Source organism: Streptomyces triticagri (genome assembly GCF_003429565.1).
In the GTDB taxonomy this organism is placed as follows: Bacteria; Actinomycetota; Actinomycetes; order Streptomycetales; family Streptomycetaceae; genus Streptomyces; species Streptomyces triticagri.
Window position 1 is genome coordinate 1 of record NZ_QUAK01000022.1, and the last position, 55,828, is coordinate 55,828.

A 55,828-nucleotide genomic window follows, 5' to 3' on the forward strand; every position below is an offset into this window, starting at 1 on the left:
GTCCTGAGCCAGGATCAAACTCTCCGTGAATGCTCTCCCGTAATCGGGACACACATCACGAGAGCGGAACAGGCAAGAGGAATGATCCCACCCGTTCACAGCGTCCTCGCTGTGTTATTTCAAAAGGAACCACATCACAAACCATAAACCATGGCCTGCGACGGGGTATCAACATATCTGGCGTTGACTTTTGGCACGCTGTTGAGTTCTCAAGAAACGGACGCTTCCTTCGTACTCACCCACTCCGGGCTTTCCTCCGGGCGCTTCCCTTCGGTGTTTCCAACCTTACCAGACCCTTTTCCCGTCCCGTTCCCGGTCGGAATTCGAATCCGTGGCCGCTGGAGAGCCATTCGCCTTTCGGCGAGACCCGACTTTATCAGAGAAATTCGCAGGCCTTGACCAGCTGAAGGATTCTGATGAATCGGAGAGCTTCACGAGAAATTGAATCCCTCGGAAGCGAAGTAGATGTTAACCGTTGCGCTGGGTTCTGTCGAACTCTAGGCAACTGTTCGAATCTACCTCCCGGTCGGGGCCGTGTCAACGGCCTTTGCGGGATGCGGAGGACAGTACCAGCTCCCGTCGGGCCCGCGCACATCAGACAGCCGTGGGGACCGCGGCGCTGCGTTCCGCCGTGCTGAGATCTCCTGTCTCGCCGGCCCGTGCTGCCCGGCCGCCGATCACGTAGACGTAGGCGAGGAAGGCCAGTTCGGCCGCCACGCCGATCGCGATGCGGCCCCAGGTCGGCAGGCCGGAAGGGGTCACGAAGCCTTCGATGACGCCGGAGACGAAGAGCACGAGGGCCAGGCCGATGGCCATGCCGAGGGCCGCGCGGCCCTCTTCCGCCAGGGCTGTGCGGCGAGGTCTCGGGCCGGGGTCGATCAGGGTCCAGCCCAGTCGTAGACCGGTGCCGGCAGCGACGAATACCGCAGTGAGCTCCAGCAGGCCGTGCGGAAGGATCAGGCCCAGGAAGGTGTCCAGACGGCCTGCGGACGACATGAGGCCGAAGCCGACTGCCAGGTTGAGCATGTTCTGGAAGAGGATCCATACGACCGGCAGGCAGAGGAAGGCGCCAAGGACCAGGCACATGGCAGCCGCCTGGGCATTGTTCGTCCATACCTGCGCAGCGAAGGAGGCTGCCGGGTGACTGGAGTAGTAGGTCTCGTATTCGCCTCCCGGGCGGGTGAGCTCCTTCAGTTCGTCGGGGGCGGCGATCGACGACTGGACTTCCGGGTGGGTGGCGATCCACCAACCGATCAGGACGGCGACGAGGGTCGAGAGGAGAGCAGTGGGCACCCACCAGTGTCTGGCGCGGTACATCGCGGCGGGGAAGCCTGCCGTCAGGAAGGTGGTCGCGTCGCGCCAGGAGGCGGTACGTGTGCCGGTCACGGCACTACGCGCGCGTGCCACGAGTTGAGTGAGGCGTCCGGTGAGCTGGGGGTCCGGGGCGCTGGACTGGATCAGCGAGAGATGCGTGGCCGTGCGCTGGTAGAGGGCCACGAGTTCGTCGCACTCGGCGCCCGAGAGACGGCGTCGGCGGCGCAGCAGATGGTCCAGGCGGTCCCACTCTGCTCGGTGGGCGGAGACGAAAACGTCCAGGTCCATCAGGCGGCTGCTCCTCGTACTGCGGCGCGATGCGACCACAGCTTGGCAGACTGGCGGTTCCAGGGGCAGGGCGGAAAGGGATGGCAGCGTGAGTGAGCTTGTGACGGGCGAGGCGGTGGCGCTTGAACTGCGTGCCGCGAAGCTTCCCAGCCGGGCGCTCGCCGTCCTGATCGATCTGGTCGTGGCATGGGTGGCGTACCTGGCGATATCCATAGGACTGCTGTCGGCGACCGGTTCGCTGGACGATGCGGCATCGGCCGCAGTTGCGGTGGCCACCTTCCTTCTGGTGCTCGTCGGGATTCCGATTGCGGTCGAGACGCTGAGCCACGGTCGGTCGCTGGGGAAGCTGGCCTGTGGGTTGCGGGTGGTGCGGGACGACGGAGGGCCGATCCGCTTCCGGCATGCGCTGGTGCGGGGGGCGATGGGGGTCGTCGAGATTCTGGCCACCTTTGGTGTGGTGGCGTGTATCGCCTCGCTGGTGTCCGCGCGCGGGAGGCGGATCGGTGACGTCTTCGCGGGCACCCTGGTGGTGCGGGAGCGGGTGCCGGCGGCTCATCTGCCGTTCATCCCACCGCCACCGCCCTGGCTGGTCGGGCGCTTCTCGGGGCTCGACCTCTCCGGTGTGCCGGACTCGCTCTGGCTGGCCGTACGGCAGTACCTCACGCGGATGTCGCAGTTGGATCCGCAGGTCGGGTGGTCGCTCGCCGAGCGGCTCGCCGGCGACATGGCGGACTGCACCGGGGTGCCGGCGCCGGCGGACGTACCGCCTGCGGCCTACCTGGCAGCGGTGGTGAACGAGCGACAGGCACGCGACGCGCGTCGGGCGTTCGGGGGTGGCGAGCCGGGGACGTGGCCGGCTCAGGGGCCGGCGCCTGCGCAGACGGCAGGCGCCGTTATGCCCGCGGCCGGTGAGCCCGTGCGGCCCTCGTATCGCCCGGTGCAGGAGCGGTGGCCGGAGGCCGAGGGGCGCGGCGGGTCGGAGTCGACCGGGTTCGCGCCGCCGGCTTGAGTGTCGGTGGTCGTACGGGGCCGGGTCAGATGAGGGGCGACGGCGGCGTTTCGAGGTGTTCGAGTTCGATGCCGGGGGCTGCCAGGACGACGTCGCCGGCGATGTGGACGGCGGCCTGATCCCCTGTGTCCAGGGCTGTGACCTGGTAGGTGTCCACCACGAGCGGGCCGTTGTCAGTGGCGTGTGTTTCGCTGTTCAGCAGGGCCCAGGACTCGTCGACGGTGCGCGGGGCGAGGACGGGGTCGGTGAAGCGGACGAGGCGTACGCGGGTGGGTGCCGAGCCCGCTTCGAGGCGGAGCAGCTGAGCGGTGGCGACGAGGAAGGCGGGGGATGTGCCGGTGAAGGCGTGAGCGGGGACATTGCCCTCGTCGGCATCGGCGCCCGTGGGGTCGGTACGTACCCAGGTGACGCCGTCGAGAGCGGCGCCGCGCACTCGCCAGCTCGCGGCGTGCAGTTCGACGCGGATGGGGCGGCCGAGGGCGTCGATGGTCAGGTCGACGGAGCCGGCGTGGTCGCCGGCGGGGGTGGTGAGCTGGGAGACGTAGCGCCAGCCGGAGGTGCCGGGGGCGCAGTGGAAGTGTTCTTCTCCGATGGGGGTGTGATCGTGCGGGTCGTGGAGTGAATAGCGGCCGCGGGGCATGGGGGTCGGGTCCTTGGTGGTGGCCTGGAGCGCCCGTACCGGGGGCAGGCCCCCGCCGTGGGACGACGGGGGCCTGCGGGAGTCCGGCTTCGGGCTGTGCCGGAGGCTTCGGCTGGATACCGAGCTTCCGGGCGTGCTCAGTGGCTCAGTAGCGGTAGTGGTCGGGCTTGTACGGGCCCTCGACCTTGACGCCGATGTAGTCGGCCTGCTCGGGGCGGAGCTCGGTGAGCTTCACGCCGAGCGAGTCGAGGTGCAGGCGGGCGACCTTCTCGTCGAGGTGCTTGGGCAGCACGTAGACGTCGGTCGGGTACTCCTCGGGCTTGGTGAACAGCTCGATCTGGGCCAGCGTCTGATCCGCGAACGAGTTGGACATGACGAACGAGGGGTGACCGGTCGCGTTGCCCAGGTTCAGCAGGCGGCCCTCGGACAGGATGATCAGGACCTTGCCGTCGGGGAACGTCCAGGTGTGCACCTGGGGCTTGACCTCGTCCTTGACGATGCCGGGGATCTTCGCAAGGCCGGCCATGTCGATCTCGTTGTCGAAGTGGCCGATGTTCCCGACGATGGCCTGGTGCTTCATCTTGGCCATGTCGGTGGCCATGATGATGTCCTTGTTGCCGGTCGTGGTGACGAAGATGTCGGCCTGGCCGACCACGTCGTCGAGCGTCGCGACCTGGTAGCCGTCCATCGCCGCCTGCAGTGCGCAGATCGGGTCGATCTCGGTGATGATCACCCGGGCGCCCTGGCCGCGCAGCGACTCCGCGCAGCCCTTGCCGACGTCGCCGTAGCCGCAGACCACGGCGGTCTTGCCGCCGATGAGGACGTCCGTGGCGCGGTTGATGCCGTCGACCAGCGAGTGGCGGCAGCCGTACTTGTTGTCGAACTTCGACTTCGTCACGGCGTCGTTCACGTTGATCGCCGGGAAGAGCAGCGTGCCGTCACGGTGCATCTCGTACAGGCGGTGGACGCCGGTGGTGGTCTCCTCCGTCACGCCGCGGATCTCCGAGGCGAGCCGGGTCCACTTCTGCGAGCCCTCGGTGATGGTGCGGCCCAGGAGCTGCAGGATGACACGGTGCTCGTCGCTCTCCGCAGTGTCGGCGGAGGGGACCTTGCCGTCCTTCTCGTACTCGACGCCCTTGTGGACGAGGAGGGTGGCGTCGCCACCGTCGTCCAGGATCATGTTCGGGCCGCCGGTCGGGGAGTTCGGCCAGGTCAGGGCCTGCTCGGTGCACCACCAGTACTCCTCGAGCGTCTCGCCCTTCCAGGCGAAGACCGGGATGCCGGCGGGGGCGTCCGGAGTGCCGTTCGGGCCGACGGCGACGGCGGCGGCCGCGTGGTCCTGGGTGGAGAAGATGTTGCAGGAGGCCCAGCGGACGTCGGCGCCGAGGGCGACGAGCGTCTCGATCAGCACGGCGGTCTGCACGGTCATGTGCAGCGAGCCGGTGACACGGGCGCCGGCCAGCGGCTGCGTGGCGGCGTACTCCTTGCGGATCGCCATCAGACCGGGCATCTCGTGCTCGGCGAGGGTGATCTCCTTGCGGCCGAACTCTGCGAGGGAGAGGTCGGCGACCTTGAAGTCCTGTCCATTGGCGACAGTGGTCATTACTGGCTGCTCCTCGTGATGGGTCGAGGTTGGGCATGGCTGACCGCGACAGCGAGCATACGGATGCCCGGTGGTGCGCGGTCCAGTCCGTCGGAGGCCCTCTCTCCCTCGGCCGGTGCCCACGAGGCACCGCCCGACCGCCATCAGCAGCGACGTCTGGCTCGGTCACAAAGCTACACCGATTGGCCCAGTCGGCCCCAGTCCGCCTCCGGCATTGCCAGTACTGGGCGTCCGGGCACTCGGGGCGCCTCCGGTGGTTCCCCCCGCCTTTGCTGTCGCCCGGAAGTGTTGCAGGATGCCGGAAGCCCCGGAACACGCGCGCGGGACCGCGGCGGATGTTCCGGGGACTGTTCGAAGCAGGCGTTAGGAGATCACGTGACCAGTGCGGCCGAGCCTCCCCAGGGGGCGGCGAGCAGCGGGCAGAAGAAGGTGAAGCTCCTCGCAGTCACCGCCTGCCCGACGGGCATTGCCCACACGTACATGGCGGCCGAGAAGCTCAGCCAGGCGGCCGAAGGCCTCGGCATCGACATGAAGGTGGAGACGCAGGGCTCGATCGGCTCTGAGAACGTCCTTACTGACAACGATGTCAAGAATGCGGACGGCGTCATCATCGCCGCCGACAAGGATGTCGACCTCGACAGGTTCGCCGGCAAGCGCGTGCTGACCGTCGGCGTCTCGGAGGGGATCAGCCGTCCCGAGAGCCTGATCGAGCAGGTGCAGAGCGCCCCGGTGCACGGCGGCGGTGGCGGCGGACCGGCCGGTCCCACGGGCGGCGGTGGCGGTGCGGGCGGCGGCAAGGAGCGCAGCCTCGCGTACAAGGCACTGATGAACGGTGTCTCGTACATGATCCCGTTCGTGGTCGTCGGCGGTCTGCTGATCGCCATCTCGCTGTCGCTCGGCGGGCACACCGACCCCAAGGGCGGCCTGGTCATCCCGGACGACTCGTTCTGGATGCACGTCAACGAGATCGGTGTCATCGGCTTCACGCTGATGGTGCCGATCCTCTCCGGCTATATCGCCTACGCGATCGGCGACCGGCCCGCGCTGGTGCCTGGCATGATCGGCGGCTGGATCGCCAACACCGGTGAGCTGTACGACTCCGAGGCGGGCGCCGGCTTCATCGGGGCGATCGTGACCGGCTTCCTGGCCGGCTATCTGGTGTTGTGGATCAAGAAGGTCAAGGTCCCCAAGTTCGCCCAGCCGGTGATGCCGATCATCGTGATCCCGATCATCTCCACGACGGCGCTCGGGCTGTTCTTCATCTACGTCATCGGCAAGCCGATCTCCTGGGTCTTCGAGCATCTGACCAGCTGGCTCAGCGGGATGACCGGCACCAGCGCCATCGCGCTCGGCGCCATCCTCGGTCTGATGATCGCGTTCGACATGGGCGGGCCGGTCAACAAGACGGCGTTCCTGTTCGGTACGGGTCTGATCGCCACCGGCAATCTGTCCGTGATGGGTATGTGCGCGGCCGCGATTCCGGTGATGCCGCTCGGTCAGGGGCTCGCGACGGTGCTGCGCAAGCGGCTCTACACCGAGCAGGAGAAGGAGACCGGTCTGGCCGCGTTGTTCATGGGCTTCTTCGGTATCTCCGAAGGTGCGATTCCGTTCGCCGCCGCGCGGCCGGCCCAGGTCATTCCGGCGAACATGCTCGGTGGCGCCGTGGCCGGTGCCATTGCGGGTGTGGCCGGTGTGGAGGACTCGGTTCCGCACGGCGGGCCGATCGTGGCCGTGCTCGGGGCCATCGGCGGGGTGCCGATGTTCTTCGTGGCCGTGATCGCGGGTTCGATCGTCACCGCGATCACGACGGTGGCGCTTGTCGACTTCACGGAGCGCAGGCGGGGTGGGCTGACGGGTGGGCCCGGTGCCGCTGAGCCCGCCCTCGCAGGAGTCGGGGCCGGTGCGGGTGCTGCGGCCGGTGCGGGTGCTGGGGCCGGTGCCGGGATCGGCATGGCCAAGGCGAGCGACTCGGGTACGGCGAGTGCCCCCGCGAAGGCCGCGGCCGAGCCCTCGGACACGGCCGCCGGAGCCGGGCCCGCCGAGGACTCCGAGGACTCCGATGAGGTGCTCTCCGGCCACCTCACCGAGGAGACCGTCAAGCTCGGCCTCGACGCGCACGACAAGGAAGCGGCGATCCGCGAGATGGCCGCACTCCTGACCGCCTCCGGCAAGGTCACGGACGAGGAGGAGCTCGTCGCGACGGCGCTGCGCCGTGAGGAGCAGGGCACCACCGGGCTCGGCGAGGAGATCGCCATCCCGCACGCGAAGACGGACGCGGTGAGCGCGCCGGTCGTCGGCTTCGCCCGCTCGCCCGAGGGCGTCGAATGGGGCGCTCTCGACGGCACGCAGGCCAAGCTGATCTTCATGATCGCCGTGCCCGAGGCCGCGGCCGGGGACGAGCATCTGCGGATTCTGGCGATGCTGTCGCGCAAGCTGATGGACACCGGCTTCCGGGAGCGCCTCGAGTCGGCGCCGGACCGGGCGGCGGTGCTCGACGTACTCCGCGAGGTGCGCTGACCGCCGTACGACGCCGAGGGCCCCACGACTCCTTGAACCCAAGAAGGCGTCGTGGGGCCCTCGTACGTGCCGGGCGAACTTCAGTGGCCGCCGGGGCTCTTGGCGGGGTTCTCGCCGGCCGCGGCGGCCGTCTCGCTGTAGATGTCCGGCTCCAGATAGATCACCCGGGCGATCGGGACGGCCTCCCGGATACGGGCCTCCGCGGCGTTGATCGCGGAGGCGACCTCGGTGGCCGTGTCGTCGTGCTGGACCGCGACCTTGGCGGCGACCAGGAGCTCCTCGGGACCGAGGTGCAGCGTCCGCATGTGGATGATGCGGGTGACGGTGTCGCCGTCGACGATCGCGCCCTCGATCTTCTGGACCTCCTCGATGCCCGCGGACTCGCCGAGCAGCAGCGACTTGGTCTCCACGGCCAGGACGATCGCGATCAGGATGAGCAGCACACCGATGCAGAGGGTGCCGATGCCGTCCCAGACGCCGTTGCCGGTGGCGAGCGCGATGCCGACGCCGCCGAGGGCGAGGACGAGGCCGATCAGGGCGCCGAGGTCCTCGAGCAGGACGACCGGCAGTTCGGGAGCCTTCGCGCGGCGGACGAAGTCACTCCACGACTGTTTGCCGCGGATCGAGTTGGACTCCTTGATCGCCGTACGGAACGAGAACGACTCGGCGATGATCGCGAACACCAGGACGCCGACCGGCCAGTACCAGTGCTCGAGTTCGTGCGGGTGCTTGATCTTCTCGTAGCCCTCGTAGATGGCGAACATGCCGCCGACCGAGAAGAGCACGATCGAGACGAGGAAGGCGTAGATGTAGCGCTCGCGGCCGTAACCGAAGGGGTGTTGCGGGGTGGCCGCGCGCTGGGCCTTCTTTCCGCCGAGCAGGAGCAGGCCCTGGTTGCCGGAGTCGGCGAGCGAGTGGACGCTCTCGGCGAGCATCGAGGACGAGCCGCTGAAGAGGAAGGCGACGAACTTCGCCACCGCGATGGCCAGGTTGGCGGCCAGTGCCGCCACGATCGCCTTGGTTCCGCCTGACGCGCTCATGTGTGCCCTGTGTCCTCTCGTACGTCGACGATTCGTGTGTCGACGATCCGTACGTCGACTCTCGTCGTGCCCATGCCGTGCGGTGGGTCATTGTCGCAGCACGGCATGGGCCGCCGACGTCAGACGGCCACGGTGGCGCGGAAGAGGGTGCCGCTGCCGGAGACGACCGCCTCGTCGCCCGCGGGGACGAACACCGAGCCGCCGGGCGCGAGGAGTTCGCCGCCGGCCCGGATCGAACCAGCGGTGCAGAGCAGGATCTGCGGGGTGGGCGCGGTCAGTACGCGCGGCTCGGCGCCCTCGGCCACCACGAAACGGGAGAGCCGGAACTCGTCGGTCGGGGTCTCGTACACCTCCTCGCCGGCCTCGTCCGCCTCCGGCCGGAGCACGGCGGGCTCGGTGGCCTCGAAGCGGACGATGCGCAGGAGTTCGGGTACGTCGATGTGCTTGGGGGTGAGGCCGCAGCGCAGCACGTTGTCCGAGTTGGCCATGATTTCCACGCCGAGGCCGTCGAGATAGGCGTGCGGCACGCCGGCGCCGAGGAACATGGCTTCGCCCGGGGCGAGTTGGACGAAGTTGAGCAGCATGGCGGCGATGACGCCGGAGTCGCCGGGGTAGTGGCGGGCGATCGCGGCGTACGGGGCGTACTCGCCGCCGAGGCGCTCCGCGGCGGCAGCGGCCTCGGTGACGGTCGCGGCCATCTCGGCGGTGTCGGCGGTCAGTACGGCGGTGAGCACCTCGCGCAGCGCGGCCTCTTCGGGGTGGGCCCGGAGCAGGTCCACGTACGGCTTGAGGGAGTCGACGCCGAGGCCGTCGAACAGCCGGGCGGCGTCGGTGGGGGCGCGGAAACCGCAGAGGCCGTCGAACGGCGTGAGGGCGCAGATGAGTTCGGGCTTGTGGTTGGCGTCCTTGTAGTTGCGGTTCGGGGCGTCGACCGGGACGCCGCGCTCCGTCTCGTCGGCGAAGCCCTCGCGGGCCTGCTCGAGGTTCGGGTGCACCTGCAGGGAGAGCGGGGCGGCGGCCGCGAGGAGCTTGAGCAGGAAGGGCAGCCGGGGCCCGAACTTGCTGACGCTGGCGGTGCCGAGTTCGCGCTCGGGATCGGCGGCGACGACCTCGTCGAGGGTGCCGCGGGCGAGACGCGAGGGTGCGCCGGGGTGGGCGCCCAGCCACATCTCCGCCTGCGGCTCACCGGTGGGCTGCTCGCCGAGGAGTTCCGGGATGGCGGTGGTCGAACCCCAGGCGTAGGGGCGGACGGTGTTGGTGAGGCGGTCCATGGGTGCAGTGCTCTCTGGTAGCTCTCGTACGGAAGGTCACGTTCGGCTGAACATCGGTGGCTGACTGTTCGTCAGGATCGGCCGCTGGAGGCGAGTGCCAGGTAGACGGCGGCGAAGTCGGTGACGGCGATCAGCTCGGCGAGCGCCTCCAGGTCGCTGCCGTCGGCAGGTTCCAGTTCGCTGATGGCGGTGCCGTGGCCGAGGGCGAGTTCACGGGCGGCCGGTGCGGCGCTGAGGCCCCCGGTCGGACGGTCGCGAAGGAGGACGGCACGCGCGCGTAGTGCCTGTTCGTCCTCGACGCGGTCGCGGAAGAAATCGTCGGGATCGGCAGCCGCCGCGAGGTCACCGGCGAGCAGCGTGCCGTGCGCGGGCAGCGCCTCGGGGAGTTCCGCGGCGAGCGCCGGGCGCCCGGCCAACTCGGCGAGCAGGGCGGCGAATCGGCGGCCCGGAGGTCCGGCGCCCGGGCCCTCGGTCCAGATCAGCGGCAGCGACTCGTCGAGCTCGGCGGCGAGGGTCTTGGCCGGGTTGCTGTACGTGGCGATGGCCGGCCCGCAGCGCTCCGCCGTGCTGTCAAGGCGGTCCGCCACCTTCTGCAGCACGTCCGCCGGTGCGGTGATCAGGCCGGTCCGGTCGAGCAGGACGAGCAGCGGGGTGAGCAGCGCCCACAGGGCGTCGAGGCCGGCGGTCGCGCCCTCGTCGTACTCGTCGTGGGGCGGGGAGGCCATCGGGACGGTGAGGCCGTGTGCGCCCGCGACGGACTCGACGAGCGGGGAGCGCGGGGGCGCGACGGCGACCACGGTGCAGCCGCGCCGGTAGGCCTGGTCGGCGAGCACGCCGAGGCCCGGCTCGGAGCCGTCGGGGGTGGCGATGAGGAGCAGGTCGACCGGGCCGGCCCAGCCGGGCAGGGACCAGCGCAGGGCGCCCGCTGCGGCCGCCACTCCGGTGGGGTGCAGGCGGGTCACGGGACAGCCGGCGCCGGCGAACGCGCCGAGCAGATCGGCGACGCAGGTGGCCGCGGTGCCGGGTCCCGCGATCAGCACCGCGCGCGGGCGGCCGTCGGGCTTGAGCTCGGTGAGTCCGGCATCGGCGGAGTGCCGCAGGCCGGTACGGACCCGGGCGCCGGCTTCGGCGGCGCCGCGCAGCAGGCTCCGGCGGTCGGCCAGGGCGAGTGCTTCCGGGTCGTCGAGCAGCGATTCGTCGAGCACGGGGATCAGCCTCCGATGCGCGGGTGCCTTGGGGGCTTCGCTGATGGCGTCGGCCGCCTCGACGGCGGGCGAGGGTCGGGTGCACGGCCGGGCGGCCGTCCGGCCACCGTACGGGGTCAGTCGGGGCGGCGGGCCTCGTCGACCAGGAGCACCGGGATGCCGTCACGCACCGGGTAGGCCAGACCGCAGTCCTTGCCGGTGCAGAGCAGCTCGGTGTCCGACTCCTCGAGGGGGGCGTGACAGGCCGGGCAGGCGAGGATCTCCAGGAGGCCGGCTTCGAGCGGCATGGGGTGGGTCCCTTCGGACAGCGGTTCAGAACAGTTCCTGCGGGCCCGGTCCCACGGGCTCGGCCAAGAGGTGTCTCCAGGGCCGTGCGCCGACGGAATGGGGCCTGGTCAGCCTACCGCCGTGCGGGGAGCGGTGCTGTGTCCCGGGGTGCGCCGGGGCGGCCGTTACCGGTTCGTGCGCGGGGCGGGCCCGCGGCCGGGGTCCACGCGCGCGTGGACCCCGGTGCGGCGGATGGGGTCAGGCCCGTACGAGGGCGAGCACGTCGTCGCGGACGCGCTCCATGGTGGCGGTGTCCCGGGCCTCGACATTGAGCCGCAGGAGGGGCTCGGTGTTGGACGCCCGGAGGTTGAACCACCAGTCGTCGGCCGTGACGGTCAGGCCGTCCAGCTCGTCGAGGGTCAGTCCGTCCCGGCCCTCGTACGCCTCCCGTACGGCGGCGGCGCGGCCCTCCTGGTCGGCCACCGTGGAGTTGATCTCGCCGGAGCCGGCGTACCGGTCGTACTGGGCGACGAGCTCGGAGAGCGGGCCCTGCTGGCCGCCGAGCGCGGCCAGGACGTGCAGGGCGGCCAGCATGCCCGTGTCCGCGTTCCAGAAGTCCTTGAAGTAGTAGTGCGCGGAGTGCTCGCCGCCGAAGATCGCGCCGGTGTCGGCCATCTCCTGCTTGATGAACGAGTGGCCCACGCGCGTGCGGACCGGGGTGCCGCCGCTCTCCCGGACCACCTCGGGGACCGACCAGGAGGTGATCAGATTGTGGATGACGGTGCCCGAACCGCCGTTCCTGGCGAGCTCGCGGCCGGCGACCAGGGCGGTGACGGCGGACGGGGAGACGCCCTCGCCGCGCTCGTCCACCACGAAGCAGCGGTCCGCGTCGCCGTCGAAGGCGATGCCGAGGTCGGCGCCCTCGTCGCGGACGCGCTTCTGGAGGTCCACGATGTTGGCCGGGTCCAAAGGGTTCGCCTCGTGGTTGGGGAAGGTGCCGTCCAGCTCGAAGTACATCGGGACCAGGTCGAGCGGCAGGCCCTTGAAGACGGTGGGGACGGTGTGCCCTCCCATGCCGTTCCCCGCGTCGACGACGACCTTGAGGGGGCGGATCGCGGTGAGGTCGACGAGGCCGCGCAGATGGGCCGCGTAGTCCTCGAGGGTCTCGCGGGCGGTGATCTCGCCGGGCGTCGCGACGGGCGCGGGCGCACCGGACTCGGCCCACTGCTCGACCAGGGCGCGGATCTCGGCGAGCCCGGTGTCCTGGCCGATGGGGGCGGCACCGGCGCGGCACATCTTGATGCCGTTGTACTGCGCCGGGTTGTGCGAGGCCGTGAACATCGCGCCCGGCAGATCGAGCGCCCCCGAGGCGTAGTACAGCTGGTCCGTGGAGCACAGGCCGATCTCGGTGACGGACACCCCGAAGTCGGCCGCCCCGCGCGCGAAGGCGCGCGAGAGGCCCGGCGACGAGGGACGCATGTCGTGCCCGACCACGATCGCCTCGGCACCGGTCACCTGCGCGAAGGCGGCGCCGAACAGCTTCGCGAGGGACTCGTCCCACTGATCGGGGACCACTCCTCGCACGTCGTACGCCTTCACGATCTGCGAAAGATCAGCCACGGCCAGCCCTCTCCTGAAATCCACTGCGGTCACCCAAAAGTACCCGGGTGCACGGACAACCAGGACCGGTCGGTCGGGACGGCCGTGCCGGACGCCCTGTCAGGGCAGCATCCAGCCCAGGACGAAGGTGCTCTGGGCCACCACGATCAGGCACATCACCAGGAGCAGTCCGAGGCTCCACGGCAGCACCTTGCGCAGCAGATCGCCCTCCTTGCCCGCGAGGCCGACGGCAGCGCACGCGATGGTCAGGTTCTGCGGCGAGATCATCTTGCCGAGCACGCCGCCCGAACTGTTCGCCGCGGCCAGCAGATCGGGCGACAGGCCGGACTGCCGGGCCGCGGTCACCTGGAGGGCGCCGAAGAGCGCGTTGGCCGAGGTGTCGGAGCCGGAGACGGCGACCCCGAACCAGCCGAGGACCGGCGAAAGGAAGGCGAGCCCGGCTCCGGCGGCGGCCACGAAGTGCCCGATGACGGCGGCCTGTCCGGACAGGTTCATCACATAGGCGAGGGCGAGCACCGAGGTGACGGTCAGGATCGCGAAGCGCAACTCATGGACGGTGGAGGCCCATTCGCGTACCGCCACGCGCGCGTGGAGCCCCAGTACCAGGGCCGTGAAAAGGCCCGCCACAAGGACCAGCGTTCCGCCCGTGGAGACGAGCGGCAGGGAGAAGACATTGCCGCTGACGGGATCGCCGTCGGGATTGGCGACGTTGAGCAGCGGCCAGTCGAAGGAGCGGGTCGCCTTGTCGAAGAGGTCCTTCACGGGCGGGATCTGGGCCACCGAGAAGACGGCCACGATCAGGGCGTACGGGGCGTAGGCCCGGATCACCTCGGGGCGCTCGTCGACGACGTCCAGGTCCTCGCTGCGCGCCCCCGTGAGGACGTCGGCGCGGACGCGTTCGTCGGCGGGCCTGCGGGCGCTCGGAACGGCCACCAGGGCCGCGGCGCCGGCCAGCGCGGCGCCGATGTCGGCGAGCTGGGCGGACACGTAGTTGGACGCAGCGAACTGGGCCGCCGCGAAGGCGACTCCGCAGACCACGGCGGGCAGCCAGGTCTCGCGCAGCCCGCGCCTGCCGTCGACCAGGAAGACCAGGATCAGCGGGACGATGAGGGCGAGCAGCGGGGTCTGGCGTCCGACCACGGAGGCCACCGAGTCCAGCGGAAGCCCGGTGACCTGCGCCAGCGTGACGACCGGTGTGCCCATGGCGCCGAACGCCACCGGGGCGGTGTTGGCGACGAGCGCCACCACGGCCGCCCGTACCGGATCGAAGCCGAGCGCGACCAGCATCACCGCACTGATGGCGACGGGTGCGCCGAAGCCGGCCAGCGCCTCGAGCAGTGCCCCGAAACAGAAGGCGACGACCAGCGCCTGTACGCGCGGGTCGTCGGAGAGCCGTCCGAAGGACCGGCGGAGGATGTCGAAGTGCTGGGTGCGGACCGTCATCCGGTACACCCACAGGGCGTTGACGACGATCCACATGATCGGGAAGAGGCCGAACAGGACTCCCTGGACGCCGCTGGACAGCGTCTGCCCGATGGGCATGCCGTACGCGATCCAGGCGACGAGCACGGCGACGGCGAGGCCGATGAGGCCTGCGAGGTGGGCCTTCATCCGGACGGCACCGAGCAGCACCAGGACCGTGATCAGAGGCAGTGCGGCGACGAGCGCGGAGAGCGTGAGTGAGTCGGCGACCGGTTCCAGTTGCTGTACGAACACATGGGCCTCCCGGTGATCGTTCACGGGTCGCCGAATCGTCGTGTCCGCGACAAGCGGAAGTCAATGGTCCGTACGGTAACGGTTGTTGAAGGGGAAACATCACGCGTCCATAGGAGGACGGACTGCGGTGGAGGGGGCTCGGCCGCCGCTCAGGAGTCGGGTGACTTCAGTACGCGCAGATGCCCGCGGCGCGCGACCTCCATCGGGTCCGCCGCCCCGGGACCACCGCCACCGGCCTCGGCGGCGCGCTCCTGCGGGCGGGCGGCCTCACGCACCGCGTTCGCCAGCGCCTCCAGGTCGTCGCCGCTCGGGCGGGTCGGGCCGCCGGTGTCGGCGAGCCGGACCACTTCCCAGCCGCGCGGCGCGGTGAGGCGCTCGGAGTGCTCGGCGCACAGGTCGTAGCAGTGCGGCTCGGCGTAGGTCGCGAGGGGGCCGAGCACCGCCGTGGAATCGGCATAGACGTACGTCAGCGTCGCGACGGCGGGACGGCCGCAGGCGGTGCGCGAACAGCGACGTACAGGGCTCACGACGTTGGACGGTACCGCACTCTTGAGCGGGCCGCGACGACTCTCCGCGAGGTCACCCCACCGTGTCGCCGCGAAAACGATCCTGCGCCGATCCGCGGAGCGCCCGCGCTGACCTGCGGGTACCTCAAAGGGCACTCGGGCCACGGGAGTTGGATCCGGTCACCAGTGGGCGGAAATGCCGTCATTTGCCATGGGTACGACGGTCCGAGAGCAATCCGGAATCGAGCCCAAGAGTGGGTCGATCGGTCAGGAAACGACAGCAGCTGTGCCGTACGGACGTCCCGCGTCGGCACCGGAGCCCCTCGCACGGGTGAGGGGCCTCGGCAGGCGCCCTCCGGGCGGGCCGGGGCACCGTTGTCACCGGGGAGGACTACGCTGCGTCGGTGATGGACAAGCACGTACCGCCCGGCACCACAGCACCCGGGCCCCGCCGCCGCGACCGCCACGGCCGCGGGATGCGCGGCCCGGTGGCGCCGCCCCAGGTCCCCCTGTCGGCGAGCAGGGCCGAGGGCTTCACGGATCTCGTGCAGGACTCGGTGGAGCGGCTCGAGCGGCGCTGGCCGCAGCTCGCGGACATCGACTTCCTGGTGCTCGACGTGCCCCGCCTCGAGGGCGGGGCGGAAGCGTCGGCCGAGGGACGCGAGGAGACCGTCCCCCTCGGGGGCACGGCGGAGGCGAACGGCGACCGTCGGGCCCGGATCGTCGTCTACCGCCGGCCGGTCGAGATCAGGACCAAGAGCCGCGACGAGCGCGCGGCCCTGGTCCACGAGGTGGTGGTGGAGCAGGTAGCCGAGCTCCTCGGCCTGTCCCCCGAGTCCGTGGACCCGCGCTACGGCGAGGAGTGACGCGGTCCCGGCCGGAGCGCGCGGCGGCTCCGCACCGCCCTCGCGTCAGCCCTCCCCCGTGTCAGTCCTGGAGCACCGCCAGGTCCTGCGCCGCCTCGGGCACCGAGACCGTGCCCCGGTCGTCCGGCAGGGTCTGCACGGTGAACATGGGCACCCCGTCCTCGTTCTCCGCGAGCGTCCGCGCTGCGTAGGCGGTGCCGGAGACCTGCTCGACAGTGAGGGCGTACGTGCCCTTCAGGCCACTCGGCACCGGCGGCTCGACCGCCTGCGTCGTGCCCTTCCTGACCGTGTACGTCTTGGTGACCGGGCGTCCGCCCTCGCTGCCCGCGGACGCGGTGACCCTGACCTTCGCCGTACCGCGCGGAGCGGTGAGGGCGAGCGTGGAGCCCTTCGCCCGGTTGTCGGCGGCCGTCGCGCGCTCCCCCACCGGCGCGGCCGCCGGGATGAAGGCCATCTCCTGGTCGGCGCCCTTGCCGCGGGTGACCCGCAGGGCGGCGACCACGGGGGTCGAGTCCTCGGTCGGGGTGAGCACCAACGAACCGGCCTCCCCCTTGGTCAGGTCGCCCAGATCGACGGCGGCCGTCATCCCGCTCTTGACGTGCAGGGTCTCGTTGCCGGCCGGGGTGATCGACCCCGTGCGGCCGGCGAGCGACACCTTGAGGTCCGCGTCGTCCTCGCCCGGGGCGAAGGCGAGCAGGCGCACCGAGGTGGCGTCCTTCGGGATGCCGGGCAGGACCACACTGCCGCCCGGGTCGGCGGACGGCGGCAGCCAGTCGGCGCCCAGCTCGTCGTCGCGCGCCTGCACGGCGGCGCCGACCCGGCCCGTACGGGCGGTGACATGGGCGGTCACATTGGTCTGCGGCTCGTCGGTGAGGGTGGACAGCAGGACCGGGACGCTGGACTCGGGCGGCACCTGGATGCCCTCCCCCAGCTCGGACTTGATGGCGCCCTCGCGCCCGTACAGCTCGATGTCGACCACGGCCGCCGTGCTGTCCGGGTTGGTCACATGGACGTAGTCGCTCCGCTCCTTCGCCGTGCTGGCGCCCGGGAACCAGAAGTCGGTGTCGGGTGTCGAGCAGGCCATCCCGAGCAGTCCACGCCCGCTGCCGGCCGGAACCTTGGTGGTCTGCTGCACGGTCCAGCCGGGCGCCAGGGAGCCGTCGGCCGAGCCGATGAGGGCGGGCGCATCGGCACCGGAGGCGTCCGCGGTCACCGCCTTGCCCGGCTCCTCGGGCGCGAGGAAGGGCTTGCCCTTGCCCTTCTTGTCGGCCTTGTCAGGCTTATCAGTCTTGTTGTCTTTGTCCTTGTCCTTCTTCTTGTCCTTGCCGTCGGCCTCATCCTTCAGCTTGCGCTGGGCCGGCGCGAGTTCGGCGGAGCCCTTGGCAGCGGAGGACGAGCCGGCGGCGGACTTCGGCGTGAAGGAGGTGTACGCCGTCTCCGCCAGGTCCGACGAACTCGGCGCCGGGCAGAGCACGCTGGACCGCTCGACGGGCTTGCGCGCGGCCGCCGACGCGGTCTCCGTGCCTTGCGAGTCCGGGCTGGTGAGAGCGGCGAAGCCGGTCACGGCGACGAGGCCCGTGCCCGCTGCGATCAGGGAGAGGGTCGTGCGGTTCACTGCTGGCTCCCGTCGGGGCGCTCACTGTCGGTGCGACTGCCGGATGATCCGGTTCCGGGTTCGTACGGGGACGTTCCGGGCTCGTACGGCGCGTGCCCGGGGTCGTACGAGGGAGGTCCGGGCTCGTACGCGGGATACGACGGGTCCTGGAGCGGGTCGTAGGCCCCAGGGTCGTAGGCAGGCGGGTCATAGGCGGGCGGGTCATAGGCGGGCGGCTGTCCGTACGCGCTCTGGTGGCCGTACGCGTCGTAGCCCGCGTCCTGCTGGGGCACAGGGGCCTGCGGAGGCGCGGGCGGATACGGGGCCGCCCCGTAGGACTCGAGCGCGTACGGGTCCTGCTGGTGGGAGTCCTGCTGATACGGGGCCTGCTGGTACGGGTCCGCCGAGTACTGCCCGTACGGGTCGGCGGCGTACGGGCCGGTGGTGTACGGGTCCGTGGCCTGTGCGGCCGTGTCGGCGTGCGTGGCCGCGCCGGCATGCGCGGATGCATCGGCGGCCGCGTGGCCGGGCTCGTCCCAGTCGCCGTACGCGTGCTGCTGGGGCACGGCCGGCGGGGAGTCGGGCACCTGCGGAGGTGCGCCCTGCGGATCGGCGCCCGCCGTGGCCGGCTCTCCCGGCTCCGCTGCGGCCTGCGCACGGAGCCTGCGCGCCCTGCGCCCCTCGCCCTCGACGGGCTGCGCCGGCACCACGAGCGCCTCGTCCGGCAGGTCGTCGTCGACGGTCCGACGGCGCCCCGGCAGGGCGAGCACCACGAGGACGACGGCCATCGCGCCCTGGGCGAAGAGCCAGCCGGTGTGCGCCCCCGGAGTGTCGAAGGTGACGTCGAGCCGGCCGCCGCCCGCGGGCAGTTCGAAGCCCTGCGCCCAGCCGGCCACGGTCGTCCTGGTGAGCGGCTTGCCGTCGAGCGTCGCCGTCCAGCCGTCGTCGGCGGCGTCCGCGAGGCGCAGTACGCGGCCCTCGGGTCCGTTCGGGATCCGGGTGTGGACCTCGACCGGACCGGCGGCGACCGGCTGCGGCTCGCCCGCGCCGTCGCCGGGCGGCACGATCGCGGCCCGGGCCACCTGGCGGTCGACCCGCCACAGCGCGCTGCCGTCCTGCTGGCTGAGCCTCGTGAGCCCCGGGGTCGCGTCCAGGACGCGGCTCATCCGGCGCGGCGCCCCGTCGTGCACCAGGACGTACCGGACGGCGAAGACGCCGAGCTCGTCCGCCTGGTCGGCGCCGGAGCCCGCGACGAGGTGGGCGACGGTGCGGTCGAGCCGGTCGTTGCCGCCGCCCGCCTCGGTCAGTTCGCCGTCGCCGAGCCGGGCGCCCGCGCCGCGGACCAGCGAGTACGAGACCCGGGCGGCCGAGGAGCTGTCGAGCACGAGGGTGCGTGCCTGGTCCCGGGTGCTCGCCTCCTCCGCGACGAAGGCGGGCACCTGCTCGGGCGTACGCCGCTCGAGGGGCCCGTCCGCGCCGCGGATCATCCAGCCTGCCGCGACGAGCAGCGGACCGGCGGCGGCGAGCACTGCGATCAGTGCGGCCACCGGCTGCCGCCAGCCGAAGCTCTGCTCGGCGACCCGGGAGCGCGCCCCGTCGGCGCCGAGGACGGCGGCGGCGATCATCGCCATGCCGTAGAGGAGGGTCGCCGGGCCCGCCCAGGCCGAGATGTTCGACCACACGGCGAAGACGAAGGCGGTCAGGGCGACGGCCCAGGCGGTGAGCACGGCCTGCCGCCGTTCGCTGCGAAGCAGCGCGGCGAGCGCGGCCGCCACGATGCCCACGAGCAGCAGCCCGCCGACCGCGGCCGGCCCGCCGGGGCTCAGGCCGAGCAGGTCGAGCGCACTCGCCGCCCCCGTGCCGTACGAGAGCCCGGCCTCGCGGAAGAAGCCGAACGGCAGCAGCGAGAGCGACCAGGGAGCGAGGACGAGCAGCGGGACGCCGAGGGCCGCGAGAGTCCGGAGCCCCTGGGCGACGAGGTCGGCGCGGCGCAGCACCAGCAGTCCGATGCCGAGCACCAGGGCGATCGGCCACACGACGGGCGTGAAGGCGGTGGCGACCGTGAGTAGCAGGGCGTACGCCCAGGTCGCACGCCAACTGCCGCGCGCCCCCGGGGAGTCGGCGAGCAGCCCACTGGCGGCGAGGCCCGCGCGGGCGATCAGCGGGAGCAGTACCGCGAGGACCGCGGTGCCGATCCGCCCGCCCGCGAGCGCACCGGTGGCCGCGGGCAGGAAGGCGTACGCGACGGCGGCCCAGGCGCGAAGCAGCCGGGACTGGACGAGCGGCCGGGAGGCGAAGTACGCGGCGACGCCGGCCAGCGGCACCGAACCGATCAGAAGCACCGTGACCGCGAGCCCCGTCGAGCCGAGCAGCAGGGTGGCGAGGCCGGCGACCAGGGCGATGTAGGGCGGCGCGGACTGCGTACCGCCGGTGCCGACGGGGTGCCAGGCGTCCAGGTACCGGTCCCAGAGCGCGGAGGCGTCCGAGGGCGCGGGCAGCAGGGCGCCGCCCGCGAGTGCGCCGCTGCCGAGCAGCGAACGGCCGGCGATCAGCGCGACGAGCAGCAGGACGGCGAAGAGCACCGGACCGGGCTTGCGCGCGAGCCGCTTCACCCGGGCGAACTGGTCGATCTCCAGGAAGTCCGCGTCGTCGTCGCCCGGCCCGCTCTCGACGGCCCCGTGCCGGCCGCCGGAGGAGGCGTCCGGGTCGGAGCGGCCGACGAGACCGGAGGCGACCTGTTCGACGGTGACCCGCACGGTGGCACCCGGCGGCGGGAACAGCGGCCGCAGTTCGGCGGCTTCGGTGACCGCTCTGCCGCGGCGGCGCCGGGCCCCGATGATGCGCCCGGGGCGCAGCAGGGTGCCGGTCAGTCCGGCCACCTCGTCGAGCGCCTGACCCGGCACCTTGCCGACGAGGTAGGCGATGGTGCGCAGCAGGGTGCCGACCACGAGCCGCAGCAGCACCCAGGGCAGCACGGCGGCCCGGGAGTTGACGAGCAGGGCGTACACCGCGCCGGCCTTGTCGACGCGGTGCGGGCTCGCGGTCCCGCGGCCGGCGCAGTCGACGGTGCGGCGCTCGCGGGAGGCGGCCTCGGCATGGCGTACGACGGCGTCCGGGGCGATCATGACGCGATGCCCCGCGGCGTGCGCGCGCCAGCACAGGTCGACGTCGTCACGCATCAGCGGGAGCCGCCGGTCGAAGCCGCCGAGCTGCTCGAAGACGTCCCGCCGGATCAGCATGCCCGCGCTGGAGACGGAGAGCACCGGGCGGGTCTGGTCGTGCTGGCCCTGGTCCTGTTCGCGGCGGTCGATGCCCGTCCAGCGGCGGCCGCTGTGTGCGATGGAGACGCCGACCTCGAGGAGCTGGCGGCGGTCGTACCAGCCGCGGAGCTTGGGGCCGACGACGGCGACGTCGCGGTTCAGCTCCCGCTCGTTCTCGACGAGTTGCAGCAGCGCGGCGAGCGCCCCCGGCTCGGGAGCGCAGTCGTCGTGCAGCAGCCACAGCCACTGCACGGGCTCGCCGTGCGGCAGCTCCGGCATGTCGTATGCCTCGTCGCGCCAGGTCCGGGTGACCGGGTCCCAGCCGCTCGGCCGCTTGAGATACGGGAGGTCGTCGGGGGTGAGGACCCCGGCGGTGCGGGCGGCCTCGTCCACGGCGGCGCCGAAGCCGGTGCGCCGGGCCAGGTGGACGACCCGGTCGGCGCCGAGGGCGTCGGTGACGATGCGGGCGGAGTCGTCTGCGCTGCCGGTGTCGGCGGCGACGACGTTCTGCACGGGGCGTTCCTGGCCGAGCAGGCCGGCGAGCGCGTCGGGCAGCCAGCGCGCACCGTCGTGGGCGACGAGCACGGCGGTGACGACATGCCTGGGGAACTCGGGTGCGGCAGCGCCCTGCGGGTCTGCCGGATGGCTGTGCACGGACATCGAGGTACGGGCCCCGGTTCGATGGACTGCGGTGGACGACGCCCCTGCGGGTGCTGTCCGGTCGGCGCGGAAATCCGGCCAGTCGGCCGGCCCCGCCCCGATCCGGTCGGCAGTCCCTGGGCCCCGTGGGGGCGCCGGGGCGTCTCGGACGGGGCCCCACACTAACGGCTGCCATCGGCACCGGGGGCGGCAGCCGAAAGGGCACCCGTCCGGGGCATCGCCCCGGACACGAAGAACGGCCCGCAACCGGTGGATCTGCCACCCGTCACGGACCGCTGCATACGCCTCGATACCGGTCGAGACCTATCGATATGGGGAACTGTGCGCCGCTTCCGCCCGCCGCCGTGCGCCGGCTCCGGCCCGGCGGGCGGCTCCGGCCGGTCAGACCGCCGCCTTCTTCAGGCGGCGCCGCTCCCGCTCGGAAAGGCCGCCCCAGATTCCGAATCGCTCGTCATTGGCGAGCGCGTATTCGAGGCATTCGGATCGGACCTCACAGGCGAGGCAGACCTTCTTGGCCTCGCGGGTCGACCCGCCCTTCTCGGGGAAGAACGACTCGGGGTCGGTCTGGGCGCACAGCGCGCGCTCCTGCCAGCCGAGTTCTTCTTCCGCGTCCTCGACCAACAGCTCCTCGAACACCTCGGTCATGTGCGCGCCCCTCGTCCGTCTGTGCAGTCCCCGTGATGCTGCCGTTACCGATTTCGGCTGAACGACACGAGTGAAATTACAAGTGCGCCGATCCGGACCAGTCAAGCCAGGATCTGCTATTAGGCCCCTTATTCACTCTGCGGAACCAAGGCTTTCCAGAAAGTGTTCAAATCGGGGTAAACCCAGACACGTTCCTTCGACCCGTCCGTGCGACTCCGCCTCGAACGTAAGGACGCAGGGCGCGCGGATCCCGTTGCCGGGTCGGACGCCGAAGCGAAAAAGATCACAGCCCGATCACAGAACGACAACGGCGTTTACCCGTCCAGCTGTTGCGCCACATGTCCGGCCGGGACCCTGCACAAACCTTTCGCCTCGCAAGGCAACCGGATGCGGTGAATCAAATCTCGCATTCCGGACATCCGGTTGACAGGGGTGCAGTAAACCGCTCTCCTATGGGGCATGCTTGCGAACTCCGCGCCGACCCGGCCCCACACCGGTGGGTCCCTCTGCGCTGCCCTCGCGAGCCGCAGCTGTTGCTGTTGCCGTCCCGGCTGTTGAGCCCATCCCGCTCCGGTCGTACGCCGCTTCCTCCCCGAGCTCGTCGAGCTCCCGAGTGAGCAGCCCTCCCGCTCTCCACGAGCACCTCCCGCCCGCGATCCGGGCGACCGTCCGCGACACCCCAGCACGTGACTGCCGAGGAACCACCGCACGATGAACAGCGACAGCGACCTGCAGATCGCCGGCGACATTCTCGAAGTGCCGCACCTTCTGCGACCCGAGCCCGAACATCCCTCCACCGTCGCGGAGTTCGCCGGGCTCGCCCGTACCGTCGCCGAGGACCGGGCCGGCTGGGAGCACCTGGTCCGGTACGACGCGACCAGCCGCTGGTACCACCGGCTGCGCCAGGGCCCCGGCTACGAGGTCTGGCTGCTCAGCTGGGTGCCGGGACAGGGCAGCGGACTGCACGACCACGGCCCGTCCTCCGGCGTGCTGACCGTGCTGCAGGGCGAGCTGACCGAGCGCACTTCGCGGCGCACGCGCGCGTTGGGCGCCGGTACGCAGCGGGTCTTCGCGCCCGGCTACGCGCACGAGGTGGTCAACGACTCGCTGGAACCGGCCGTCAGCCTGCACGTCTATTTCCCCGGACTGACCGAGATGCCGATGCACGGTCCGCAGTGCTCGCCGGTGCTGCGCGGGGTGCCCGCGGGCTGAACGACAGCCCCGGAGGAGGGCGTTGTCCACAGGCAGCGGACGGCGGAGGGGCCGGGCCTGACAGACTGTGCGCATGCGCATTGTGGTTCTGGCCGGCGGCATCGGTGGTGCCCGTTTTCTCCGTGGACTCAAGGTGGCCGCGCCCGACGCGGACATCACCGTCATCGGTAACACCGGGGACGACATCCATCTCTTCGGGCTCAAGGTCTGTCCCGACCTCGACACGGTGATGTACACCCTCGGCGGTGGCATCAACGAGGAGCAGGGCTGGGGCCGTACCGACGAATCCTTCCGGGTCAAGGAGGAGCTCGCCGCGTACGGGGTGGGGCCGGAGTGGTTCGGTCTGGGCGACCGGGACTTCGCCACCCACATCGTCCGTACGCAGATGCTGGCCGCCGGGTATCCGCTCAGCGCGGTCACCGAGGCGCTGTGCGAGCGATGGCAGCCCGGCGTGCGGCTGATCCCGATGTCCGACGACCGGGTGGAGACGCATGTCGCGGTCGAGCTCGACGGCGAGCGCCGGGCCATCCACTTCCAGGAGTACTGGGTACGGCTCAGGGCGTCCGTCGCCGCCGAGGCCGTGGTGCCGGTCGGCGCGGAGCAGGCCAAGCCGGCGCCCGGGGTGCTCGAGGCGATCGCCGCGGCGGACGTGGTGCTCTTCCCGCCGTCCAACCCGGTGGTGAGTGTGGGGACGATCCTCGCGGTGCCCGGGATCCGGGAGGCCATCGCGGAGGCGGGCGTACCGGTGGTGGGGCTCTCGCCGATCGTCGGGGACGCTCCCGTGCGGGGCATGGCGGACAAGGTGCTGGCCGCCGTCGGCGTCGAGTCCGGTGCGGCGGCGGTCGCCGAGCACTACGGCTCGGGGCTGCTCGACGGCTGGCTGGTGGACACGGTGGACGCGGGTGTGGTGGACCGGGTGACCGAGGCCGGGATCAGGTGCCGGGCCGTGCCGCTCCTGATGACCGACGAGGACGCGGCGGCCCAGATGGCCCGCGAGGCACTGCGGCTTGCCGAGGAGGTCCGGGCGTGAACTCCCCTGCCGGCGAGGCGGCTGCGGCCACCGGATCCGGTCCGGCCACGGAGCTGCGGGCCTGGGCGGTGCCGGGGATCCCCGAGGTCGGGCACGGCGACGATCTGGCCAAGCTGATCGCGGCCGCCGGACCGGGACTGGCCGACGGCGACATCGTGATCGTCACGTCCAAGGTCGTCTCCAAGGCCGAGGGCCGGGTCCTTGCCGCGACCGACCGCGAGGCGGCGATCGACGCCGAGACGGTCCGCGTCGTCGCCCGCCGCGGGGCGCTGCGCATCGTGGAGAACCGGCAGGGCCTTGTGATGGCCGCCGCCGGCGTCGACGCCTCCAACACCCCTTCCGGCACCGTCCTGTTGCTCCCCGAGGACCCCGACGCCTCCGCCCGCGGCATCAGAGAGGGCCTCCGGGACGCCCTGGGCGTGGACGTCGGCGTGCTGGTCAGCGACACCTTCGGCCGCCCCTGGCGCAACGGCCTGACCGACGTCGCGATCGGCGCCGCCGGTGTACGCGTACTCGACGACCTGCGCGGCGGCACGGACTCCCACGGGAATGCGCTCGGCGTCACGGTCACCGCCACCGCCGACGAACTGGCCGCGGCGGGCGACCTGGTGAAGGGCAAGGCAGCCGGACTGCCCGTCGCCGTGGTGCGCGGCGTGAGCGGAGCGGTGACCGGCGGCTCCGACGAGAGCGACGGTGCCCGCGCGCTGGTCCGATCGGCGGCCGACGACATGTTCCGGCTCGGTACCTCGGAGGCGGTACGGGAAGCGGTCACCCTGCGGCGTACGGTGCGGGCCTTCGGAGACGAGCCGGTGGACCTCGGGGCGGTGCGCCGGGCGGTGGCCGCCGCGGTGACCGCGCCGGCCCCGCACCACACCACGCCCTGGCGATTCGTGGTCCTCGGCAGCGAATCCGCGCGGACCGGCCTGCTCGACGCGATGCGGGACGCGTGGATCGAGGATCTGCGCCGGGACGGCAAGTCCGAGGAGTCGATCGCCAAGCGGATCCGGCGCGGCGACGTGCTGCGCGCCGCGCCCCTGATCGTGGTGCCCTGTCTCGTCGCCGAAGGGGCACACCACTACGGGGATCCGCGGCGGGACGCCGCCGAGCGGGAGATGTTCGTCGTCGCGACCGGGGCCGGCATCCAGAACTTCCTGGTGGCGCTGGCCGGTGAGCAGCTCGGCTCGGCGTGGATCTCGTCGACGATGTTCTGCCGGGACGTGGTGCGGCGGGAGCTCGACCTGCCGGCCGACTGGGACCCGATGGGTGCGGTGGCGGTCGGCCGCCCGGCCGAGGCACCGAAGCGGCGGCCACCGCGGGACGCGGGGGACTTCCTCGTCGAGCGCTGAGCGGGTCCCGCGGGGCGCGGGGGGCCGGGCCAGAGGCATCGCGAACGCCCCGCATCGAGAAACCCCGTCGTCGCCTGCGGCGGCCCGGGCTGTGTGGTGACGGCCTGGAGCGCAGGTGGCGTGGTCAGATGCGGGCGATGTCCCAGCGGGGCATCTTCGGGGTGCGGCGCGGTGGGGTGCGGCCTGTGAGCAGCAGGTAGCGGACGGCGCGGTGGCGCTGGCCCGCGTACGGCTCGAGGAGTTCGAGCATCCCGGCGTCGTCGGTATCGCGCTCGCCGGTGAGGGCGTAGCCGACGATGCCGGGCAGATGCAGGTCGCCGACGGTCACCTCGTCCGGTGACCCGTGGCTGCGCTGCACGGTCTCGGCGGAGGTCCACGGGCCGATGCCGGGGACGAGTTCGAGGCGGGTCCTGGCCGCGGGCGGGTCCATCGCCGTGGCCTCCTCCAGGCGGCGGGCGACCCGGACCGCGCGCAGGATCGTCGAGGACCGCTTCTGGTCGACGCCCGCGCGGTGCCACTCCCAGGACGGGATCAGCGCCCAGGTCCGCGGTTCGGGCATCACATGCAGCCGCTCGGACGGGCCGGGCGCTCGCTCGCCGTACTTGCGTACCAGGAGCCGCCAGGCGCGGTAGGCCTCGTCGGTGGTGACCTTCTGCTCGAGGATCGACGGGATCAGGGACTCGAGCACCAGGCCGGTGCGGATGAGCCGGAGTCCGGGCCTGCGCCGCCAGGCGGCCGCCACGATGCGGTGCCGGGGAGCGAAGGCGGCCGGCTCGTCGCTCTCGCCGAGCAGTGTCGGCACCGAGCGGATCAGCCAGTCCGCGCCCGGACCCCAGGCGGCGGCCTCGACCGTACCCGCGCGCGCGGCGACCCGCAGCGTCCCCGGTCCCTCAGGCGTACGACTGGCCCGCCAGGCCGAGCCGTCGGCCTCGATACGGAAGGTGGGGTCGGCCGGGCCCCGCCGGAGCGGCCCGAGAACCAGGCGCAGGTCGACAGGGTCGGGCGGGGTCCAGGTCAGCCGCGCGTCCGGAGCGGTCTGCCGGGGCACCGCCTGGCGGCGGCCGCGCGCGGCACCGGTGCCCTGCTGCGGGGTGAAACGGCCTGCCACGGATGAGGTCCTCGGAAATCGGAAATCGGAAATCGGAAATACGGGTCTGCGCCGAGCCGGGGTCAAAGCCCACGGCCGGAGCCGTCGGGTCCGCGCGGGCCCCACCAAGCTAGTGCCGTGTCAGGCAAGGCCAACTCCGCCGCCGTCACTGGTCCGACGAGAACCTCACCGCGCCCGCAGGCAGTGACGCGTCGCACCAGACCCGGACGCCGTCGCGCAGTTCGTTGTCCGCACCGACCGTGGCGCCGTCGCCCACCACCACGCCGGACAGGGCGGTACGCGCCCCGACCCGCGCGCCCGCGCCGATCAGCGAGTCGGTCACCACCGCGCCCGCCTCCACCACGGCCCCCTCGAGCAGGGCGCTTCCCGAGATCCGGGCGCCGGCACCGACCACCGCGCCCTCGCCGACGACGGTCCCGCCGGTCAGCTTGGCGTCCGCCGCGACCTCGGCGGTCGGCAGGACGAGCGCGTCGCCGCGCCGGCCCGGCACGGCGGGCGACGGCGCCCGGCCGAGTACGAGATCGGCCGATCCCCGTACGAAGGCACCCGGAGTGCCCAGGTCGAGCCAGTACGTGGAGTCGACCATGCCCTGCAGATGGGCGCCCGCGGCGAGCAGCCCGGGGAAGGTCTCGCGCTCCACGGACACCGGGCGGCCCTGCTCGATGGTGTCGATGACCGACCGCCGGAAGACGTACGCCCCCGCGTTGATCTGGTCGGTGACGATCTCCTCGGGCGTCTGCGGCTTCTCCAGGAAGGCGGTCACCCGGCCCGTCGGATCGGTGGGCACCAGGCCGAAGGCCCGCGGGTCGGCCACCCGCGTCAGGTGCAGCGAGACATCGGCGCCCGAGGTGCGGTGGGTGTCGACCAGGGCGCCGATGTCCAGGCCGGTCAGGATGTCGCCGTTGAAGATGAGCACCGGTTCGTCGGGGCCGGATGTGAGCCGCGAGGCCACGTTGCGGATGGCTCCGCCGGTGCCGAGCGGTTCACGTTCGGTGACGTACTCCAGGTGCAGGCCGAGCGCCGAACCGTCGCCGAAGTACGGTTCGAAGACCTCGGCGAGATACGAGGTGGCGAGCACGATGTGCTCGACGCCGGCCGCCCGCGCACGGGCGAGCTGATGGGTGAGAAAGGGCACCCCCGCGGCCGGGACCATCGGCTTGGGTGTGTTGACCGTCAGCGGCCGGAGCCTCGTGCCCTTGCCGCCGACCAGGAGTATCGCCTCGGTCACCTGTCGTCTCTGCTTCCTGCCGGGGCCGGGATCCGTTCGGCCGGCCAGTGTATGCAGACTCGGTGGCCGGCCCCGGTCGGTGCCCCTGGCAGGTGGCGGTCAGCGTCCCTGGTAGGTGGCCGCGGACGTACGGGCCGTGCCGAGCTTGCCGTAGAGCTTGGCCCCCGGGCACTCGGTGGCGAAGCCGTCGCGGTGCCCGGAGATCACGTTCAGACTGACCTTCTTCCCCTTCTTGTAGAGGTTGCTGCCCGCGGAGACCAGCGTCGTCCTGCCCTTCGGGTTGGCGCCGTGCAGTCCGAGCTTCCATGCGGTCAGCCGGGCCACGGCGGTGACGGCGGCCTTCGGCGGGGTCGTGCCCTGGTAGCTGCCGAGGACGGCGATGCCGGTGCTGTTGGTGTTGAAGCCCAGGGTGTGTGCTCCGAGGACCGGCTTGGCCACTCCTCCGGCACGACCTTCATAGATGTTTCCGCACTTGTCCACAGCGAAGTTGTAGCCGAAGTCGCGCCATCCGCTGCTTTTCACGTGGTAGCGGTAGATGCTGCGGAGCACCGAAGGGGCTTGTGCGCAGGTGTAGTTGTTGCCGGTGGCGCTGTGGTGCACGAAGGCGGCCTTGACGGACTTGGTGTAGCCGAATCCGCTCTCGCGGAGCTTCTCGTCGGCGCCCCAGCCCTGGCGGGTGACGATGCGCGGGCGCGGTCCGATGTACGGCTTGGCGGCCAGGCCGCGGGACTCCACGAGGTCCGACTCGGTCTGTTCCTTGGTGAGTTCGGGGATGACGGAGGCGCCGAGCGGGGCCAGTTCGGCGTTCACCGCAGAGCTGGCTGCGGACTCCACGGTGAGGTTGGTGGCGCGCGGGTTGTCGGACGGCGGGCCGGCCGGCGGCGGGTCCTCGCCGGGGTCGACGAGTTCGAGGCGCAGGCCCTCGGGAAGCCCGGCGGGGGCGACGTCCCTGCCCTCTCCCTCGTCCGTGGCGTGCTCGTGGGTGCCGGGTTCCTCGGTGCCGCCGCGCTTGCCGGCGCCGTCGGCCGTGACCCGGATCTCGACTCCGTCGGAGGCGCCGACCCACAGCGGTGCCGTGGAGCCACGGCGTCCGGTGGCGGTGCCCTCCTCGGTGCCGGAGTCCGCCGCATGCTCCTGGTTGTGGGTCTCGAGCTGCTGCCAGGCGGACCAGGCGCCGGTGTCCTTGGAGCGGGTACGGACCTCGACGCGACCCGCGAGCTCGGTGCCCGGGTTGTCCCATACGACGCCGACCAGGGAGAACGGCAGGACGTCCTTGCGGATCAGCCCCTGGGCCCGGGGCTGGCCACCGGCCCGGTCGGACGACAGCGGGGCCAGGGGCAGCGACCGGGTCGAGCCGGCCAGGGAGTCCGTCCGGGATGAGGGCTCTGCCGCAAGTGCCCCGGACGGCAGGGCGAGCGGGAGGCAGAGGGCGGCCGCGCAGGTCGCGCCGAGGCTGGAAGCAATCAGTCCACGCATGGCGTCGATCGTGCGGGCAACAGGACCGGCCCGCACATCGGGAACTGACGGACCGTCGGCCAAACCGGTGGCCGTGCCCTCGCCCCGGACGCCCCACGCCGCCGGGCGCGCCGCGTACCCTTGCGCGGGTGAACGCAACCGACCGTACCCCTGCCGACCTGCTGCGTTCCGCGCTCGCCGCGGATCCCGCGCGCCCCCTGGTGACCTTCTACGACGACGCCACGGGCGAACGCGTGGAACTGTCCGTCGCCACCTTCGCCAATTGGGTGGCCAAGACCGCGAATCTGCTCCAGGGCGACCTCTCCGCCGAACCGGGCGACCGGCTCGCACTGCTGCTGCCCGCGCACTGGCAGACGGCGGTCTGGCTGCTCGCCTGTTCGTCGGTGGGAGTGGCGGCCGATATCGGAGGGCACCCCGGCGCCGCGGATCTGGTCGTCGCCGGTCCCGACGAGTTGGAGGCGGCCCGCGCCTGCGGCGGCGAGCGGGTGGCGCTCGCGCTGAGGCCGCTGGGCGGGCGCTTTCCGCAGCCGCCCGCGGGGTTCGTGGACTACGCGGTCGAGGTGCCGGGCCAGGGCGACAGGTTCGCGCCGTACGCTCCGGTCGATGCGGACGAACTCGCCCTGCGGGTGGGGCCGTTGGAGCTGACGGGCGCCGAGCTTGTGGAGCGGGCGCGCGCCGATGCGGAGGCGCTGGGGCTCGCGCCAGGGGCGCGGGTGCTGTCGGGCCGGGCGTACGACAGCTGGGACGGGCTGTCGGCCGGGCTCTTCGCTCCGCTCGCCGCCGGTGCGTCGGTGGTGCTGTGCCGTCATCTGTCCGAGCTGCCGCCGGAGGGCCGGGCGCGCCGGGTCGCGGACGAGCGGGTCACGGTGTCCGTGGAGTAGTCACGGTGCCGCCCGTGGAGTAGTCACGGGGCCCGTGGAGCGGGGTTCCCGCAGAGCAGGGGTACCTGCAGGCCGAGGCCGGTCGTCGCGTACGTGTGGACGCCCTCGGTAGACGGTTACGTCCTCGCCCCGGCAGCGACCAGGAGTCCGCCGTACCGGCTCGTCGGGTCCGCCGAGGGGCTCTCCCCTGCCTGTGTCGGCCTCGGCGGCCGCGAGCACGCGGTGGTCGTCCGTCACGCGGTGGTCGTCGCCGTTCGGATCCGCGGTCCGGGCGGAGCGCGCAGCCGAGCCCGTCGGGGTTCCGGGCGCCGGCGGCGCCGCGCCTCGGCCCCGCCCGTAGGACGGGACGACCACGCCCGCTCCCCCGGTGAACCGTCGCGGACCCCGACACCCGTACGGCCCACTGCGGACCCCGGTCCGCGCGCGCGAGGGGCGGGCCCCGGGTCATGGTCGTAGGAGCGTCGTGTCGTGTCGACGCGCTGCCGATGCCATGGATGCCACGAGGGGGAACTGACACGTGACCGACACCGCCGGTACGCCCGACGGTCCGCAGGGTCCGGACGACGACGCGCCCGGGACGGGCCCGGCCGACGGCACGCACCAGGCATCGGGCACGGACGGCGAGGCAGAGGCCGGGGAGGAGACCGCCCGGGCGAAGACCGCCGAGGCGGAGACCGCGGACGGGACCGCGGAGGCCTCCCCCGCTCCCCGTAAGAAGCGCCACTGGCTGCGCTGGACCGCGCTCGGCGCCTCCGTGGTCGTGCTTGCCGCGGCCGGTGTCGGATGGAGTCTGTACCGCAAGCTCGAGGGGAACATCACCCAGGACACCGGCACCGCCGCCGAGCTCGAGCGCTACGACAAGGAACGCCCGCCGCCGTCCGAGCACGACGCGCTCAACATCCTGCTGATCGGTTCGGACACCCGCGCAGGCCGCGGCAACAAGCCGTACGGCAGGGACGTCGGCTCCCAGCGTTCGGACACCACGATCCTGCTGCACCTGGCCGCGGACCGGAAGAGCGCGACCGCGGTGTCCCTGCCGCGCGATCTGATGGTGGACCTGCCGAGCTGCCGCAAGGCGAACGGCTCGCGCACCAAGGAGCAATTCGCCCAGTTCAACTGGGCGTTCCAGTTCGGTGGCGCCGCCTGCACGATCCGTACCGTCGAGAAGCTGACGAAGATCCGGATCGACCACCACATGGTCGTGGACTTCCAGGGCTTCAAGAAGATGGTCGACGCCGTCGACGGCGTGGTCGTCTGCCTCAAGAATCCGGTCGACGACCCGGATTCGCGGCTGAAGCTCAGCGCGGGCCGCCACCGTCTCGACGGGGAACAGGCGCTCGGTTACGTACGGGCCCGCAAGACCCTCGGCAACGGCAGCGACACCGACCGGATGGACCGCCAGCAGAAGTTTCTGGCCGCGCTGGTCAAGAAGGTGCAGAGCAATGGCGTCCTGCTCAATCCGACCAAGCTCTATCCCGTGCTCGATGCCGCCACGTCTTCCCTCACCACCGACCCCGCATTGGCCGGACTGACCGATTTGTACGACCTGGTGCGCAGTATGCGCAATATCCCGACCAAGAAGGTGCAATTCCTGACCGTTCCGCGCCGGGCGTACGAGTACGACCCGAATCGCGACGAACTCGCACAACCCGCCGCGGGGCGACTCTTCGAGCAGCTGCGCAAGGACGCGCCGCTGCATGTGGCGGACGCGGACTCGCAATCCACCGGCAACAAGAACGAGGCCGCCGGGAAGGAAAAGGCCGGGAAGAAGTCGAAGGGCGAGAAGGGCAAGAAGGGCGAGAAGGCCGACAAGGACGCCGAGGACACCGAGGGCGGCGGCGAGGACTTCAGCCGCGGACTGTACGACGACGGCGACTACTTCGACGGCGGCAGCGACTACTGGGACGACGACAAGCCGTCCGGCACCGACCCGCACCTCATCCCTCCGCACACCCTGCTGCGTCCGGCCGCCGAAGACCCCGACGGGCCGAGTCCGGCACCCACCGAGCCCGGTCCGGTACCCACGTTCCGCGGAAATACGGCCGACGATTCGACGTGCGAGTAAAGGCCACCTCAAAGGACTCTGTGAGATCTCCGGGAAATGGGCGTATTGCCCAGTTGTAGGGGAGTGGAATTTGTCACCGGCGTCGCCCCCGGCTGAACAGGGCGGATAGTGTGAGCGATCCGGTGCACCCGGCCACCCCGTGGCGCACCAGGGCGAGAAGCCCTAGGGCACATCCTTGAGGACATGCCCAGCAGGACCGATCGACGGGCGCCCTGGAGGGGGAGGGCGCGCGTGGCCCCGACGGAGGACTCAGGCAACCGTGGACGCGCAAGGCCGTGGGCGGGCGGAGAACATCGACCCCGCAGACCAATGGGTACTCAACCCGCACACCGGCGATTACGAACTGCGACTGGACCCTTCCGCTGGGCAGTCGAACGTCCCCGGCCCCCGCCGCTCGGCGAGAACGGCCACGGCTCCGCGCCGCCGCTCCCCCGCCCCGGGACACGACCGCCACAGCCCCGAGGTCCCGGTCCAGCGCCGCCACCGGCACCCGGACGACCTGCCGCCCGGCCGCCGCAGGCCGCGGCCGGGGTCCGGCCGTTCCCGGGGCAAGAAGATCGCCCTGTGGATCTGCGGAATCCTCGCCTTCCTCGTCCTGGCCGCGGGCGTCGGCGCGTATCTCTACTGGGACCACCTGAACGACAACATCACCGGCATAGACGACGACGGCGCGGGCACCGGCGGATTCAGCAAGGACCGCCCGATCAACGTGCTGCTCATCGGCACCGACAAGCGCACCGGCAAGGGCAATTCGGGATACGGCGACTCCGGCAGCGCGGGCCACGCGGACACCACGATCCTGCTGCACGTCTCCAAGGACCGCAGCAACGCGACCGCGTTGAGCATCCCGCGCGACATGATCACCGACATCCCCACCTGCCCGACCAAGCAGGACGACGGCTCGACGAAGGACATCCCGGGCACCCGGAGCACCCGGTTCAACGAGAGCCTCGGGCAGAACGGCCGTACGCCCAGCTGCACGATGCGCACCGTCAACAAGATCACCGGCCTGGAGATCGACCACTTCATGATGGCCGACTTCAATGCGGTCAAGACGCTCTCCAGCGCGGTCGGCGGCGTCCCGGTGTGCGTCGCCAAGGACATCGACGACCCCAAGTCGCATCTGAAGCTGTCCAAGGGCAAGCACACCATCGAGGGCGACGACGCGCTCGCGTACGTACGCACCCGCTACTCGGTCGGCACCGGCGGCGACCTGAGCCGGATCGAGCTCCAGCAGCAGTTCCTCAGCTCGCTGATGCGGAAGATGAAGTCCAACGACACGCTCACCAGCCCGAAGAAGCTGCTCGGTCTCGCGGACGCCGCCACCTCGGCACTCACCGTGGACAGCCAGATCGCGGACCTGAACAGACTCAAGGATCTGGGCCTGGAGTTGGGCAAGGCCGATCTGAAGAACATCAGCTTCACCACGGTCCCGGTGGTGGACAACACCGACGGTGCGACCGTGCTCCTGAACGACGCCAAGGCCGGACCGCTGTTCTCGATGCTGCAGGCGGACCAGTCGCTGACCGAGACGAAGAAGAAGCGGAAGGCCGCGCAGCAGGCCCGGCTCAAGGGCCCGAAGGCGGACGCCTCCGAGGTCCGGGTCAATGTCTACAACGGCAGCCACACCCAGGGTGCCGCCGGCACCACACTGACCTGGCTGCAGAACGAACAGGGCGTCCTGAAGGCCTCGCAGCTGGGCAACGCGCCCGACAAGCAGGCGAGGACGACCCTGGAGTACGCGCCCGACCAGGCGGACGAGGCACGCAGGCTGGCCCAGATCATGGGTCTGCCGGGGTCCGCGATGAAGCCGGGCAAGAGCGAGAGGAACAGCCAGGGGCTGCCGGCCATGACCTTGATTCTGGGGGCGGATTTCAAGGAAGCCGGCACACCCATCTCCGCGCCGACGAAGGTGCCGGACGGAGTGCAGAAGGTCGAGGCGGACAAGGCCGTGTGCGCCAAGTAGGGCCGGGCGCCCTCCCGTTCGGCCGCGCGCCGGGCGGGAAGGCGCACCTGGGGGCGCGGCAGGCAGGGAGGGGATCGCATGAGGCAGGGCAGCGTGCGCGGGGAGGGTCCGCTCGACAGCGACCCGCACGCGGGTGAACAGGGCCTGGACCAGGACCGGTTCGGCGAGGAGGACGAGGGCGAGCCGCCGCGGCGGTCCGGCCGCCGGCCGCGCCGCGAGTCCGGCCGGGCGCGGGGGCCGCGCCGAAAACGCCGGATATTCCGCTGGATCGCAGGGTCGCTCACGGTCCTGGTGCTCGCCGCGGCCGGCCTCGGCTACTTCTACTACGAGTATCTGAACAACCGGATCGACACCGAGCAGCTGCCGGACGACAACCGCGCGCCCGAGGCGACGCCCAACGCGGCCGGCCAGACTCCCTTGAACATCCTGGTCATCGGCTCCGACGCGCGGGACACCGAGGCCAATCAGAAGCTCGGCGGGGCGAAGGAGACCTTCGGCGGCACCCCGCTGGCCGATGTGCAGATGCTGGTCCACCTGTCCGCGGACCGCAGCAACATGTCGGTGATCAGCATGCCGCGCGACACCCTCGTCGAGGTGCCCCAGTGCCGTGACGAGAAGAACGACAAGACGTACCCGGCCAGCAACGGCCGCATGATGACCAACGAGACCCTGGGCCGGGGCGGCGCCGCCTGCACCGTACTGACCTGGGAGAAGCTGACCGGCATCCGGATCAACCACTTCATGATGGTCGACTTCGCCGGGGTGGTCTCGATGGCGGACGCGATCGGCGGGGTGCCGGTGTGCGTGGACGCGAACATCCACTCCCGGGACTCCCAGGGCCACGGCTCAGGACTGCGCCTGGAGAAGGGCACCACGAACATCAAGGGCGAGCAGGCCCTGCAGTGGCTGCGTACCCGCTACGGCTTCGAGGACGGCAGCGACATCGGCCGCGCCAAGGCCCAGCACATGTACATGAATTCGATGGTGCGCGAGCTGCGTGAGAACGCCACGCTCAGCAATCCCGGCCGGTTGCGCAGCCTCGCCGAGGAGGCCACGGACGCGCTGACCGTCGACACCGGTCTCGACTCGGTGGCCAAGCTGTACGACCTGAGCAAGGAGCTCAGGAAGGTCCCGCCGAAGCACATCACCATGACGACCATGCCGTACGAGTACCAGGGTGCGCGGGTGGTGCCGAAGCCGGACGACGCCGAGCAGCTCTTCCGGCTCGTACGCGAGGACATCGCGCTTGACGGCGACGGCGGGAAGAAGGGCGGCAAGGGCGCCGGCAAAAAGGATTCGCCCGAGGGTGAGCAGGAGGAGTCGGCGGATCCGAAGGAGCCCACGTCCGACGACCCCGCCGCGCAGCCCGCCGAGATCGGTGTGACGGTCCAGAACGCCACCGGCAGCGACCGTCAGCAGGCGGTACAGGGCCGCGCCCACCAGGTGGCGCAGCTGCTCGCCGGCCAGGGCTACAGCCGGGCGACGGCGGACAACGGGGCGACGCTGAGCCGGGCCCGTACGACGATCCGCTTCCCCAGTGCCGAACTCGAGGGCGACGCCCAGGCGGTGGCCAAGTCCCTCGGCCTGCCGATGAGTTCGGTCCGGGAGTCCAAGGACGTCAGCACGGTGACCGTGGTGGTCGGCGCGGACTGGCGCAGCGGCGAGGCGCCCGAGCAGCCGAAGCAGGACGACCGCACGCCCGAATCGGCCGACGCCCTGAACGGCGCCGACGAATCGGCCTGCATGCACGTGGACCCCAACTTCACCTGGGAGTAGGCGAGCTCGGGCGGGGGCCGGACACGACCGGGCGGGAGGACGCGCGTCAGCCGTCGCGTTACCGCGAACGGGCGACCCGGCGCGCGCCGGACGGCGCAATTCCGTGGGCCGCAGATCGTATCGACCTACGGTTGCACGCGTCCGACGCCCGCTCCACGGAGGTGTCCCGAAGTGCCCACGGCGTCCCGCTCGCCCGCCCGACCTCCCCGGCCGGGCCGGCCGACGCGACCGCCCGGCGGCGGCCGGCGCAGAGTGGTCCGCCGGCCGAACTGGGCCATGCGGATCACCACGGCCTTCTCGGTGCTGGTCCTGGGAGCCGCCGGCATCGGCCACGCGGTGGTGACCGGCCTGGACACCGGCATCTCGCGGGTCGACCCTTTCAAGGACATGAAGAACCGGCCGCAGGCGGGCCACGGCACCAACTTCCTGCTCGTCGGCACCGACGGCCGGGACCGGATCAGTGAGCAGGAGCGCCGCAAGTACCGGCTCGGGGGCGCCCCCTGCCACTGCACGGACACCATGATGATCGTGCACCTCTCCGAGGCCAGGGACCGCGCCAGCATCGTGAGCCTGCCCCGCGACTCGTACGCCGAACTGCCCGCGCACACCGACCAGAACACCGGCGACAAGCACAAGGCCCATCCGGTGAAGCTGAACGCCGCCTACGCGGAGGGCGGGCCCAACCTCACCGTGCGCACCGTCGAGCGGATGACGAAGGTCAAGATCGACCACTATCTCGAGGTCGACTTCACCAGCTTCATGAAGACCGTCGACGTCCTCGGCGGCGTCGAGATCTGCACAGCCCGCCCGCTCAAGGACTCCCACACCGGCCTCGACCTGGCCGCGGGCCGGCACCGCCTGAACGGCGGCGCGGCCCTGCAGTACGTGCGCTCCCGGCACATCGGCGGCGACGCGGACCTCGGCCGGATGCAGCGCCAGCAGCGCTTCCTGGCCGCGGTGATCGCCAAGGCCACCTCCTCCGGGGTGCTCCTGAATCCGGTGCGGTTCCGCGACATGTCGCGCACCGTGCTCGGCTCGGTGCGCGCGGACCGGAACTTCGGCGCCGACGAGATGCTGGACCTCGGCCACGCGATGCGGCGCTTCACGCCCGCCTCCTCCGAGTTCACCTCGGTCCCGATCGGGAAGATGGGGTACGCGGTCAAGGGCATCGGCTCGACCCTCAAATGGGACGCGGCGAAGTCCGCGAAGCTCTTCGGCGCGCTGCGCACCGACAAGCCGCTGGCTCCGCTGAAGACGGCGAAGTCGAAGCCGAAGGCGACCGTGGTGGACGTGCCTCCGGAGCAGATCCGCGTCCAGGTCTCGAACGGCACGGCGACCGCGGGCCTCGGCGGCAAGGTCGACCAGGCGCTGCGCGCCAACGGCTTCCGCACCACCGGCACCCCCGACAACGCGCCGAAGCGGGACGTGCAGCGCACGGTAGTGGAGTACGACCCGCGCTGGGACCGGTCGGCGAAGACCCTGGCCACCGCCCTGCCGGACAGCGAACTCCGCGCGGCCAAGGGGCGCGGCCCGCAGATGAAGGTGATCGCCGGCGAGGACTACGACGGAGTGCAGCGGGTGCGGGCGGAGAACCCGCAGCCGGCCGGCGAGGCCGGGGTGGTCACCGGGGACGAGGTCGTCTGCGAGTGACCTGCGGGCTCGGTGCGGGGCCGGGGATCAGTCCTCGATGCCGTCGGCCGCGCGCTTCTCGCGCAGCTCCCTGATCGCCCGGCGGCGGGCGAGGCGGTGGGTGCGCCGGATCTGCGCCTCCTGGTAGCGGCGGCGGTCGCGCTCGGTCTCCGGCTCGACCGGGGGCACCTCGCGCGGGCTGCCGTCGGCGTCGACCGCGGCGAAGACGAGATAGGCGGAGCCGACCTGCTGGGCGGGCGTCGACTCGTTCCACCGCTCGGCGAGCACCCGGACGCCGACCTCCATGGAGGTCCGGCCGGTCCAGTTGACCTGGGCCTTCACATGGACGAGGTCGCCGACCCGGACCGGCTCGAGGAAGGCCATCTCGTCCATCGAGGCGGTGACGGCGGGGCCGCCGGAGTGCCGGCCGGCCACGGCGCCGGCCGCGTCGTCCACCAGTTTCATGATCACGCCGCCGTGCACCGTGCCCAGGAGGTTGGTGTCGTTGTGGGTCATGATGTGGCTGAGGGTGGTGCGGGAAGCCGAGGTGGGCTTGCCCTCAATCGCCCCGGTAAGGGTCGCAGCCGAGGCTCGGGCCTGATCTGTCATGAGGTCCACCTTATGCCGGGACCGCTTTGCATCAGGTCTGCAACAGCCCTGGCCCGAATCGTCTGCAGGCCTTGTGAGGCAGCTTGACGTGCCCTGCACACTGTTCCAATGAGCGATTGGCCCGACGGGTACGGCCGTGACGACCGGTACGGACAAGGCAGTGGACGCATGCAGCCGGAAGGCGCACGCGTCATGCCCCACGTGCAGCGCGGCCAGACCGCCCGCCCCATCCCCCAGCAGGGCGGTTACGACGACCGCGGCTACGACGACCGCGGTTACGACAGCGGCTACAGCGACGGCCAGGTCTACGGAAACGGCAGCGGCGGCCGCGGCGGCGACGACGGCTACTACGACGACGGCCGCGGCGGACGCCCGGCACCGAACTGGCGCCGGCGCATCAAGATCGGTGCGCTGACCCTGGTCGTGGTCTTCCTCGCTGTGACGATCGGCACGTACTTCTGGGCCGATTCCAAGCTGAAGCGCGAGGTCGACCTGTCGAAGGTGATCGAGCGGCCCGGCGGCGGCGACGGCACCAACTACCTGATCGTCGGCTCGGACAGTCGCGAGGGCATGTCCAAGGAGGACCAGAAGCGGCTGCACACCGGCAAGGTCGAGGGCAAGCGCACCGACTCGATGATGATCCTGCACGTCGGGGACAACGGGAACACGATGGTCTCGCTCCCCCGTGACTCGGACGTCGAGATACCGTCCTTCAAGGGCTCGGACTCGGGGAAGCTCTACCCGAACCAGGGCCGGCGCACGAAGCTGAACGCCGCGTACGCCGAGGACGGCCCCGAGCTCCTGGTCCGTACCGTCGAGCACAACACGGGTCTGAAGATCGACCACTACGCGGAGATCGGCTTCGGCGGATTCGCGAACATCGTGGACGCGCTCGGCGGCGTGGAGATGGACATCCCGCGCGACATCAAGGACCGCGACTCCGGCTCGGACTTCAAGAAGGGCAAGCAGACCCTCGACGGCGAGCAGGCCCTCGCCTTCGTGCGGAACCGCAAGGAGGCCGGCAGCGACCTGGAGCGCACCAAGAACCAGCAGAAGTTCCTGGCCACGCTCGCGAACCAGGCCGCGACCCCGGGCACGATCCTGAACCCCTTCCGGCTCTACCCGACGATGGGCGCCGGTCTGGACACCCTGGTCGTCGACAAGGACATGGGTCTGCTCGACGTCGCCGAGATGTTCTGGGCGATGAAGGGCATCACCGGCGGCGACGGCAAGTCCATGAACATCCCGATCTCCGGCTCCAACGGCGGGAACCTGGTCTGGGACAAGGCCAAGGTCAAGCAGCTCGTCGAGCAGCTGAAGAACGACGAGAAGGTCACGGTCTCGGAGAACTGACCGTCGGCGGCGTGCAAGGGAGAGGGCCCCGGGCGACCGGGGCCCTCTCGCGTGCGGGGCGCTCTCGCGTGCAGGACGCTCGCGCGTGCGGGGCTCCGGACCGCGTACACCCGTTCGTACGAGCAGCGGGCGAAGCCCGGGGACGGTGCTGCCTACGGTGGTTCGTACTGCCTCCGATCAGGACCGGAGCTCCCCATGGCAGACCTGCAGGACGAAGCGCACGCCACCGGCGAGGTCGGTGATCCGGACCCGCCGCCGGCGGTGGCCGGGCACGACGCCCGGCAGGAGGCCGGTGAGCGGGAGGCCGCGGACCCGCTGGCCCGGGCGCGGGCCCTGCTCGCCGCGCACCCGGTCGCGGACGGCCACAGCGGACTGCTCTGGGCGCTCAGCGGCCTGTCCTGGTACGACCTGGAGCTCGGCGAGAGCGCGCTGCAGACGGACATCCCGCGGCTGCGCGAGGGCGCGGTCGGCACGCTGTTCTGGTCGCTGCAGGTGCCGGGCGACTTCACCGGGGACCGGGCGGTGTGCGCCACCCTCGATCTGATCGACCTGGCCGTGAGCGTGGTGCGCGACCATTCCGAGGGTCTCTGGCTCGCCCGTACCGCCTCCGAGGTGGCCGACGCCCGCGCGCACGGGCGCATCGCCTGTCTGCTCGGTCCGGCGAGCGCGACGGCGCTCGGCAACTCGCTCGGTGCGCTGCGGGCGCTGCACCAGCTCGGCGTCCGCTCGCTCTCGCTGTCCGGGACCCGCTGGGCCGGCGAGGAGGGTCTGTCCCGCTTCGGCGAGGAGGTGGTCCGCGAGATGAACCGGCTCGGGGTCGTCGCCGATCTCACCGGCACCCCGGACGCCACGGCGCACCGGGTCCTCGCGGTCTCCCGCGGCCCGTCCCTGTTCTCGCACTCGGGTGCGCGTGCGCTCACCGACCACCCGGACAACGCCACCGACGAGGCACTGACCGCGCTGGGCGCCGGCGGGGGCCTGTGCATGGTGCCCTGTGCCGCGGCCCAGACCGGCGACGCGCTGCGAGACGTGGCGGACCATCTGGACCATGTACGCCGGGTCGCGGGCCCTCGGTGCGTCGGACTGGCCGGCAGCTTCGACACGGACGGTCCGTCCGCGGACGGCCTCGCGGACCCGGCGGCGTATCCGCCACTCCTGGCCGAACTCCTCGACCGCGGCTGGTCCGACGCCGAGCTCGCCCTGCTGACCTGGGAGAACACCCAGCGCGTGCTCCGCGACTCGGACTTCACGGCCCGCGCGACGCAGCTCAGACGGCCGCCGTCGACGGCCACGATGGAGCGTCTGGACGGCTGAGCCCCCGCGTACGCAGGAGCAGGCGCAGGCGGGTTCAGCCGGCGCAGAGGCAGAAGGGGTGTCCCGCCGGGTCCGCGTAGACGCGGAAGGTGCGGCCCGGCTCGCCCCGTTCGAGCACGGTCGCGCCGAGGGCGAGCGCCTGCTGTTCGGCGGTCTCCATGTCCTCGACGGTCAGGTCCAGGTGGAACTGCTGGGACTGGTCGGCCGACGGCCACTTGGGCGGTACGAGGCCGGGGGCCCGCTGGAACGCCAGGGTCGCCCCTTCGGCACCCTCGAGCTCGTACCACTCGTCGCCCTCCTCCTCGTCCGCGGAGCGCACGGCGGTCCCGCCGAGGAGTCCGGCGTAGAACTCGGCGAGGGCGCGCGGGTCGGGACAGTCGAGGACGACGCTTCCGAGCTTGGCGACAGCCATGGTGATGCCTCCGGAGAGAGCGCCGAGCACAGTTACCCATGCTCGGCTTCAACAGGTAACGGTTACCTGATGCTCCCCCATCAGAGGTAACGTCGCAAGCATGCGGACGAACCGACCGGCCGACCGGCCCGCACGAGCAGGGTCCCGCGGTGACTGAGCGCGCCCCGGCCCCGGGCGGACTCGCTCTCGTCCAGCGCCTGGTGAACACGGTCGACCTGGACACGGGCGAGGACAGCCTGGACGACGAGAAGGTCCGCCGGGAGCTCGGCATCACCGCCGACGGGACCGGGCAGGCCAGGGAGCTGCGCGAGGCACTGCGGGCCGCCTGCCTGGCCCACGCGGGCCATCCGCCGCATCAACCGGTGCGCCCGCTGGGCGAGTTGCTCGCGCAGGCGCCGCTCTTCATCGACGTGGACGGGGCGACCGGAGCGGCGGCACTGCACCCGGCCGACCCCGACCCGCTGACGTCCCGGATCGCCGCGGCCATCGCGCAGGGCGTCACCGACGGCAGCTGGCTGCGCCTGAAGGCCTGCCATGCGCCGGACTGCCACTGGGCCTTCTACGACCGCAGCCCGGCCGGCCGCGGCCGTTGGTGCGTGATGTCGGTCTGCGGCAGCCGGTCCAAGATGCGGGCGTACCGCGCACGGCGGGCCGGGGGCGTCCCCGACTGAGCCCGGTGGCGCGCACCTGCTGACGGTGGGATGGTCCACGCATGCTGGACCACCTCTCCGTCCAAGTGGCCGACGTCGCCACCAGCGCCGCCTTCTACGACCGGGTGCTCGCCCCGCTCGGCAGCACCAGAATGCTCGAGTACGGCGGCGAGGTGATCGGCTACGGCACCACGCAGCCCCGGTTCTGGATCGGCCCGACGACCACGGCCGGTACCGCGCGCGAGGTGCACATCGCCTTCGCCGCCGAGGACAGGGACGCCGTACGGGCCTTCTTCGCGGCGGCCGTGGAAGCGGGCGCCGCGGTACTGCACGAGCCGGCCGAGCACCCGGAGTACCACGCGCGCTACTACGGGGCCTTCGTCCGCGATCCCGACGGGAACAACGTCGAGGCCGTCTGCCACACCTGAGGGCGCCGGCGCCCCGGGACCGTCAGGCCGCCGGGCGGCCCATCGCGCGGTACGTCCAGCCGGCCTCGCGCCAGCGGACCGGGTCCAGGGCGTTGCGCCCGTCCAGGATGGTCGGGACCGACACCTCGGCGGCGAGCGCGGCCGGGTCGAGCTCGCGGAACTCGCGCCACTCGGTGAGGTGCAGGACCACATCCGCGCCGCGTACGGCTTCGGCGACCGAGTCCGCGTAGCCGAGGGTCGGGAAGAGCCGCCGGGCGTTGTCCATGCCCTTCGGGTCGTAGACCGTGACCTGACCGCCCTGCAGGTGGATCTGGCCCGCCACGTTCAGCGCGGGCGAGTCCCGTACGTCGTCGGAGTCGGGCTTGAAGGTGGCGCCGAGGACGGCGACGCGCTTGCCGAGGAAGGGGCCGCCGCCGAGCGCCTCGCGGGCCAGCTCGACCATGTGCCCGCGGCGGCGCATGTTGATCGAGTCGACCTCGCGCAGGAAGGTGAGGGCCTGGTCGGCGCCGAGCTCGCCGGCGCGGGCCATGAAGGCCCGGATGTCCTTGGGCAGACAGCCGCCGCCGAAGCCGATGCCGGCCCGCAGGAACTTCCTGCCGATCCGCTCGTCGTAGCCGATCGCCTCGGCCAGCTTCACCACATCGCCGTCGGCGGCCTCGCAGACCTCGGCCATCGCGTTGATGAACGAGATCTTGGTGGCGAGGAATGAGTTGGCGGAGGTCTTCACGAGCTCCGCCGTCGGATAGTCGGTGACCACGAACGGCGAGCCCTCGGCGAGCGGCGTCGCGTACACCTCGCGGAGCAGCTTCTCGGCGCGCTCGGACGGCACGCCCGCGACGATCCGGTCGGGGTGCAGGGTGTCGTGCACGGCGAAGCCCTCGCGCAGGAACTCCGGGTTCCAGGCCAGCTCCACCGCGTCGCCCGCCGGGGCGAGCTCGGTGAGCACGGACGCGAGGCGGTCCGCGGAGCCCACCGGCACCGTCGACTTGCCGACGACGAGCGCCGGGCGGGTGAGGTGCGGCGCGAGCGAGGCGAAGGCGGAGTCCACGTAGCTCATGTCGCAGGCGTACTCGCCGTGCTTCTGCGGGGTGTTCACACAGACGAAGTGCACATCGCCGAAGGCGCCGACCTCCTCCCAGGAGGTGGTGAAGCGCAGCCGCCCGCTGGAGCCCTCGATCCCCGCGACGTGCCGGCCGAGCAGCTCCTCGAGCCCCGGCTCGTACATCGGCACCCGGCCCTGCGAGAGCAGCTCGATCTTCTCCGGGACCACATCGAGGCCCAGCACCTCGAAGCCGAGCTCGGCCATGGCCGCGGCGTGGGTGGCACCGAGGTAGCCGGTGCCGATCACGGTGATCTTGAGGGCCATGCGGTGCTCCAGGAGGATCGGCGAAACTGCGCTGCCCGAGCATAGTCGGGGGCCTGTGGGGGGACGTACGGGCCCGTACCGGGAAGGCTTGTGGCCGGGGCGTGGGAAGGCTTGTGGCCGAGGCACGGGAAGGCTTGTCGTCAAGCTCACGTATCCGGTCCCGGTCCGGGGGCCTAAAATCAGGGTTACTTAACGGTAGTTAGCATCTTTGGGAGTGAGAGACTTGGCGGGTTCGACCGAATTCGACCTGTACCGCCCGGCAGAAGAGCACGACATGCTCCGGGAGTCGGTCCGCTCGCTCGCCGAGGCGAAGATCGCCCCGTTCGCCGCGGAGGTGGACGAGGACGCCCGCTTCCCGCAGGAGGCCCTCGACGCCCTCACGGCGAACGACCTGCACGCCGTCCACGTCCCGGAGGAGTACGGCGGCGCGGGCGCCGACGCGCTGGCCACGGTCATCGTGATCGAGGAGGTGGCGCGGGTCTGCGCCTCGTCCTCGCTGATCCCCGCGGTCAACAAGCTCGGCTCGCTCCCGGTCGCCATCGCCGGCTCCGAGGACCTGAAGAAGAAGTACCTGGGCCCGCTCGCCAAGGGCGACGGCATGTTCTCGTACTGCCTCTCCGAGCCGGACGCCGGCTCGGACGCCGCGGGCATGAAGACGAAGGCCGTACGCGACGGGGACTTCTGGGTGCTCAACGGCGTGAAGCGCTGGATCACCAACGCCGGCGTCTCCGAGTACTACACGGTGATGGCCGTCACCGACCCGACCAAGCGCTCCAAGGGCATCAGCGCCTTCGTCGTGGAGAAGTCCGACGAGGGCGTCTCCTTCGGCGCCCCGGAGAAGAAGCTCGGCATCAAGGGCTCCCCCACCCGCGAGGTCTACTTCGACAACGTCCGCATCCCCGCCGACCGCATGATCGGCGAGGAGGGCACCGGCTTCGCCACCGCGATGAAGACCCTGGACCACACCCGCATCACCATCGCGGCCCAGGCACTCGGCATCGCGCAGGGCGCCCTCGACTACGCCAAGGGGTACGTCAAGGAGCGCAAGCAGTTCGGCAAGCCGATCGCCGACTTCCAGGGCATCCAGTTCATGCTCGCGGACATGGCGATGAAGGTCTCGGCCGCCCGCGCCCTGACCTACCAGGCCGCGGCCGCGTCCGAGCGTCTCGACGACGACCTCACCTACCAGGGCGCCGCGGCGAAGTGCTTCGCCTCGGACATCGCCATGGAGGTCACCACGGACGCGGTCCAACTCCTCGGCGGCTACGGCTACACCCGCGACTACCCGGTGGAGCGCATGATGCGCGACGCCAAGATCACCCAGATCTACGAGGGCACGAACCAGGTCCAGCGCATCGTGATGGCGCGCAACCTGCCGTAGCACCTGCTCCCCGCACCGACCTGACGGCTCCCGGCTCTGTGCCGGGGGCCGTTCTGCGTGCCGCGCCGCCCCGCTCTCAGGGCCGCGCCCCGCCCGTACGACGGTCCGGCGCGGGGCGTACGGGCAGGGCCGAGGTGAGGAGGGCCCGGAAGGTGGGGCATTCGAGGTGGTTCGGGGCGGGGCACGCGGCGGCGTGGCGGAGGGAGTCGCGGGCCGCGGTGAGGCGGCGGACGGTGGCGTCCAGGTCGTCGGCCTTGGCGGCGAAGACGCCCCGGTCGAGGTTCGGGCGGCCGTCCGGGGTGAACATGGCGGCGATCTCGTCGAGGGTGAAGCCGGCGGAGCGGGTGAGGGCGATCAGGGCGAGGTGGTCGAGCACGTCGGGGGCGTACTGGCGGCGCAGGCCGTGCCGGCCGACCGGGGTGATCAGGCCCTTCTCCTCGTAGTACCGGAGGGTGGAGGTGGGGATGCCGGTACGGCGTACCACCTCGGCGATGTCCAGGGCGCGCATACTCGGCCTCATCTGCTTGACCTCAAGTCGGCTTGAAGTCGCAGAGTGGCACACGGAGCGCAGCAGAACCAGACCGGGAGGCGACGACGTGGACCGTACGCACGAGGCGGCAGAAGCTCAGGCCGCACGCTGGAAGGGGTCGGGGGCCGACGCGTGGGTGGCGGCGCAGGGGTATCTCGATGCGATGTACCGCCCTTTCGCCGATCTGCTCGTCCAGGCGGCGGCCGCTCACCCCGGCCGCGTCCTCGACGTGGGATGCGGTACGGGGGCGTCGACGGTGGCGGTGGCGCGGGAGTTGGGGGCGGACGCCGACTGTGTGGGTGTCGACATCTCCGAGACGATGGTCGGGGCCGCGCGGGACCGCGCCCGGCGGGAGGGGTCGTCGGCGCGCTTCGTGAACGCCGATGCCGCGACCCACGCCTTCGAGTCCGCGGCGTACGACCTGGTCGTCTCGCGCTTCGGGGTGATGTTCTTCGGCGATCCGGCACGGGCCTTCGGCAATCTGCGGCGGGCCGCCGCCGGCGGCGCGCGACTCCGGTTCGTCGTGTGGCGTGGCATGGCGGAGAACCCGTTCATGACGACGGCGGAGCGGGCCGCGGCGCCGCTCGTGCCGAGTCTGCCGGTACGCAAGGACGGCGACCCCGGGCAGTTCGGCCTCGCGGACCCGGCACGGACCGAGCAGCTGCTGCTCGAGGGCGGCTGGACGGGGGTCGGCATCCGCCCGGTCGACGCGGTCTGCACCCTGCCCGAAACCGAACTCGACTCCTACTTCAGCCGGTTCGGCGTGCTCGGCCCCGTACTGCCGGGGCTGCCGGAACCGACCCGCGCCCGGGTCGTCGAGACGGTGCGCGCCGCCTTCGAGCCGTATGTGCACGGCGACGAGGTCCGCTACACGGCGGCCTGCTGGGTGGTCGATGCGCGGGCGGCCGAGGACGCTCCGGGCCGCTGACGCACCGACCCCTCGGCGTCAGCCGTCGAGTTGGGCGAGCGTCGCGTTGGACGGGCCGCGGGTGGCGGCCAGTTCGCGGGAGACGTCCTCGGCGGCGCGGAGTACGCGGACCGCGTTCTGCCAGGTGAGCTTGGCGAGGTCGGTGTCGGACCAGCCGCGGGCGAGGAGTTCGGCGATCAGGTTCGGGTAGCCGGCCACGTCCTCGAGGCCTTCGGGGGTGAAGGCCGTGCCGTCGTAGTCGCCGCCGATGCCGATGTGGTCGATGCCGGCCACCTCGCGCATGTGGTCGAGGTGGTCGGCGACGGTGGCCGCGGTGGCGACGGGAATCGGACGGGTCTCGGCGAAGGCGGCGTGCACCTTCATCGCCTCTTCCGTGGTGTCCAGGTGGTGGAAGCCGTGCGCCCGCATGTTGTCGTCCGCGGCGGCCGTCCAGTCGACCGCCGCCTGCAGGACGAACTTGGGGACGAAGGTCGCCATCGCCACGCCGCCGTTGGCCGGGAGGCGTTCCAGTACCTCGTCCGGGATGTTGCGCGGGTGGTCGCAGACCGCGCGGGCGGACGAGTGGGAGAAGAGCACCGGCGCTTCGGTGGTGTCGAGGGCGTCGCGCATCGTGGTGGCGGCGACGTGCGAGAGGTCGACCAGCATGCCGATGCGGTTCATCTCGCGGACGACCTCGCGGCCGAAGGCGGAGAGACCGCCGACGCCGGGCTCGTCGGTCGCGGAGTCGGCCCAGGCGATGTTGTCGTTGTGGGTCAGCGTCATGTAGCGGACGCCGAGTGTCCCCAACGCCCGCAGCGTGGCGAGGGAGTTGTGGATGGAGTGGCCGCCCTCGGCGCCCATCAGGGAGGCGATGCGGCCCTCGGCGCGCGCGGCCTCCATGTCGTCCGCGGTGAGCGCCCGGCGCAGCTCGGCAGGGTGACGGTCGATCAACTGACGTACGCAGTCGATCTGTTCGAGGGTGGCGCTGACAGCGTCGTCACCGGCCATGGAGGAGCGTACGTACACCGACCAGAACTGCGCGCCGACGCCGCCGGCCCGCAGCCGCGCGAGGTCGGTGTGCAGGCTGCCGGTCTGGTCGGCGGCGACGTCCAGGCGGTCCAGGTCGTAGCCGGCCTTCTCGCGCAGCGCCCAGGGCAGGTCGTTGTGCCCGTCGACCACGGGGTGGGCGGCGAGGAGCTCACGGGCGCGGTCGAGGTGCGCGGATGCGTCGGTCATCGCGGTCACTTCCCGAAGCCGAAGCCGGCGCCGGAATTCTCCACCTTGGCGCGCAGCCGCTTGCCCTTGTCGGTCGCCTGCTCGTTCAGCTGGTCCTGGAACTCCCGCATACGACCGAGGAGTTCGGGGTCGTGCGCGGCGAGGATGCGGGCCGCGAGCAGGCCGGCATTGCGCGCGCCGCCGACGGAGACCGTGGCGACGGGGACACCGGCCGGCATCTGCACGATGGACAGCAGCGAGTCCATGCCGTCGAGGTACTTCAGCGGTACGGGCACGCCGATCACCGGGAGCGGGGTGACCGAGGCGAGCATCCCGGGCAGGTGGGCCGCGCCGCCCGCGCCCGCGATGATCGCCTTGAGGCCGCGGTCGGCCGCCTGCTCGCCGTACGCGATCATCTCGCGCGGCATGCGGTGCGCGGAGACCACATCGACCTCGTGCGGGATCTCGAACTCGGTGAGGGCCTGGGCCGCGGCCTCCATCACCGGCCAGTCGGAGTCGGATCCCATGACGATGCCGACCAGGGGGCCGGCGTCTTCGTCGGCGCTCGTGGATCCTGCGGCAGGGGCGGCGCTCATTCGGTGATCGTTCCTCGCAGATAGCCGGCGGCGTGCTGGGCGCGGTCGAGGACCTCGTCCAGGTCGTCGCCGTAGGTGTTGACGTGACCGACCTTGCGGCCGGGCTTCACGTCCTTGCCGTACATGTGGATCTTGAGCCCCGGGTCGCGGGCCATGCAGTGCAGATACGCCTGGTACATGTCCGGGTAGTCGCCGCCGAGGACATTGGCCATCACGGTCCAGCGGGCGCGCGGGCGCGGGTCGCCGAGCGGCAGGTCGAGGACGGCGCGCACGTGGTTGGCGAACTGGGAGGTGACGGCGCCGTCCTGGGTCCAGTGGCCGGAGTTGTGCGGGCGCATCGCGAGTTCGTTGACCAGGACGGCGGGCTCGCCGTCGGCGTCGCGGGTCTCGAAGAGCTCGACGGCGAGGTGGCCGACGACGTCCAGCTCGGCGGCGATGCGCAGGGCCAACTCCTGTGCGCGGCCCGCGAGTTCCTCGGAGAGGTCCGGGGCGGGCGCGATCACGGTGTCACAGACTCCGTCGACCTGCCGGGACTCGACGACGGGGTAGGCGACGGCCTGGCCGTGCGGGGAGCGCACCACATTCGCGGCGAGCTCGCGGACGAAGTCGACCTTCTCCTCGGCGAGTACGGGCACGCCGGCGCGGAACGGCTCGGCGGCCGAGGCCTCGTCCCGTACGAACCAGACGCCCTTGCCGTCGTATCCGCCGCGCACCGTCTTGAGGATCACCGGGAACCCGTCACCCTCGGCCGCGAAGGCGGCCACATCGGCCGGGTCGGTCACGATGCGATGGCGCGGGCTCGGTGCACCGAGCGCATCGAGCCGGGCGCGCATCACGCCCTTGTCCTGCGCATGCACCAGCGCGTCCGGGCCCGGCCGGACGGGGATGCCGTCCGCCTGCAGGGCGCGCAGATGCTCGGTGGGCACATGCTCGTGATCGAAGGTGATCACATCGCAGCCGCGGGCGAACTCGCGCAGCGTGTCCAGGTCCCGGTAGTCGCCGACGACGACATCACCGACCACCTGGGCCGCGGAATCCTGCGGGGTGTCACTGAGGAGCTTGAACCTGATGCCGAGCGGGATGCCCGCCTCGTGTGTCATACGAGCGAGCTGGCCACCGCCGACCATGCCGACTACCGGAAACGTCACATCGTCCAGGGTATCCGGCCTTCGACAGCGGTACGGACGCACGAGATCTGCGCCACATCGGGCTCGGTCCGGCGTCCCGTCGCAGGTCCCGGGCCTGCGCCGGCAGGCGCGTGACCGGGTGCGTGCGGTGGGCGACCGGAAGGCACGGGCGCCCGGCGGGTGGCCCTGGTTAGCATGGCCGGACCGACGATTTGGAATCTGGATCCCTGGCGGTTCGGCACCCGAATCCCCATCGATCTCTACGGACGGGGCTGAACGATCACCATGAGTGGACGTGGCGCACTGCGCGCGCGACTGGATCAGCTCCTGCGCGAGGTGGCCAAGTTCGGTGTGGTCGGCGGCGTGGGGACGCTGGTCAATCTGGCCGTGTTCAACCTGGTCCGGCACACCACGGACATCCCCGTCGTCCGGGCGTCGATCATCGCCACGGCGGTCGCGATCTGCTGCAACTACGTGGGCTTCCGGTACTTCACCTACCGGGACCGCGACAAGAGCGGGCGCACCAAGGAGATGACGCTGTTCCTGCTGTTCAGCGTGGTCGGCCTGATCATCGAGAACGGCGTGCTCTACACGGCGACATACGGCTTCGGCTTCGACACCCCGCTGCAGAGCAACATATTCAAGTTCCTCGGCATCGGGATAGCGACGCTGTTCCGCTTCTGGTCGTACCGGACTTGGGTGTTCCGGGCGCTGCCCGCGCGGGAGGCGGTCGCGGACGCGGAGGCGCTCCTGGAGGACTCCGCGCTGCGGAACGTCCCCAAGGGAGTGCCGGACCGTCCCTAGCGCACGGTCGTCCCCTCGGGTGACCGGCCGCCCGTGCCGCCCGCGCCGGACAGGAACAGCGCGAAGACGGCCGGTTTGATCTGCAGCATCTCCAGACGCCCGCCGTCCGCCTCGGCCAGATCGCGGGCGACGGCCAGGCCGATCCCCGTCGAGTTGCGGCCGCTGATGGTGCGCTCGAAGATCCGCGCACCGAGGTCGGTACGGACTCCGGGGCCTTCGTCGGTCACCTCGATCACCACCTGGTTCCCGGTGACCCGGGTGCGCAGGGCGACGGTGCCGCCGCCGTGCATCAGGGAGTTCTCGATGAGTGCCGCGAGCACCTGGGCGACCGCGCCGGGTGTGGCGACGGCCTGCAGGCCCTGGCGTCCCGAGCAGACGATGGCGCGGCCGGCACTGCGATAGGCGGGGCGCCACTCCTCGATCTGCTGCTTGACGACCTCGTCCAGGTCGAAGGTGACGGCCGAGCCCATGCGCGGGTCGCGCGAATTGGTCAGCAGTCGCTCGACCACGTCGGTGAGGCGCTCGACCTGGGTGAGCGCGACGGTGGCCTCCTCCTTCACGGTCTCCGGATCGTCGGTGAGGGTGATCTCCTCGAGGCGCATCGACAGGGCGGTGAGCGGGGTGCGCAGCTGGTGCGAGGCGTCGGCGGCGAGCCTGCGCTCAGCGGTCAGCATCCGCGCGATCCGCTCGGCACTGGAGTCGAGTACGTCCGCGACGCGGTCCAGCTCGGGCACCCCGTACCGCTTGTGGCGGGGGCGCGGGTCGCCGGAGCCGAGGCGCTCGGCGGTCTCGGCCAGGTCGGTGAGCGGTGAGGTGAGCCGGCTGGCCTGCCGTACGGCGAGGAGCACGGCGGCGACGACGGCGAGCAGGGCGACCGCGCCGATCATCAGGAGGGTGCGGCCCACTTCGGTGGTGACCTTGGAGCGGGGCTCCTGGACGACCACCGTCTCGCCCTGGACGCCCTGTTCGGTGGCGGAGATGACGCCGCCGTCCGGCTTCTTGCCGATCTCCACGTCCGGGCGGCCGGGGATCTCGATGCGGGCGTAGCGGTCCGCGTCGACCTGGCCGCGCAGCATGCCCGCGGTGATCTCTTCCTCACCGTCGCCCATCAGCCGGCCGTCGACGATGGACACCAGGCGTACGGCCTCGGAGTCGACGCGTTCCTGGGCGGCGCTTGTGATGGTGTTGGTCTCCACGAGCACCAGGGAGATGCCGAAGACGGCGATCACGACGAGGACCACGGCGAGCGTGGAGTTGATCAGTCTGCGGCGCATGGCGGTGGGGTGTGCTCTTCTCGGAGGGCTTCTCGCAGGGCTCGTCGCTCGGCTCTTGGCGGGGCGTCGCGCGGGCGGATCGGCTCAGCTCTTCTCGAAGCGGAAGCCGACGCCGCGGACGGTCGCGATGTACCGGGGGTTGGCGGCATCGTCTCCGAGCTTCTTGCGCAGCCAGGAGATGTGCATGTCGAGGGTCTTCGTCGACGACCACCAGGTGGTGTCCCAGACCTCGCGCATCAGCTGGTCGCGGGTGACGACCCGGCCCGCGTCCCGTACCAGGACCCTGAGGAGGTCGAACTCCTTGGCGGTGAGCTGGAGCTCCTCCTCGCCCATCCAGGCCCGGTGCGACTCGACGTCGATGCGCACCCCGTGGGTGGCCGGCGGCTGCTGTGGCTCGGCGGCGCCGCGGCGCAGCAGGGCCCGGACCCGGGCGAGCAGTTCGGCCAGGCGGAAGGGCTTGGTGACGTAGTCGTCGGCGCCCGCGTCCAGGCCCACCACGGTGTCCACCTCGTCGGCCCGTGCCGTGAGGATCAGGATGGGGATGGTGTGCCCGTCCGCCCGCAGCCGGCGGGCGACCTCCAGGCCGTCCATGCCCGGCAGGCCGAGGTCGAGGACGACCAGATCGATGCCGCCCTTGAGGCCCGCGGAGAGTGCGCTGGGTCCGTCCTCGCGGACCTCCACCTCGTAACCCTCCCTGCGCAGGGCTCGGGCCAGCGGTTCCGAGATGGATGCGTCGTCCTCGGCGAGCAGTACACGGGTCATGGGGTGATGGTAGACCGCGGGCCCCGGGCGGCGGAGCGAGATGGCGGACGCCCGGCGCAGCCCTGCGTCTATGGTGGAGTAATCGGACGGTTACCTTTGAATACGTGGGTGGGATCACACATCGTCCTGTGATCCATCTCTCAGAAGCAGACTTACCCATTGTTAACCGGCTGTTCGGTGCTTCAGCATATTTACTGCACTCCGTGTCCTTCGCAGTCTTCCGCGGGCCTTCATGGGCCTTCGGGGCGCTGCGTACCCGAGGACCCGTATGCGCATCAGGTCCGGTACCCCGGACCCGGTGATCAGTGATTGACCTGTCGGCCGGGCCCTGCGCGCGAAGGCGTGCTCGGCGTGGATCCCGGCGTCCGCTGCTCTCTTCTTCGGCCCTGCCGGGCCGGGTCCCCCACGGCCGTGGGAGCGAAGCGCGGTCGCGCCGGTGCCGGCCACCCCCCACCGGGCGCGCGGAAACACCCGTGACGCGCGTCCCGAACGAACAAGGATCGACATGGCGTCCAGCCTGACGAAGGCCTCGGCCGGTAATCCCGGCGCAGAGAAGACCTTCTTCGGCCACCCCCGCGGCCTGGCCACGCTCTTCATGACCGAGATGTGGGAGCGCTTCAGCTTCTACGGCATGAGGGCCCTGCTTGTTCTCTACTTGGTCGCCGGCGGCCCCGACGCCAAGACGGGCTCCCAAGGCGGCGGCCTGGCCATGGACATGGCCACGGCAACCGCGATCTACTCCGTCTACCTGGCGATGGTCTACCTGCTCGCCATGCCGGGCGGCTGGTTCGGCGACCGCGTCTGGGGTCCCCGCAAGACCGTCGCCGTCGCCGCCGGTGTGATCATGACCGGTCACCTGGCCCTCGCGATTCCCGGCCAGGCGGCCTTCTTCGTCGGTCTCGCCCTGGTGGCGGCCGGCTCCGGTCTGCTCAAGGCCAACATCTCGACGATGGTCGGCCATCTCTACGACGGCCCGCAGGACCCGCGCCGGGACGGCGGCTTCACCGTCTTCTACATCGGCATCAACGTCGGTGCCTTCGCCGCCCCGCTGGTCATCGGCACGGTCGGCCAGAACGTCAACTGGCACCTGGGCTTCGCCCTCGCGGCCGCCGGTATGGCGCTCGGCCTGATCCAGTTCCTGATCGGCACCCGCCACCTGAGCCCGAAGAGCAGCGAGATCCCGAAGCCGCTCAGCGCGCAGGAGCGGAACTCCACCCTGTTCAAGGGCCTCGCCTGGCTGATCGTGGCCACCGTCTTCTACGGCATCGTGACCTTCACCGGCCACTTCACGATCAAGTGGGCGCTGCTCCCGATCACCCTGCTCGGCCTGCTCATCCCGGTCGCCGTCCTGGTCCGCATCAAGCGGGACAAGGAGCTGACCCAGACCGAGCAGACCAAGGTCAGCGGTTACATCTGGTTCTTCGCCGCCGCCGCCGTCTTCTGGATGATCTACGACCAGGGCGGCTCGACGATGTCGTTCTTCGGCGAGAACAAGACGGCCGGCTCGGTGTTCGGCTTCGACTTCCCGTCGACCTGGTTCCAGTCGGTCAACCCGCTGTGGGTCATGGCGCTCGCGCCGGTCATCGCCTGGGGCTGGCTGGCCCTGAACCGCAAGGGCAAGGAGCCGAGCACCACCCGCAAGTTCGCGATGGGTCTCTGGCTGGTCGGCGCCTCGTTCATCGTCTTCGTCATCCCGATGGCGATGGCCGGTGACGGCACCAAGGTCACCCCGATGTGGCTGGTCACGATCTACATGATCCAGACCGTCGGTGAGCTCTGCCTCTCCCCGGTCGGCCTGTCCGTCACCACCAAGATGGCGCCGGCGAAGTACGCGTCGCAGATGACGGGTGTCTGGTTCCTGGCCGTCACGGCGGGCGACTGCATCACCGGTCTGCTCGGGCTCGCGGGCGTCGACCTCAACGGTGCGGCGGTCGTCGGTGCCCAGGGTGTGCTCGCGGTGATCGCGGGTCTCGGGGTCTGGTTCTCGCGCAAGCGCATCGAGGCCCTCATGGGCGACGTCCGCTGACTCGAGAGGCGGCCACGCAGCTCGATCTCGTGGCTTGATCTCGTAGCTCCGTACGGATTGTCGTACGGGCCGCTCGAACGAAAGGGTCATCGCACCACTCGGTGCGGTGGCCCTTCGGCGTTTTGGCGGGCACCCCGGGACACCCCGTGGAGCATCGGGACATGCGCCCTTTTTTCCGTACCGGGTTCGCCGGTTTCCGTACCGGATTCTCCGGCCCGTCCCGCCTGCGGCGCGGCCTCACCGCGCTCGCCGCCTGCGGTGCGCTGCTCTGCGCCGGCGCCGCGACGGCGGCTCCGGAACCTGCGGACGAGGACGCGGAGGTGCCGGTGCGGTCGTACTCCTACGGGGCGCATGCGCGGCAGAGTGTCACGGTGTACGGCGACGAGGGCCCTGCCCTGGTGATCCTGCACGGCGGATACTGGGCGCGGGACACCGACTGGAGCGGCTGGGCCCGCTGGTTCGCCGAGCAGGGACTGCGCGTCTACGACGTCGACTACCGGCTGAATTCGGACGCCCGGTGGCCCGCACAGCGCGACGACGTGCTGGCCGCACTGCGCTGGATCGCCGACAACGGCGGCCCCGAGGAGCAACGCCCGGTGCTGCTCGGCTCCTCCGCGGGCGGCCACCTCGCCACCACGGCGGGTACGTACGGCGCGGGTCTGGTGCGGCTGCGCGGTGTGGTCGCGCTGTCGCCGGTGGCGTCCCCGTACCAGGCCTGGCTGGACGGCGGACGGAAGGCGGCCGGGCGTGACCGGCGGGAGCTGCGCAGTCAGGCCCGGCGGCTGGCCGGCTGCGATCCGGACCGGGCGCGGGTCGAGTGCTGGGAGCAGTGGGGCGACATGGCGGCCCGCACCCACGCGTCCGGGGCGGACGATCCGCCGATGTATCTGATCCATTCGGCACGGGACTTCGTACCCGCCGCGCATTCTCAGGAGCTGGCGCGGGCGCAGCGGGCGGCGGGGGCGCCGCAGGGGCGTGGGGTACGGGTCCGGGTGGTGCCCGGGAGCGGGCACGGGGCCAAGGTGCTTGACACGGCTGGGGTACTGCGGGATGTGGTGCGGGCCGTGAAGGGGTTCGAGTAAGGAGTGTCCCGCGAGCGCCGGACGGGTCACGGCCGGCCCGTCCGGCGCTCGCGGCGAAGGCTGTTCAGGGCAGGCGGTTCAGCGCAGCCGCCGCCGCTTCGGCATGAAGGTGAAGACCGCTCCGCCGAGCAGGATCACCGTGCCGGCCACCAGGCCGAGCGCGCGCAGCATGCCGTTGTCCTCGGCGCCCGTCTCGGCGAGGCCGCCGTCCGGGCCCTTGCCGCCGCCCGCGGCCCCGCCCGCCTCGCCGCCGCC

46 protein-coding genes are annotated in these 55,828 nt (G+C 71.4%); 20 read left to right on the forward strand and 26 right to left on the reverse strand.

The features are described from left to right. Positions 1-594: 594 nt before the first annotated feature. A complete protein-coding gene (locus DY218_RS04250) occupies positions 595-1,602 on the reverse strand; it encodes a stage II sporulation protein M (RefSeq protein WP_128554544.1) in 1,008 nt (335 codons plus the stop codon). 88 nt (positions 1,603-1,690) lie between these two features. Here DY218_RS04250 and DY218_RS04255 point away from each other — a divergent pair, with 88 nt between their 5' ends. Beyond that, positions 1,691-2,611: an RDD family protein gene (locus DY218_RS04255; RefSeq protein WP_128554545.1), complete on the forward strand. Its 921-nt coding sequence runs from the start codon at positions 1,691-1,693 to the stop codon at positions 2,609-2,611. A gap of 25 nt (positions 2,612-2,636) precedes the next feature. Here DY218_RS04255 and DY218_RS04260 read toward each other — a convergent pair whose 3' ends face one another. Next, on the reverse strand, positions 2,637-3,251 hold the full coding sequence (locus DY218_RS04260; RefSeq protein WP_128554546.1) for a hypothetical protein: 615 nt from the start codon (positions 3,249-3,251) through the stop codon (positions 2,637-2,639). A gap of 145 nt (positions 3,252-3,396) precedes the next feature. Then, the gene (gene ahcY / locus DY218_RS04265) at positions 3,397-4,854 is read right to left on the reverse strand and encodes an adenosylhomocysteinase (protein WP_128554547.1); all 1,458 of its coding nucleotides are present in this window, start codon (positions 4,852-4,854) and stop codon (positions 3,397-3,399) included. Positions 4,855-5,229: 375 nt separating this feature from the next. Between ahcY and DY218_RS04270 the strand changes: the two genes are divergently transcribed. Continuing rightward, the gene (locus DY218_RS04270) at positions 5,230-7,371 is read left to right on the forward strand and encodes a fructose-specific PTS transporter subunit EIIC (protein WP_128554548.1); all 2,142 of its coding nucleotides are present in this window, start codon (positions 5,230-5,232) and stop codon (positions 7,369-7,371) included. Positions 7,372-7,451: 80 nt separating this feature from the next. Here DY218_RS04270 and DY218_RS04275 read toward each other — a convergent pair whose 3' ends face one another. The 7 genes from DY218_RS04275 to DY218_RS04305 form a co-directional block, all read right to left on the reverse strand. Beyond that, positions 7,452-8,411: a cation diffusion facilitator family transporter gene (locus DY218_RS04275; RefSeq protein ID WP_128554549.1), complete on the reverse strand. Its 960-nt coding sequence runs from the start codon at positions 8,409-8,411 to the stop codon at positions 7,452-7,454. A gap of 119 nt (positions 8,412-8,530) precedes the next feature. Next, positions 8,531-9,682, reverse strand: coding sequence for a mannose-6-phosphate isomerase, class I (manA, locus tag DY218_RS04280; RefSeq protein WP_128554550.1), 1,152 nt, complete (start codon positions 9,680-9,682; stop codon positions 8,531-8,533). A gap of 71 nt (positions 9,683-9,753) precedes the next feature. Further along, positions 9,754-10,887, reverse strand: coding sequence for an SIS domain-containing protein (locus tag DY218_RS04285; protein ID WP_128554551.1), 1,134 nt, complete (start codon positions 10,885-10,887; stop codon positions 9,754-9,756). Positions 10,888-11,003: 116 nt separating this feature from the next. Next, complete coding sequence (locus tag DY218_RS04290; protein ID WP_128554552.1) at positions 11,004-11,174, reverse strand: Trm112 family protein; 171 nt, start codon at positions 11,172-11,174, stop codon at positions 11,004-11,006. 238 nt (positions 11,175-11,412) lie between these two features. Continuing rightward, the gene (locus DY218_RS04295; RefSeq protein ID WP_128554586.1) at positions 11,413-12,780 is read right to left on the reverse strand and encodes a phosphomannomutase/phosphoglucomutase; all 1,368 of its coding nucleotides are present in this window, start codon (positions 12,778-12,780) and stop codon (positions 11,413-11,415) included. Between the two features lie 93 nt (positions 12,781-12,873). Beyond that, positions 12,874-14,490, reverse strand: a complete 1,617-nt coding sequence (locus DY218_RS04300; protein WP_128554587.1) for an L-lactate permease — start codon at positions 14,488-14,490, stop codon at positions 12,874-12,876. A gap of 149 nt (positions 14,491-14,639) precedes the next feature. Next, positions 14,640-15,017: a DUF3499 domain-containing protein gene (locus DY218_RS04305; protein ID WP_233521355.1), complete on the reverse strand. Its 378-nt coding sequence runs from the start codon at positions 15,015-15,017 to the stop codon at positions 14,640-14,642. A 386-nt stretch (positions 15,018-15,403) separates the two neighbouring features. Here DY218_RS04305 and DY218_RS04310 point away from each other — a divergent pair, with 386 nt between their 5' ends. Next, positions 15,404-15,862, forward strand: coding sequence for a metallopeptidase family protein (locus DY218_RS04310; protein ID WP_128554589.1), 459 nt, complete (start codon positions 15,404-15,406; stop codon positions 15,860-15,862). A 61-nt stretch (positions 15,863-15,923) separates the two neighbouring features. Here DY218_RS04310 and DY218_RS04315 read toward each other — a convergent pair whose 3' ends face one another. The 3 genes from DY218_RS04315 to DY218_RS04325 form a co-directional block, all read right to left on the reverse strand. Next, on the reverse strand, positions 15,924-17,477 hold the full coding sequence (locus tag DY218_RS04315; protein WP_128554553.1) for a DUF5719 family protein: 1,554 nt from the start codon (positions 17,475-17,477) through the stop codon (positions 15,924-15,926). After that, the gene (locus tag DY218_RS04320; RefSeq protein ID WP_128554554.1) at positions 17,474-21,376 is read right to left on the reverse strand and encodes a glycosyltransferase; all 3,903 of its coding nucleotides are present in this window, start codon (positions 21,374-21,376) and stop codon (positions 17,474-17,476) included. The genes DY218_RS04315 and DY218_RS04320 overlap by 4 nt, the downstream gene beginning before the upstream one ends. A gap of 381 nt (positions 21,377-21,757) precedes the next feature. After that, positions 21,758-22,021, reverse strand: coding sequence for a WhiB family transcriptional regulator (locus DY218_RS04325; protein WP_128554555.1), 264 nt, complete (start codon positions 22,019-22,021; stop codon positions 21,758-21,760). 711 nt (positions 22,022-22,732) lie between these two features. On the opposite strand from DY218_RS04325, the gene DY218_RS04335 reads away from it, so the two are divergent. The 3 genes from DY218_RS04335 (at position 22,733) to DY218_RS04345 (ending at position 25,609) form a co-directional block, all read left to right on the forward strand. Next, complete coding sequence (locus DY218_RS04335; RefSeq protein ID WP_128554557.1) at positions 22,733-23,233, forward strand: cysteine dioxygenase; 501 nt, start codon at positions 22,733-22,735, stop codon at positions 23,231-23,233. A 73-nt stretch (positions 23,234-23,306) separates the two neighbouring features. Next, on the forward strand, positions 23,307-24,263 hold the full coding sequence (cofD, locus tag DY218_RS04340) for a 2-phospho-L-lactate transferase (RefSeq protein ID WP_128554558.1): 957 nt from the start codon (positions 23,307-23,309) through the stop codon (positions 24,261-24,263). Further along, positions 24,260-25,609: a coenzyme F420-0:L-glutamate ligase gene (locus DY218_RS04345; RefSeq protein WP_267899360.1), complete on the forward strand. Its 1,350-nt coding sequence runs from the start codon at positions 24,260-24,262 to the stop codon at positions 25,607-25,609. Before cofD ends, DY218_RS04345 begins: the two co-directional genes overlap by 4 nt. Positions 25,610-25,733: 124 nt before the next feature. On the opposite strand, the gene DY218_RS04350 is transcribed toward DY218_RS04345, so the two are convergent. The 3 genes from DY218_RS04350 to DY218_RS04360 all read right to left on the reverse strand — a co-directional run bounded on the left by DY218_RS04350 (position 25,734) and on the right by DY218_RS04360 (position 29,421). After that, positions 25,734-26,717 (reverse strand): DNA-3-methyladenine glycosylase family protein, encoded by a 984-nt coding sequence (locus DY218_RS04350; RefSeq protein ID WP_128554559.1) that lies wholly within the window; start codon positions 26,715-26,717, stop codon positions 25,734-25,736. Positions 26,718-26,862: 145 nt separating this feature from the next. Beyond that, positions 26,863-27,945 carry a mannose-1-phosphate guanylyltransferase gene (gene manB, locus DY218_RS04355; RefSeq protein ID WP_128554560.1) on the reverse strand — a complete coding sequence of 361 codons (1,083 nt, stop codon included), beginning with the start codon at positions 27,943-27,945 and terminating at the stop codon, positions 26,863-26,865. Between the two features lie 99 nt (positions 27,946-28,044). After that, complete coding sequence (locus DY218_RS04360) at positions 28,045-29,421, reverse strand: peptidoglycan recognition protein family protein (protein ID WP_128554561.1); 1,377 nt, start codon at positions 29,419-29,421, stop codon at positions 28,045-28,047. A gap of 128 nt (positions 29,422-29,549) precedes the next feature. Here DY218_RS04360 and DY218_RS04365 point away from each other — a divergent pair, with 128 nt between their 5' ends. The 5 genes from DY218_RS04365 (at position 29,550) to DY218_RS04385 (ending at position 37,759) form a co-directional block, all read left to right on the forward strand. Then, positions 29,550-30,302: a TIGR03089 family protein gene (locus tag DY218_RS04365; RefSeq protein WP_128554562.1), complete on the forward strand. Its 753-nt coding sequence runs from the start codon at positions 29,550-29,552 to the stop codon at positions 30,300-30,302. Between the two features lie 517 nt (positions 30,303-30,819). Continuing rightward, on the forward strand, positions 30,820-32,367 hold the full coding sequence (locus tag DY218_RS04370; RefSeq protein WP_128554563.1) for an LCP family protein: 1,548 nt from the start codon (positions 30,820-30,822) through the stop codon (positions 32,365-32,367). Between the two features lie 259 nt (positions 32,368-32,626). After that, complete coding sequence (locus DY218_RS04375) at positions 32,627-34,333, forward strand: LCP family protein (protein ID WP_128554564.1); 1,707 nt, start codon at positions 32,627-32,629, stop codon at positions 34,331-34,333. 78 nt (positions 34,334-34,411) lie between these two features. After that, the gene (locus tag DY218_RS04380) at positions 34,412-36,109 is read left to right on the forward strand and encodes an LCP family protein (protein WP_128554565.1); all 1,698 of its coding nucleotides are present in this window, start codon (positions 34,412-34,414) and stop codon (positions 36,107-36,109) included. Between the two features lie 171 nt (positions 36,110-36,280). Further along, entirely contained in the window at positions 36,281-37,759 is a 1,479-nt protein-coding gene (locus tag DY218_RS04385; RefSeq protein ID WP_456341167.1) for an LCP family protein, read from the forward strand. A gap of 27 nt (positions 37,760-37,786) precedes the next feature. Here the strand turns inward: DY218_RS04385 and DY218_RS04390 are convergent, their stop codons facing one another. Then, complete coding sequence (locus tag DY218_RS04390) at positions 37,787-38,347, reverse strand: acyl-CoA thioesterase (protein WP_128554567.1); 561 nt, start codon at positions 38,345-38,347, stop codon at positions 37,787-37,789. A gap of 108 nt (positions 38,348-38,455) precedes the next feature. Here DY218_RS04390 and DY218_RS04395 point away from each other — a divergent pair, with 108 nt between their 5' ends. Together DY218_RS04395 and DY218_RS04400 are read left to right on the forward strand one after the other, a co-directional pair. Further along, positions 38,456-39,700 carry an LCP family protein gene (locus tag DY218_RS04395; RefSeq protein ID WP_128554568.1) on the forward strand — a complete coding sequence of 415 codons (1,245 nt, stop codon included), beginning with the start codon at positions 38,456-38,458 and terminating at the stop codon, positions 39,698-39,700. 195 nt (positions 39,701-39,895) lie between these two features. Then, entirely contained in the window at positions 39,896-41,014 is a 1,119-nt protein-coding gene (locus tag DY218_RS04400; protein ID WP_128554569.1) for a dipeptidase, read from the forward strand. A gap of 34 nt (positions 41,015-41,048) precedes the next feature. On the opposite strand, the gene DY218_RS04405 is transcribed toward DY218_RS04400, so the two are convergent. Further along, positions 41,049-41,426, reverse strand: a complete 378-nt coding sequence (locus DY218_RS04405) for a VOC family protein (protein WP_128554570.1) — start codon at positions 41,424-41,426, stop codon at positions 41,049-41,051. A 149-nt stretch (positions 41,427-41,575) separates the two neighbouring features. Between DY218_RS04405 and DY218_RS04410 the strand changes: the two genes are divergently transcribed. Continuing rightward, the gene (locus tag DY218_RS04410) at positions 41,576-42,097 is read left to right on the forward strand and encodes a CGNR zinc finger domain-containing protein (RefSeq protein ID WP_128554571.1); all 522 of its coding nucleotides are present in this window, start codon (positions 41,576-41,578) and stop codon (positions 42,095-42,097) included. 41 nt (positions 42,098-42,138) lie between these two features. Next, positions 42,139-42,504: a VOC family protein gene (locus DY218_RS04415; RefSeq protein ID WP_128554572.1), complete on the forward strand. Its 366-nt coding sequence runs from the start codon at positions 42,139-42,141 to the stop codon at positions 42,502-42,504. Between the two features lie 22 nt (positions 42,505-42,526). Here DY218_RS04415 and DY218_RS04420 read toward each other — a convergent pair whose 3' ends face one another. Further along, positions 42,527-43,870, reverse strand: coding sequence for a UDP-glucose dehydrogenase family protein (locus tag DY218_RS04420; RefSeq protein WP_128554573.1), 1,344 nt, complete (start codon positions 43,868-43,870; stop codon positions 42,527-42,529). 223 nt (positions 43,871-44,093) lie between these two features. Between DY218_RS04420 and DY218_RS04425 the strand changes: the two genes are divergently transcribed. Beyond that, the gene (locus DY218_RS04425) at positions 44,094-45,251 is read left to right on the forward strand and encodes an acyl-CoA dehydrogenase (RefSeq protein WP_128554574.1); all 1,158 of its coding nucleotides are present in this window, start codon (positions 44,094-44,096) and stop codon (positions 45,249-45,251) included. 76 nt (positions 45,252-45,327) lie between these two features. Here DY218_RS04425 and DY218_RS04430 read toward each other — a convergent pair whose 3' ends face one another. Next, positions 45,328-45,771 (reverse strand): helix-turn-helix domain-containing protein, encoded by a 444-nt coding sequence (locus DY218_RS04430; protein ID WP_233521356.1) that lies wholly within the window; start codon positions 45,769-45,771, stop codon positions 45,328-45,330. A 76-nt stretch (positions 45,772-45,847) separates the two neighbouring features. Here DY218_RS04430 and DY218_RS04435 point away from each other — a divergent pair, with 76 nt between their 5' ends. Then, positions 45,848-46,708, forward strand: a complete 861-nt coding sequence (locus DY218_RS04435) for a class I SAM-dependent methyltransferase (protein ID WP_233521357.1) — start codon at positions 45,848-45,850, stop codon at positions 46,706-46,708. Between the two features lie 18 nt (positions 46,709-46,726). On the opposite strand, the gene DY218_RS04440 is transcribed toward DY218_RS04435, so the two are convergent. From DY218_RS04440 to DY218_RS04450, 3 genes are read right to left on the reverse strand one after another with little or no spacing between them, the layout of a single operon-like run. Then, positions 46,727-47,923: a dipeptidase gene (locus DY218_RS04440; RefSeq protein ID WP_128554577.1), complete on the reverse strand. Its 1,197-nt coding sequence runs from the start codon at positions 47,921-47,923 to the stop codon at positions 46,727-46,729. A gap of 5 nt (positions 47,924-47,928) precedes the next feature. After that, the gene (gene purE, locus DY218_RS04445; protein WP_128554578.1) at positions 47,929-48,498 is read right to left on the reverse strand and encodes a 5-(carboxyamino)imidazole ribonucleotide mutase; all 570 of its coding nucleotides are present in this window, start codon (positions 48,496-48,498) and stop codon (positions 47,929-47,931) included. Further along, positions 48,495-49,646, reverse strand: a complete 1,152-nt coding sequence (locus tag DY218_RS04450) for a 5-(carboxyamino)imidazole ribonucleotide synthase (protein ID WP_128554579.1) — start codon at positions 49,644-49,646, stop codon at positions 48,495-48,497. Before DY218_RS04450 ends, purE begins: the two co-directional genes overlap by 4 nt. A 264-nt stretch (positions 49,647-49,910) precedes the next feature. On the opposite strand from DY218_RS04450, the gene DY218_RS04455 reads away from it, so the two are divergent. Continuing rightward, positions 49,911-50,429, forward strand: a complete 519-nt coding sequence (locus DY218_RS04455) for a GtrA family protein (RefSeq protein WP_128554580.1) — start codon at positions 49,911-49,913, stop codon at positions 50,427-50,429. Here DY218_RS04455 and DY218_RS04460 read toward each other — a convergent pair. Together DY218_RS04460 and DY218_RS04465 are read right to left on the reverse strand one after the other, a co-directional pair. Beyond that, entirely contained in the window at positions 50,426-51,703 is a 1,278-nt protein-coding gene (locus DY218_RS04460; protein WP_128554581.1) for an ATP-binding protein, read from the reverse strand. The two genes, DY218_RS04455 and DY218_RS04460, sit on opposite strands and share 4 nt — an antisense overlap. Positions 51,704-51,787: 84 nt before the next feature. Next, a complete protein-coding gene (locus DY218_RS04465; RefSeq protein WP_128554582.1) occupies positions 51,788-52,465 on the reverse strand; it encodes a response regulator transcription factor in 678 nt (225 codons plus the stop codon). A gap of 505 nt (positions 52,466-52,970) precedes the next feature. On the opposite strand from DY218_RS04465, the gene DY218_RS04470 reads away from it, so the two are divergent. Both DY218_RS04470 and DY218_RS04475 read left to right on the forward strand, forming a co-directional pair. Beyond that, positions 52,971-54,491: a peptide MFS transporter gene (locus tag DY218_RS04470; protein ID WP_128554583.1), complete on the forward strand. Its 1,521-nt coding sequence runs from the start codon at positions 52,971-52,973 to the stop codon at positions 54,489-54,491. A 161-nt stretch (positions 54,492-54,652) separates the two neighbouring features. Then, positions 54,653-55,573 (forward strand): alpha/beta hydrolase, encoded by a 921-nt coding sequence (locus DY218_RS04475; protein ID WP_128554584.1) that lies wholly within the window; start codon positions 54,653-54,655, stop codon positions 55,571-55,573. A gap of 78 nt (positions 55,574-55,651) precedes the next feature. On the opposite strand, the gene DY218_RS04480 is transcribed toward DY218_RS04475, so the two are convergent. Next, positions 55,652-55,828 (reverse strand): LPXTG cell wall anchor domain-containing protein (locus tag DY218_RS04480; protein WP_128554585.1); only part of this gene is annotated, 177 nt, incomplete at its 5' end.

Excerpts from the sequence above, each read along its gene's own strand:
- DY218_RS04395 (WP_128554568.1), top strand. The coding sequence starts at position 38,456 with ATGAGCGATTGGCCCGACGGGTACGGCCGTGACGACCGGTACGGACAA.
- DY218_RS04380 (WP_128554565.1), top strand. The coding sequence starts at position 34,412 with ATGAGGCAGGGCAGCGTGCGCGGGGAGGGTCCGCTCGACAGCGACCCG.
- DY218_RS04430 (WP_233521356.1), bottom strand. The coding sequence starts at position 45,771 with ATGAGGCCGAGTATGCGCGCCCTGGACATCGCCGAGGTGGTACGCCGT.
- DY218_RS04405 (WP_128554570.1), bottom strand. The coding sequence starts at position 41,426 with ATGGCTGTCGCCAAGCTCGGAAGCGTCGTCCTCGACTGTCCCGACCCG.
- DY218_RS04250 (WP_128554544.1), bottom strand. The coding sequence starts at position 1,602 with ATGGACCTGGACGTTTTCGTCTCCGCCCACCGAGCAGAGTGGGACCGC.
- DY218_RS04400 (WP_128554569.1), top strand. The coding sequence starts at position 39,896 with ATGGCAGACCTGCAGGACGAAGCGCACGCCACCGGCGAGGTCGGTGAT.
- DY218_RS04325 (WP_128554555.1), bottom strand. The coding sequence starts at position 22,021 with ATGACCGAGGTGTTCGAGGAGCTGTTGGTCGAGGACGCGGAAGAAGAA.
- DY218_RS04415 (WP_128554572.1), top strand. The coding sequence starts at position 42,139 with ATGCTGGACCACCTCTCCGTCCAAGTGGCCGACGTCGCCACCAGCGCC.
- DY218_RS04310 (WP_128554589.1), top strand. The coding sequence starts at position 15,404 with ATGGACAAGCACGTACCGCCCGGCACCACAGCACCCGGGCCCCGCCGC.
- cofD (WP_128554558.1), top strand. The coding sequence starts at position 23,307 with ATGCGCATTGTGGTTCTGGCCGGCGGCATCGGTGGTGCCCGTTTTCTC.
- DY218_RS04360 (WP_128554561.1), bottom strand. The coding sequence starts at position 29,421 with ATGCGTGGACTGATTGCTTCCAGCCTCGGCGCGACCTGCGCGGCCGCC.
- DY218_RS04460 (WP_128554581.1), bottom strand. The coding sequence starts at position 51,703 with ATGCGCCGCAGACTGATCAACTCCACGCTCGCCGTGGTCCTCGTCGTG.
- DY218_RS04470 (WP_128554583.1), top strand. The coding sequence starts at position 52,971 with ATGGCGTCCAGCCTGACGAAGGCCTCGGCCGGTAATCCCGGCGCAGAG.
- DY218_RS04465 (WP_128554582.1), bottom strand. The coding sequence starts at position 52,465 with ATGACCCGTGTACTGCTCGCCGAGGACGACGCATCCATCTCGGAACCG.
- manA (WP_128554550.1), bottom strand. The coding sequence starts at position 9,682 with ATGGACCGCCTCACCAACACCGTCCGCCCCTACGCCTGGGGTTCGACC.
- ahcY (WP_128554547.1), bottom strand. The coding sequence starts at position 4,854 with ATGACCACTGTCGCCAATGGACAGGACTTCAAGGTCGCCGACCTCTCC.
- purE (WP_128554578.1), bottom strand. The coding sequence starts at position 48,498 with ATGAGCGCCGCCCCTGCCGCAGGATCCACGAGCGCCGACGAAGACGCC.
- DY218_RS04275 (WP_128554549.1), bottom strand. The coding sequence starts at position 8,411 with ATGAGCGCGTCAGGCGGAACCAAGGCGATCGTGGCGGCACTGGCCGCC.
- DY218_RS04260 (WP_128554546.1), bottom strand. The coding sequence starts at position 3,251 with ATGCCCCGCGGCCGCTATTCACTCCACGACCCGCACGATCACACCCCC.
- DY218_RS04390 (WP_128554567.1), bottom strand. The coding sequence starts at position 38,347 with ATGACAGATCAGGCCCGAGCCTCGGCTGCGACCCTTACCGGGGCGATT.
- DY218_RS04290 (WP_128554552.1), bottom strand. The coding sequence starts at position 11,174 with ATGCCGCTCGAAGCCGGCCTCCTGGAGATCCTCGCCTGCCCGGCCTGT.
- DY218_RS04475 (WP_128554584.1), top strand. The coding sequence starts at position 54,653 with ATGCGCCCTTTTTTCCGTACCGGGTTCGCCGGTTTCCGTACCGGATTC.
- DY218_RS04335 (WP_128554557.1), top strand. The coding sequence starts at position 22,733 with ATGAACAGCGACAGCGACCTGCAGATCGCCGGCGACATTCTCGAAGTG.
- DY218_RS04440 (WP_128554577.1), bottom strand. The coding sequence starts at position 47,923 with ATGACCGACGCATCCGCGCACCTCGACCGCGCCCGTGAGCTCCTCGCC.
- DY218_RS04420 (WP_128554573.1), bottom strand. The coding sequence starts at position 43,870 with ATGGCCCTCAAGATCACCGTGATCGGCACCGGCTACCTCGGTGCCACC.
- DY218_RS04455 (WP_128554580.1), top strand. The coding sequence starts at position 49,911 with ATGAGTGGACGTGGCGCACTGCGCGCGCGACTGGATCAGCTCCTGCGC.
- DY218_RS04320 (WP_128554554.1), bottom strand. The coding sequence starts at position 21,376 with ATGTCCGTGCACAGCCATCCGGCAGACCCGCAGGGCGCTGCCGCACCC.